58 protein-coding genes, 2 tRNA genes and 1 pseudogene are annotated in these 53660 nt (G+C 71.1%); 22 read left to right on the top strand and 39 right to left on the bottom strand.

Translation table 11 applies throughout. The features are described from left to right. Window positions 1-234: 234 nt before the first annotated feature. The 12 genes from ACWFR1_RS25415 (at window position 235) to ACWFR1_RS25360 (ending at window position 12912) form a co-directional block, all read left to right on the top strand. Window positions 235-307, top strand: a tRNA-Arg gene (locus ACWFR1_RS25415). A 675-nt stretch (window positions 308-982) separates the two neighbouring features. After that, window positions 983-1348, top strand: coding sequence for a PH domain-containing protein (locus ACWFR1_RS25410; RefSeq protein ID WP_024756150.1), 366 nt, complete (start codon window positions 983-985; stop codon window positions 1346-1348). Between the two features lie 149 nt (window positions 1349-1497). Next, the gene (locus ACWFR1_RS25405) at window positions 1498-2334 is read left to right on the top strand and encodes a BRO-N domain-containing protein (protein ID WP_453554865.1); all 837 of its coding nucleotides are present in this window, start codon (window positions 1498-1500) and stop codon (window positions 2332-2334) included. Between the two features lie 166 nt (window positions 2335-2500). After that, window positions 2501-3370 carry a DUF2797 domain-containing protein gene (locus tag ACWFR1_RS25400; RefSeq protein ID WP_453554863.1) on the top strand — a complete coding sequence of 290 codons (870 nt, stop codon included), beginning with the start codon at window positions 2501-2503 and terminating at the stop codon, window positions 3368-3370. A 74-nt stretch (window positions 3371-3444) separates the two neighbouring features. Then, entirely contained in the window at window positions 3445-3780 is a 336-nt protein-coding gene (locus tag ACWFR1_RS25395) for an antibiotic biosynthesis monooxygenase family protein (protein ID WP_453554861.1), read from the top strand. Further along, the gene (locus ACWFR1_RS25390) at window positions 3767-4642 is read left to right on the top strand and encodes an amidohydrolase family protein (RefSeq protein WP_453554859.1); all 876 of its coding nucleotides are present in this window, start codon (window positions 3767-3769) and stop codon (window positions 4640-4642) included. Before ACWFR1_RS25395 ends, ACWFR1_RS25390 begins: the two co-directional genes overlap by 14 nt. A gap of 143 nt (window positions 4643-4785) precedes the next feature. Further along, window positions 4786-5529: a response regulator transcription factor gene (locus ACWFR1_RS25385; RefSeq protein ID WP_453554857.1), complete on the top strand. Its 744-nt coding sequence runs from the start codon at window positions 4786-4788 to the stop codon at window positions 5527-5529. A 3-nt stretch (window positions 5530-5532) separates the two neighbouring features. Next, window positions 5533-7089 (top strand): sensor histidine kinase, encoded by a 1557-nt coding sequence (locus tag ACWFR1_RS25380; protein WP_453554855.1) that lies wholly within the window; start codon window positions 5533-5535, stop codon window positions 7087-7089. Window positions 7090-7115: 26 nt separating this feature from the next. Beyond that, a complete protein-coding gene (locus ACWFR1_RS25375) occupies window positions 7116-8396 on the top strand; it encodes a glycosyltransferase (RefSeq protein WP_453554853.1) in 1281 nt (426 codons plus the stop codon). Continuing rightward, a complete protein-coding gene (locus tag ACWFR1_RS25370) occupies window positions 8393-10504 on the top strand; it encodes an ArnT family glycosyltransferase (RefSeq protein WP_453554851.1) in 2112 nt (703 codons plus the stop codon). Before ACWFR1_RS25375 ends, ACWFR1_RS25370 begins: the two co-directional genes overlap by 4 nt. A gap of 75 nt (window positions 10505-10579) precedes the next feature. Further along, on the top strand, window positions 10580-12109 hold the full coding sequence (locus ACWFR1_RS25365; RefSeq protein ID WP_453554850.1) for an MFS transporter: 1530 nt from the start codon (window positions 10580-10582) through the stop codon (window positions 12107-12109). A gap of 35 nt (window positions 12110-12144) precedes the next feature. After that, window positions 12145-12912, top strand: coding sequence for a TetR/AcrR family transcriptional regulator (locus ACWFR1_RS25360; protein WP_453554848.1), 768 nt, complete (start codon window positions 12145-12147; stop codon window positions 12910-12912). Between the two features lie 116 nt (window positions 12913-13028). Here the strand turns inward: ACWFR1_RS25360 and ACWFR1_RS25355 are convergent, their stop codons facing one another. Next, window positions 13029-14630, bottom strand: coding sequence for an MDR family MFS transporter (locus ACWFR1_RS25355; protein WP_453554846.1), 1602 nt, complete (start codon window positions 14628-14630; stop codon window positions 13029-13031). Between the two features lie 15 nt (window positions 14631-14645). Beyond that, window positions 14646-15125 carry a MarR family winged helix-turn-helix transcriptional regulator gene (locus tag ACWFR1_RS25350; protein WP_453554844.1) on the bottom strand — a complete coding sequence of 160 codons (480 nt, stop codon included), beginning with the start codon at window positions 15123-15125 and terminating at the stop codon, window positions 14646-14648. A 201-nt stretch (window positions 15126-15326) separates the two neighbouring features. On the opposite strand from ACWFR1_RS25350, the gene ACWFR1_RS25345 reads away from it, so the two are divergent. Then, the gene (locus ACWFR1_RS25345) at window positions 15327-15569 is read left to right on the top strand and encodes a hypothetical protein (protein WP_453554842.1); all 243 of its coding nucleotides are present in this window, start codon (window positions 15327-15329) and stop codon (window positions 15567-15569) included. A gap of 112 nt (window positions 15570-15681) precedes the next feature. Here ACWFR1_RS25345 and ACWFR1_RS25340 read toward each other — a convergent pair whose 3' ends face one another. The 6 genes from ACWFR1_RS25340 to ACWFR1_RS25315 form a co-directional block, all read right to left on the bottom strand. Next, on the bottom strand, window positions 15682-16542 hold the full coding sequence (locus ACWFR1_RS25340; RefSeq protein WP_453554840.1) for a hypothetical protein: 861 nt from the start codon (window positions 16540-16542) through the stop codon (window positions 15682-15684). A 173-nt stretch (window positions 16543-16715) separates the two neighbouring features. Continuing rightward, window positions 16716-17681 carry an RNA polymerase sigma factor SigF gene (locus ACWFR1_RS25335; protein ID WP_453554838.1) on the bottom strand — a complete coding sequence of 322 codons (966 nt, stop codon included), beginning with the start codon at window positions 17679-17681 and terminating at the stop codon, window positions 16716-16718. 235 nt (window positions 17682-17916) lie between these two features. Further along, on the bottom strand, window positions 17917-18762 hold the full coding sequence (locus tag ACWFR1_RS25330) for an RNA polymerase sigma factor SigF (protein ID WP_055646141.1): 846 nt from the start codon (window positions 18760-18762) through the stop codon (window positions 17917-17919). A gap of 385 nt (window positions 18763-19147) precedes the next feature. Then, on the bottom strand, window positions 19148-19441 hold the full coding sequence (locus ACWFR1_RS25325; protein WP_453554836.1) for a Dabb family protein: 294 nt from the start codon (window positions 19439-19441) through the stop codon (window positions 19148-19150). An 11-nt stretch (window positions 19442-19452) separates the two neighbouring features. Further along, window positions 19453-19617: a hypothetical protein gene (locus ACWFR1_RS25320; protein ID WP_453554834.1), complete on the bottom strand. Its 165-nt coding sequence runs from the start codon at window positions 19615-19617 to the stop codon at window positions 19453-19455. Window positions 19618-19968: 351 nt separating this feature from the next. Further along, window positions 19969-20277 (bottom strand): ArsR/SmtB family transcription factor, encoded by a 309-nt coding sequence (locus ACWFR1_RS25315; RefSeq protein ID WP_453554832.1) that lies wholly within the window; start codon window positions 20275-20277, stop codon window positions 19969-19971. Here ACWFR1_RS25315 and ACWFR1_RS25310 point away from each other — a divergent pair. Continuing rightward, window positions 20209-20894, top strand: a pseudogene (locus tag ACWFR1_RS25310) (quinone oxidoreductase family protein); the annotation flags it as partial. The gene ACWFR1_RS25315 and the pseudogene ACWFR1_RS25310 overlap by 69 nt on opposite strands. Window positions 20895-20956: 62 nt before the next feature. Here the strand turns inward: ACWFR1_RS25310 and ACWFR1_RS25305 are convergent. From ACWFR1_RS25305 to ACWFR1_RS25290, 4 genes are all read right to left on the bottom strand, one after another. Next, window positions 20957-21041, bottom strand: a tRNA-Ser gene (locus ACWFR1_RS25305). 113 nt (window positions 21042-21154) lie between these two features. Continuing rightward, a complete protein-coding gene (tadA, locus tag ACWFR1_RS25300; protein ID WP_453554893.1) occupies window positions 21155-21583 on the bottom strand; it encodes a tRNA adenosine(34) deaminase TadA in 429 nt (142 codons plus the stop codon). 221 nt (window positions 21584-21804) lie between these two features. Continuing rightward, on the bottom strand, window positions 21805-22347 hold the full coding sequence (locus ACWFR1_RS25295) for a tRNA adenosine deaminase-associated protein (RefSeq protein ID WP_453554830.1): 543 nt from the start codon (window positions 22345-22347) through the stop codon (window positions 21805-21807). A gap of 204 nt (window positions 22348-22551) precedes the next feature. Then, entirely contained in the window at window positions 22552-22761 is a 210-nt protein-coding gene (locus tag ACWFR1_RS25290) for a hypothetical protein (RefSeq protein ID WP_453554828.1), read from the bottom strand. A 92-nt stretch (window positions 22762-22853) separates the two neighbouring features. On the opposite strand from ACWFR1_RS25290, the gene upp reads away from it, so the two are divergent. After that, entirely contained in the window at window positions 22854-23489 is a 636-nt protein-coding gene (gene upp, locus ACWFR1_RS25285) for a uracil phosphoribosyltransferase (RefSeq protein WP_024756127.1), read from the top strand. Between the two features lie 139 nt (window positions 23490-23628). Here the strand turns inward: upp and ACWFR1_RS25280 are convergent, their stop codons facing one another. Continuing rightward, complete coding sequence (locus ACWFR1_RS25280; protein ID WP_453554826.1) at window positions 23629-24258, bottom strand: LytR C-terminal domain-containing protein; 630 nt, start codon at window positions 24256-24258, stop codon at window positions 23629-23631. 110 nt (window positions 24259-24368) lie between these two features. Continuing rightward, window positions 24369-24665, bottom strand: a complete 297-nt coding sequence (locus tag ACWFR1_RS25275) for a type II toxin-antitoxin system VapB family antitoxin (protein WP_017240525.1) — start codon at window positions 24663-24665, stop codon at window positions 24369-24371. A gap of 97 nt (window positions 24666-24762) precedes the next feature. Between ACWFR1_RS25275 and ACWFR1_RS25270 the strand changes: the two genes are divergently transcribed. Next, window positions 24763-26382, top strand: a complete 1620-nt coding sequence (locus ACWFR1_RS25270) for a helicase HerA-like domain-containing protein (protein ID WP_453554824.1) — start codon at window positions 24763-24765, stop codon at window positions 26380-26382. A 12-nt stretch (window positions 26383-26394) separates the two neighbouring features. Here the strand turns inward: ACWFR1_RS25270 and ACWFR1_RS25265 are convergent, their stop codons facing one another. The 5 genes from ACWFR1_RS25265 to ACWFR1_RS25245 all read right to left on the bottom strand — a co-directional run bounded on the left by ACWFR1_RS25265 (window position 26395) and on the right by ACWFR1_RS25245 (window position 31231). Then, complete coding sequence (locus ACWFR1_RS25265) at window positions 26395-27948, bottom strand: M28 family metallopeptidase (RefSeq protein WP_453554822.1); 1554 nt, start codon at window positions 27946-27948, stop codon at window positions 26395-26397. Window positions 27949-28063: 115 nt separating this feature from the next. Further along, a complete protein-coding gene (locus ACWFR1_RS25260; RefSeq protein ID WP_453554820.1) occupies window positions 28064-28699 on the bottom strand; it encodes an HhH-GPD-type base excision DNA repair protein in 636 nt (211 codons plus the stop codon). A gap of 76 nt (window positions 28700-28775) precedes the next feature. Beyond that, a complete protein-coding gene (locus tag ACWFR1_RS25255) occupies window positions 28776-29807 on the bottom strand; it encodes an alpha/beta fold hydrolase (protein ID WP_453554818.1) in 1032 nt (343 codons plus the stop codon). An 89-nt stretch (window positions 29808-29896) separates the two neighbouring features. Next, a complete protein-coding gene (locus ACWFR1_RS25250) occupies window positions 29897-30457 on the bottom strand; it encodes an RBBP9/YdeN family alpha/beta hydrolase (protein WP_453554816.1) in 561 nt (186 codons plus the stop codon). A 135-nt stretch (window positions 30458-30592) separates the two neighbouring features. Further along, a complete protein-coding gene (locus ACWFR1_RS25245) occupies window positions 30593-31231 on the bottom strand; it encodes a TetR/AcrR family transcriptional regulator (RefSeq protein ID WP_453554814.1) in 639 nt (212 codons plus the stop codon). Window positions 31232-31418: 187 nt separating this feature from the next. Here ACWFR1_RS25245 and wrbA point away from each other — a divergent pair, with 187 nt between their 5' ends. Further along, window positions 31419-32027, top strand: a complete 609-nt coding sequence (wrbA, locus tag ACWFR1_RS25240) for an NAD(P)H:quinone oxidoreductase (protein WP_453554812.1) — start codon at window positions 31419-31421, stop codon at window positions 32025-32027. 113 nt (window positions 32028-32140) lie between these two features. On the opposite strand, the gene ACWFR1_RS25235 is transcribed toward wrbA, so the two are convergent. After that, complete coding sequence (locus tag ACWFR1_RS25235; protein WP_141299218.1) at window positions 32141-32428, bottom strand: metal-sensitive transcriptional regulator; 288 nt, start codon at window positions 32426-32428, stop codon at window positions 32141-32143. A gap of 87 nt (window positions 32429-32515) precedes the next feature. On the opposite strand from ACWFR1_RS25235, the gene ACWFR1_RS25230 reads away from it, so the two are divergent. Next, window positions 32516-33109, top strand: coding sequence for a rhodanese-like domain-containing protein (locus ACWFR1_RS25230; protein WP_453554809.1), 594 nt, complete (start codon window positions 32516-32518; stop codon window positions 33107-33109). 20 nt (window positions 33110-33129) lie between these two features. Here the strand turns inward: ACWFR1_RS25230 and ACWFR1_RS25225 are convergent, their stop codons facing one another. Beyond that, window positions 33130-33804, bottom strand: a complete 675-nt coding sequence (locus tag ACWFR1_RS25225) for a TetR/AcrR family transcriptional regulator (protein WP_453554807.1) — start codon at window positions 33802-33804, stop codon at window positions 33130-33132. Between the two features lie 65 nt (window positions 33805-33869). Between ACWFR1_RS25225 and ACWFR1_RS25220 the strand changes: the two genes are divergently transcribed. Further along, window positions 33870-35546: an MFS transporter gene (locus ACWFR1_RS25220; RefSeq protein WP_453554805.1), complete on the top strand. Its 1677-nt coding sequence runs from the start codon at window positions 33870-33872 to the stop codon at window positions 35544-35546. A gap of 57 nt (window positions 35547-35603) precedes the next feature. Here the strand turns inward: ACWFR1_RS25220 and ACWFR1_RS25215 are convergent, their stop codons facing one another. Beyond that, on the bottom strand, window positions 35604-36020 hold the full coding sequence (locus ACWFR1_RS25215; RefSeq protein ID WP_453554804.1) for a YciI family protein: 417 nt from the start codon (window positions 36018-36020) through the stop codon (window positions 35604-35606). Between the two features lie 154 nt (window positions 36021-36174). Here ACWFR1_RS25215 and ACWFR1_RS25210 point away from each other — a divergent pair, with 154 nt between their 5' ends. After that, window positions 36175-36804, top strand: coding sequence for a MarC family protein (locus ACWFR1_RS25210; RefSeq protein WP_453554802.1), 630 nt, complete (start codon window positions 36175-36177; stop codon window positions 36802-36804). An 11-nt stretch (window positions 36805-36815) separates the two neighbouring features. On the opposite strand, the gene ACWFR1_RS25205 is transcribed toward ACWFR1_RS25210, so the two are convergent. The 5 genes from ACWFR1_RS25205 to ACWFR1_RS25185 form a co-directional block, all read right to left on the bottom strand. Beyond that, window positions 36816-38075, bottom strand: a complete 1260-nt coding sequence (locus tag ACWFR1_RS25205) for a winged helix DNA-binding domain-containing protein (protein WP_453554800.1) — start codon at window positions 38073-38075, stop codon at window positions 36816-36818. A gap of 16 nt (window positions 38076-38091) precedes the next feature. After that, window positions 38092-39003: an alpha/beta fold hydrolase gene (locus ACWFR1_RS25200; protein WP_453554798.1), complete on the bottom strand. Its 912-nt coding sequence runs from the start codon at window positions 39001-39003 to the stop codon at window positions 38092-38094. A gap of 274 nt (window positions 39004-39277) precedes the next feature. After that, window positions 39278-40336, bottom strand: coding sequence for an aldo/keto reductase (locus tag ACWFR1_RS25195; RefSeq protein ID WP_453554796.1), 1059 nt, complete (start codon window positions 40334-40336; stop codon window positions 39278-39280). A 141-nt stretch (window positions 40337-40477) separates the two neighbouring features. Continuing rightward, on the bottom strand, window positions 40478-41416 hold the full coding sequence (locus ACWFR1_RS25190; RefSeq protein ID WP_453554794.1) for an alpha/beta fold hydrolase: 939 nt from the start codon (window positions 41414-41416) through the stop codon (window positions 40478-40480). 12 nt (window positions 41417-41428) lie between these two features. Beyond that, window positions 41429-42415 (bottom strand): DUF5937 family protein, encoded by a 987-nt coding sequence (locus ACWFR1_RS25185; protein ID WP_453554792.1) that lies wholly within the window; start codon window positions 42413-42415, stop codon window positions 41429-41431. Window positions 42416-42509: 94 nt separating this feature from the next. On the opposite strand from ACWFR1_RS25185, the gene ACWFR1_RS25180 reads away from it, so the two are divergent. After that, on the top strand, window positions 42510-43796 hold the full coding sequence (locus ACWFR1_RS25180; protein WP_453554790.1) for an MFS transporter: 1287 nt from the start codon (window positions 42510-42512) through the stop codon (window positions 43794-43796). Window positions 43797-43806: 10 nt separating this feature from the next. Here ACWFR1_RS25180 and ACWFR1_RS25175 read toward each other — a convergent pair whose 3' ends face one another. The 8 genes from ACWFR1_RS25175 to ACWFR1_RS25140 all read right to left on the bottom strand — a co-directional run bounded on the left by ACWFR1_RS25175 (window position 43807) and on the right by ACWFR1_RS25140 (window position 51134). Further along, window positions 43807-44016: a DUF4287 domain-containing protein gene (locus ACWFR1_RS25175; RefSeq protein ID WP_453554788.1), complete on the bottom strand. Its 210-nt coding sequence runs from the start codon at window positions 44014-44016 to the stop codon at window positions 43807-43809. A 91-nt stretch (window positions 44017-44107) separates the two neighbouring features. Further along, a complete protein-coding gene (locus ACWFR1_RS25170; RefSeq protein ID WP_453554786.1) occupies window positions 44108-46291 on the bottom strand; it encodes an FtsX-like permease family protein in 2184 nt (727 codons plus the stop codon). A 68-nt stretch (window positions 46292-46359) separates the two neighbouring features. Next, window positions 46360-47034 (bottom strand): ABC transporter ATP-binding protein, encoded by a 675-nt coding sequence (locus tag ACWFR1_RS25165; RefSeq protein ID WP_453554784.1) that lies wholly within the window; start codon window positions 47032-47034, stop codon window positions 46360-46362. Between the two features lie 63 nt (window positions 47035-47097). Beyond that, the gene (locus tag ACWFR1_RS25160) at window positions 47098-47502 is read right to left on the bottom strand and encodes a hypothetical protein (RefSeq protein WP_453554782.1); all 405 of its coding nucleotides are present in this window, start codon (window positions 47500-47502) and stop codon (window positions 47098-47100) included. Between the two features lie 100 nt (window positions 47503-47602). After that, complete coding sequence (locus tag ACWFR1_RS25155) at window positions 47603-47869, bottom strand: zinc-binding dehydrogenase (RefSeq protein WP_453554780.1); 267 nt, start codon at window positions 47867-47869, stop codon at window positions 47603-47605. A gap of 47 nt (window positions 47870-47916) precedes the next feature. Next, entirely contained in the window at window positions 47917-49620 is a 1704-nt protein-coding gene (locus tag ACWFR1_RS25150) for a SulP family inorganic anion transporter (RefSeq protein WP_453554891.1), read from the bottom strand. A gap of 169 nt (window positions 49621-49789) precedes the next feature. Next, complete coding sequence (locus ACWFR1_RS25145) at window positions 49790-50467, bottom strand: GAP family protein (protein WP_453554778.1); 678 nt, start codon at window positions 50465-50467, stop codon at window positions 49790-49792. A gap of 181 nt (window positions 50468-50648) precedes the next feature. Next, complete coding sequence (locus ACWFR1_RS25140; protein WP_453554776.1) at window positions 50649-51134, bottom strand: DUF1269 domain-containing protein; 486 nt, start codon at window positions 51132-51134, stop codon at window positions 50649-50651. Window positions 51135-51328: 194 nt separating this feature from the next. On the opposite strand from ACWFR1_RS25140, the gene ACWFR1_RS25135 reads away from it, so the two are divergent. Beyond that, window positions 51329-51925 carry a hypothetical protein gene (locus tag ACWFR1_RS25135; protein WP_453554774.1) on the top strand — a complete coding sequence of 199 codons (597 nt, stop codon included), beginning with the start codon at window positions 51329-51331 and terminating at the stop codon, window positions 51923-51925. Window positions 51926-52033: 108 nt separating this feature from the next. Here ACWFR1_RS25135 and ACWFR1_RS25130 read toward each other — a convergent pair whose 3' ends face one another. From ACWFR1_RS25130 to ACWFR1_RS25115, 4 genes are all read right to left on the bottom strand, one after another. Then, window positions 52034-52255, bottom strand: coding sequence for a hypothetical protein (locus tag ACWFR1_RS25130; protein ID WP_453554772.1), 222 nt, complete (start codon window positions 52253-52255; stop codon window positions 52034-52036). Between the two features lie 306 nt (window positions 52256-52561). Continuing rightward, window positions 52562-52984, bottom strand: coding sequence for a PIN domain-containing protein (locus ACWFR1_RS25125; protein ID WP_453554770.1), 423 nt, complete (start codon window positions 52982-52984; stop codon window positions 52562-52564). Continuing rightward, window positions 52981-53196 carry a type II toxin-antitoxin system VapB family antitoxin gene (locus ACWFR1_RS25120; RefSeq protein ID WP_453554768.1) on the bottom strand — a complete coding sequence of 72 codons (216 nt, stop codon included), beginning with the start codon at window positions 53194-53196 and terminating at the stop codon, window positions 52981-52983. Before ACWFR1_RS25120 ends, ACWFR1_RS25125 begins: the two co-directional genes overlap by 4 nt. A gap of 112 nt (window positions 53197-53308) precedes the next feature. Next, window positions 53309-53660, bottom strand: a 352-nt coding sequence (locus ACWFR1_RS25115) for a WYL domain-containing protein (RefSeq protein WP_453554766.1), incomplete at its 5' end; no start/stop codon positions are given.

The raw sequence follows: 53660 nt of genomic DNA, 5'->3' as shown, positions 1-53660 counted from the left end.
TCCGGACACGAGGCACCCGGTGTGACCCCGGTCTCTTTCCGGCGGTTTCCGGCCCGAGACCCCCAGTCGAGGCCCCTCGCCCACAGCTCCCCGGAACCTCCCTTGTGCGGCGTTTTCGCAGTTCACAAGGGGTGGGGTGAATGGATTTCACATGACGGCGGCAGTCATGTAATGTTCTTCCTGTCGCCGCGAGCGGGTCGAAAGGCCGGGGGGCGAAGACGGAAAACAAAACAAGCACTCGTAGCTTAACGGATAGAGCATCTGACTACGGATCAGAAGGTTGCAGGTTCGAATCCTGCCGAGTGCACATGAGTGAGAGGCCCCGGACGAGAGTCCGGGGCCTCTCGCGTTTCCGGGCCGCGAGCACCGGATCGGTGACGGCGTTGGCGAGCACCCCACCGGTGTCGAAGAACGCGAGTCTTCCTTCTGCGGAGCTACAGGGCCGATGGTGGACATGGGCGGCCTCGGAGCCCAAGGAGGCCAACCCTGTCGCTGACACCGACGGAAGGGCCTGCAGACGCAATCAATCGCACGATGTGTGGTTCCTGGCCGGCACCTTCGGCGATCAGGTCAAGCGCGCGTGCAAGTCCCCAGCGGTCGTCCCGTTACCGTGCCGGTCATCAACCAGCTCGGAGACCCCCAGAGCTGTACGGCCTTCATGAGCAGCGCGAAGGGGACTGTGCTTCTCGACGGCAAGGCGGTCGAGCCGGAGGCCTACGAAGGCGACTCGATCACTGTGGAAGGCGCTCAAGGCGACCCGGTCACCGGAGAGGGAGGGCGCTTCACGGCTACAGGGTGCGGACTGTGGGTGCAGCTGCCGTCCCTCGCTCCAGGAATCTTGATCTTCACGTCGAGGCAACCGCCCCCGTCCGACGGCGTTGCTCCGGGGCCTCTTGCGCTGTGGTCGGGGGCTCCCCGTGGGGGGCTTGTGCGGGCTAAGGTCTGATGATCGTTCTTTTTCTTCATCAGTGGGGGCTGGGGCATGGCACTTTTCGGGAACGCGCACGCGATCGATCCGGCGCAGGCGCAGCAGGACTTCGCGCGGCTGCTCGGGCAGGGGGAGCAGGTGCACGCCGCGTACCTGCTGATTCGCGACACGATCTTCTTCACCGACCGGCGACTGGTGCTCGTCGACAAGCAGGGCATCACCGGCAAGAAGGTCGAGTACCACTCGATCCCGTACCGGAGCATCACGCACTTCGCCGTCGAGACCGCCGGCACCTTCGACCTCGACGCCGAGCTGAAGATCTGGATCTCGGGCAACGCGGTGCCGGTCCAGAAGACCTTCACCAAGGGCGTCGACATCTACGAGGTGCAGGCGATCCTCACGCAGTTCGTCGCCAAGTAGGGCATGTAGGTCATGGAGGCCGGCTGGGCCTCAGTTGGTGTGAAGGCCCTCGGGGTTCCGGGGGCCTTCCCCTTTTGGGTGAACCTGTCTGATTTGCATGTCAGTTGAATATGCCCTCGGCCTAACTTGCGAGGTGGAGGTGATGATCGATGGATGCGATCGACATCGATGACATGGTGCACGTCGCCACCGGGGCACGACTGCGCCGACTGACCGCGCCGGACGGGACGCACTGGTTCCCGGTCGTGGACGTGGCGAAGCGGCTGGGGTACGCCGGGACGCGGGAGGCGCTGCGGACGGTGACGCTGCCCGAGGAGTGCCTGGCGGGGGCGGGGGAGCTCGCCGGGAGCGCCGCGATACTCGCGCTCAGCGGCGTCAGGGCCTCGGCCCGGATGGTGAACCTTCCCGGGCTCGTCCAGCTCGTGGGCGCGTGCCGGAGACCGGAGGCCGGGCCGTTCCGGGCGTGGGTCGCGGAGGTCGTGACGGCGGTCCAGCGGGACGGCGGCTACGGACTCGAACCCTCGCCGGTCCGCGCGGGGTTCCTCCTGCCGCCGGAGCTCGTCGACGCGCTCGTACGGCTGGAGGGCGAGTTCGACGAGCAGGCCGCCGTGTACGCCGCGTACGACGAGTACGCCGACCGCGCGGAGCTGCTCCGCGAGACACGTGAGAACCTCGCAAGGGCCGCCGACTCCCTTGCACGGCTCTCCGTGCCCCGGCAGCGCTCCGGCGCCGCCGTCGTCTCGCTCACCCCGCAGCAGCTCGTCGAGTCCTGGGCCATCACCGGCGACATGCGGACCGTCGCCTGCTGCCTCGCGCCCGCGCTCGTGCGGGGCGGGGTCCGCTACCGGCCGCAGGACGTCACCCTTCGCACCGGGCTGTCCGGCGAGCGCGTCCGTGACTGCGTCCGGATCCTTCTGGAGCGCGGCTGCATGCGGGAGGTGGGTGCTCCGGATACCGACGGCGCCCGGATCTACGTCCTGCCCTGAGGGGGCGTGCCCCGGGCCGGCGTGGCCTGAGCCGGCGTGGCCCTACCTGGTGGTGGCACCGCCACCACCAGGTAGGCGTCGGCGTGCACGATCCGGCCCAAGGTCGGGGACCGGAAGCGGATGTGGCGGAGACTGGACACCACAGCAGGGTAGGGAGGCGTGGGCCGTGGAGTGGTGGTGCCGGGGGATCGGCTGGGGCGGCGGGGAGCCCGGGCTGCGGTGGCGGGGAGGGCGGGTGAGCGCCCTCGTGTACGGGCAAAGGCTTGCCTTTCGGGCCGTCGGGGTCCGGCGGTGTCCCGGGGCCCGGAGCAATCCCTGTCCCCTGGAGGCCGTCGTCTCCGGGCGGGCCACCGGCGGGCGGTGCGCCGAGTGCGCGCGGCTCGACCGGGCGCACTCCGTCGCGGCGGACACCCTGCTGGACGACCCGCAGCCGTACCGCGTCTATCTCGCCTGGTTCGGGCCCGGCATGACCAAGGTCGGGATCACCGCCGAGGCCCGGGGCGAGGCCCGGCTCCTGGAGCAGGGGGCCGTCGCCTTCAGCTGGCTGGGGCGCGGGCCTCTCATGGCCGCGCGCCGGACCGAGGAGGTGCTGCGGCAGGCGCTCGGCGTGCCCGACCGGATCGCGTACGAGCGGAAGCGGGCCGTACGGCACGTCCTGCCGCCCGTCGAGGACCGTGCCCGGGAGATCGAGGAGCTCCACCGGCGCGCGCGGGCGGTCGGCGGGTGGACGGAGACCCTGGAGCCGCTGGACTTCGTCCCCCGCGACCACGTCGGCGCCTTCCATCTCGACGGGCTGCCGCCGCTCGCCGGGACGGTCACCGAGCTCGTCGACGGCGGTGTCGTCACTGGGCGGCTGCTCGCCGCCGCAGGTCCCGATCTGCACCTGCTCGACCCCGAAGGACGCTGCCTCGCCCTCGACACCCGTCTGATGGGCGGATGGGTGCTCCAGGGGGCCGGGGAGGGCGAGGGGCTTTCGGTGCCCGTGACTCCCGTGGTCGGGGCCGAACCCCCGAGCGCTCAGGGCGAGCTCTTCTGACGCTTCGTAAAGTCTTGGATCCCTTTGGCCTGCGACCGTGGACAGCCCGGCCCCGCCCCCGCGAGGGTGATCACATGACCCAGAAGCTGGTGGCGGGCCTGGAACCGCCTTACTACACCGCCCTGTTCACCTCCATTCGTCCCGACGCCCCCGAGGGCTACGCCGAGACCTCCTCCCGCATGCAGGACATCGTCAAGGACATCCCCGGGTTCCTCGGCTACGAGTACGCCCGCACCCCCGGCGGCATCGGCATCACCGTCGCCTACTTCCGCGACCTGGAGTCCCTCGACACCTGGCGTCTCGACACCGAGCACCAGGCCGCCAAGGCCCACGGCCGTGAGCACTGGTACGAGAGCTACAGCGTTCACATCGGCAAGGTCGAACGGAGCTACAGCTTTGAGCGACCGTGACATCCCGGCGCTGATCGAGCGCCTCGGGCTTCCCGGGCTCGTCGACGTGCACACGCACTTCATGCCGCAGAACGTCCTCGACAAGGTCTGGGCCTACTTCGACTCCGCCGGCCCCCTGACGGGCCTGGAGTGGCCCATCACCTACCGCGAGGAGGAGGACCGCCGGCTCGCGATCCTGCGAGGGTTCGGGGCCGTCGCCTTCACCGCGATGCTCTACCCGCACAAGCCCGGCATGGCCGCCTGGCTGAACGCCTGGGCCGCCGACTTCGCCGCCCGCACCCCCGACTGTCTGCACACCGCGACCTTCTTCCCCGAGCCGGGCGTCGACACATACGTCCGTGAGGCGCTCGGTGCCGGCGCCCGCGTCTTCAAGGTGCACCTCCAGGTCGGCGGGTTCGACCCCACGGACCCGCTGCTCGACACCGTGTGGGGAACCCTCGCCGACACCGATACGCCCGTCGTCGTCCACTGCGGCTCCGGGCCCACCCCGGGGACGTTCACCGGGCCCGAGCCCATGGGGCGGCTGCTCGCCCGCCACCCCCGGCTGCCCGTGATCGTCGCGCACATGGGGATGCCCGAGTACGGGGACTTCCTCACCCTCGCCGAGCGGTACGAGGGCGTGCGTCTCGACACCACCATGGCCTTCACCGACTTCAGTGAGCGGCTCGCACCCTTCCCCACGACGGAGCTCGGGCGGCTCGCCGACCTCGGCGACCGGATCCTGCTCGGCTCCGACTTCCCCAACATCCCGTACCCGTACGCCCACCAGCTCCACGCCCTCGAACGCCTCGGGCTCGGGGACGACTGGATGCGGCGGGTCCTGTACGAGAACGGCGCCGCGCTGTTTCACGTGAAACCGTGAGCCGCTGAGGCCGTCCTCGGCTGCTTGTCCCTCCCTCGGCTCCTGCGCCCCTCTCAGCTCCCCGGGCCTTCCTTCACCCTTTCTCAGGGAATTCACAGGAAAGGGAAAGAGGGCTCTCAGCGGCTGCGGCGAGCGTGGGCACCATGACCGTCACCACACGCCGCCCCGGCACCCGCGCCGACATGCTCCGTGCCGACGGCACCGCCGTCCGCGTCCTCGTCGTCGACGACGAGGCCTCGCTCGCCGAGCTCCTCTCCATGGCCCTCCGCTACGAGGGCTGGCAGGTACGGAGCGCCGGAGACGGCGCCGCCGCCCTGCGCTCCGTTCGCGAGTTCCGGCCCGACGCCGTACTCCTCGACGTGATGCTCCCCGACGCCGACGGACTGAGCCTGCTGGGCTCGATCCGGCGCGAGCTGCCCGACGTTCCGGTGCTCTTCCTGACGGCGAAGGACGCCGTCGAGGACCGGATCGCCGGGCTCACCGCCGGCGGCGACGACTACGTCACCAAGCCCTTCAGCCTGGAGGAGGTCGTCGCCCGGCTGCGCGGCCTCATCCGCAGGTCCGGGGCGGCGCAGGCGCGCAGCGAGTCGCTGCTCACGGTCGGGGACCTGACCCTCGACGAGGACAGCCACGAGGTCACGCGGGGCGGGGACTCGATCCACCTCACGGCGACCGAGTTCGAGCTGCTGCGCTACCTCATGCGCAATCCGCGCCGGGTGCTCAGCAAGGCCCAGATCCTCGACCGCGTCTGGTCCTACGACTTCGGCGGCCAGGCCAACGTCGTCGAGCTCTACATCTCCTACCTGCGCCGGAAGATCGACGCGGGCCGTGCCCCGATGATCCACACCCGGCGTGGGGCCGGATACCTGATCAAGCCCGGGGAGTAGCCCGTGCGCGCAGGTCGTCGGGGGCCGTGGTCACTGCGGACCCGGCTCGTCGTCTCGGCGGTCGCGCTGATCGCGGTCGTCGCGGCCGTGATCGGGACCGTGACGACCATCGCGTTCCGCTCGTACCTGTACGACCAGGCCGACGAGCAGCTCCACGAGGTCTCGGCACGGGCGTCGGGACCCCCGGTCTCCATGGTCTCCGCGCCCGGCATGCCCGACCCGATCCGGGTGAAGGAGCCGTTGGCGTTCGTCCAGGGTCCCGGCGCTCCGATCGGCACCCTCGGCGCGGTCCTCGTGGACGGCGAGGTGACCACCGCCGGGTACTCGTCGGAGGCCGAGTCGGAGAACGGCGAGGCGTACGGGCGGAACGTCCGGAACACCGCGCTCGACGCGGCCCAGCGGTCCGCGCTCGCCGCCGTCCCCCGCGACGGCGAACCGCACACCGTCGAGCTGCCCGGCGGCCTCGGCTCCTACCGGGTCGAGTACGCCTCCGGGGCCCACGGCTCGTTCCTCACCGGCATCCCGCTCACCGAGGTCGAGGACGCCCTCTCCACCCTCGTCCTCGTCGAGCTGAGCGTCACCTGCGCCGGGCTCGGCGCGGCCTCGATCGCCGGGACCGTCCTGGTCAGGGTGGCGCTCCGCCCGCTGCGACGGGTCGCCGCCACCGCCGGTCAGGTCGCCCAGCTCCCGCTGCACAGCGGTGAGGTGGCGCTCCATCAGCGGGTCCCGGAGACGGAGGCCGATCCACGCACCGAGGTCGGTCAGGTCGGCGCGGCCATCAACCGGATGCTCGACCACGTGCACTCGGCGCTCGACGCCCGCCAGCAGAGCGAGACCCGGGTCCGGCAGTTCGTCGCGGACGCCAGCCACGAGCTGCGCACCCCGCTCGCCTCGATCCGGGGGTACGCCGAGCTGACCCGGCGCGGCCGGGAGGAGTGCGGGCCCGACACCCGGCACGCGCTCGGCCGCATCGAGTCGGAGGCGACCCGGATGACGGGTCTGGTGGAGGACCTCCTGCTGCTCGCCCGGCTCGACGCCGGACGCCCCCTCTCGTACGAGAGCACCGACCTCGTCCCCCTCGTCGTGGACGCCGTGAGCGACGCCCGCGCCGCCGGGCCCGCGCACCACTGGCGTCTCGAACTGCCGGTGGACGGCGAGGCCGTGACCGTACGCGCCGACGGGGCCCGGCTCCAGCAGGTGCTCGTCAACCTCCTCGCCAACGCCCGGACCCACACCCCGCCCGGCACGAAGATCACCGCCCGCGTCCGCGCGGACGGGCCGCACGCGCTCGTCGACGTCGAGGACGACGGGCCCGGTATCCCGCCCGAGCTCCTGTCCTCCGTCTTCGAACGGTTCGCGCGCGGCGACGCCTCCCGCTCCCGGCACGCCGGCTCCACCGGCCTCGGCCTCGCCATCGTGCGCGCGGTCGCCCTCGCCCACGGCGGCGAGGTGACCGTCGCGAGCGCCCCCGGCCGGACCGTCTTCACCGTCCGGCTGCCCGCGGGAAGGGACTTCCCGCCGGACTCACAGCGAGGGCACAGGCTCATCACACAGCCGTGACAGCGGCCACGGCGAGTGTCGTCGGCATGCGAACTCCAACGATCGCGGGCCCCGCGTCCGGGACTCCCGGCGCCCTTCCCGCCCGGGAGCACCTCCCGGTGAGCATCGCCGGAAGGCCCGTCCTGGACGTGGTGATCCCCGTCTACAACGAGGAGAAGGACCTGGAGCCGTGCGTCCGCCGGCTCCACGAACACCTCCTCCGGACCTTCCCGTACGGCTTCCGCATCACCGTCGCCGACAACGCCTCCACCGACACGACCCCGGCCGTCGCCGCGGCCCTCGCCGCCGAGGTGCCCGAGGTGCGCTCCGTACGGCTCGAACAGAAGGGGCGCGGCCGGGCGCTGCGGACGGTCTGGTCCGGCTCCGACGCGCCCGTCCTCGCTTACATGGACGTCGACCTGTCGACCGATCTGAACGCGCTGCTCCCGCTGGTCGCGCCCCTCATCTCGGGCCACTCGGACCTGGCGATCGGCTCCCGGCTCGCCCGCTCCTCGCGGGTGGTGCGCGGGCCGAAGCGGGAGCTCGTCTCGCGGGCGTACAACCTGATCCTGCGCGGCTCGCTCGCCGCGCGCTTCTCCGACGCCCAGTGCGGGTTCAAGGCGATACGGCGGGACGTCGCCGAGCGGCTCCTCCCGATGGTGGAGGACACGGGCTGGTTCTTCGACACCGAGATGCTCGTCCTCGCCGAACGGGCCGGGCTCCGCATCCACGAGGTGCCGGTCGACTGGGTCGACGACCCCGACTCGACCGTGCACATCATGAGGACGGCGACCGACGACCTCAAGGGCGTGTGGCGGGTCGGGCGGGCCCTCGCGACCGGCTCGCTCGCCCTCGACCGGCTGGCCCGGCCCTTCGGGGACGACCCCCGCGACCGCGACCTCAGCGGAGTGCCGGGCGGGCTCGCGCGCCAACTGGTCGGCTTCTGCGTGGTGGGCGCGCTCTCCACGCTCTTCTACCTCGCGCTGTACTCGGCCTTCCGGCTCGGCGTCGGCCCGCAGTTCGCCAACGCCGCCGCCCTCCTCGTCTCGGCCGTCGCCAACACGGCGGCCAACCGGCGCCTCACCTTCGGCGTACGGGGCCGCGACCGGGCCGTCCGCCACCAGGCGCAGGGGCTCGTGGTCTTCGCCATCGGCCTGGCCCTGACGAGCGGCTCGCTCGCCGCCCTGGGCGCGGCGACCGGCGACCCGGCGCACTCCACGGAGCTCGCCGTCCTGATCGTCGCCAATCTCGCCGCGACCGTCCTGCGTTTCCTCCTCTTCCGGCTCTGGGTCTTCCCGGACCGCGCTTCAGCAAGGAACGACCGATGACCACCATGCCCCTCGCGGCCCCTGCCGCGCCGTCCCGTGGCGGCCCCCTCGCCCGGCTCCGGCGCGGGCGCGCCGAGGACGCCCCCTGGGTCCGGCCCGCCTTCCTCGGTCTGCTCGCCGTGACCACCGCGCTGTACCTCTGGAACCTGAGCGCCTCCGGCTACGCCAACTCCTTCTACTCGGCCGCCGTCCAGGCGGGCGGCGAGAGCTGGAAGGCCTTCTTCTTCGGCTCCCTCGACGCGGCCAACGCCATCACCGTCGACAAGCCCCCGGCCGCCCTGTGGCCGATGGCGCTCTCCGTCCGCCTCTTCGGGCTCGGCTCCTGGCAGATCCTGGTGCCCGAGGTGCTGATGGGCGTGGCCACGGTCGCGGTGCTCTGCGCGGCCGTCCGGCGCCGTTTCGGCGCGGGCGCCGGTCTGATCGCGGGCGGGGTCCTCGCGCTGACTCCCGTCGCCGCGCTGATGTTCCGCTTCAACAACCCGGACGCGCTGCTCGCGCTGCTCATGACGGTCGCGGTGTACTGCGTGCTGCGCGCCCTGGAACAGGAGAAGGGCGCGGCGAGGTGGCTGGTGTGGGCCGGAGTGGCCTTCGGGTTCGCGTTCCTCGCGAAGACCCTCCAGGCCTTTCTGATCCTGCCGCCGCTCGCGCTCGTCTACGGGGTCTGCGCGCCGGGCGCGATCCGCCGCCGCGTCGGCCGTCTCGCCCTCGGCGGACTCGCGATGGTCGTGTCGGCGGGCTGGTGGGTGGCCCTGGTCGAGCTGTGGCCGGCGTCCTCCCGCCCGTACGTCGGAGGCTCGCAGAACAACAGCTTCCTTGAGCTGACCTTCGGCTACAACGGCCTCGGCCGGATCAACGGCAACGAGACCGGCAGTGTCGGTGGCGGCGGTCGCGGCGGCTGGGGCGAGACCGGGATCGGCCGGATGTTCAACGACTCGGTCGGCGGTCAGATCTCCTGGCTGCTGCCTGCCGCGCTGATCCTGCTCGTCGCGGGGCTCGTCGTCACCTGGCGGGCGCCCCGGACGGACACGGCACGCTCGGCGTTCCTGGTGTGGGGCGGTTCGCTGCTGATCACGCTCGTCGTCTTCAGCTTCATGGCCGGCATCTTCCACGAGTACTACACGGTGGCCCTGGCCCCGTACCTCGCGGCGCTCGTCGGCATGGGCGCGGCGGTGCTGTGGGAGGAGCGGACCCGGTGGCTCGCCTCGGCGGCCCTCGCGGTGACGGTCGCGGCGACGGCGGTGTGGGGATGGACGCTCCTCGGCCGGACGCCGGACTGGCTGCCTTGGCTGCGCTGGACGGTTCTGGTGGCGGGCGCGGTCGCCGCGTTCGGGCTGCTCCTCGCGGGGCGGACCGACCGGCGCCTCGGGCTGGCGGTGGCCGGGCTCGGCCTGGCGGCGGGGCTCGCGGGCCCGTTCGCGTACACCCTGGAGACGCTGGGCTCCGGACACCAGGGCTCGATCGTCACGGCGGGCCCGGCGGGCGGCGCGATGGGCGGCCGGGGTCCGGGCGGCGCGGGCATGCGGTCGTTCGAGATGGGGGCGATGCCTCCGGGTGGGCAGGGTGGACAAATGCCCGGTGGTCGCGGCCAGATGCCCGATGGCCAGGGCCAGGGCCGGGGGCAGATGCCCGGTGGTCCCGGTGGCACCCCGCCCCAGGGCCTTCCTCAGGGCACGTCGCGAGGCGAGGGCGGTCCCGGCGGCGGCATGGGCGGTCTCCTCAACGGCGCCGCCGTCGGGGCGGAGGCGAAGGCCGCGCTCCTCGCGGACGCCGACGACTACACCTGGGTCGCGGCCACGGTCGGCGCCCAGAACGCGGCCGGTTACCAGCTCGCCACCGAGAAGCCCGTGATGGCGATCGGCGGCTTCAACGGAAGCGACCCGTCCCCGACGCTCGCACAGTTCCAGCAGTACGTCGCCGAGGGGAAGATCCACTACTTCATCGGCAGCGGCGGGAGCAGCGGTGACGAAGGCGGCCGGCTTCTCGGTGGCGGCGGTCCTGGCGGCGGTGACTCGGAGATCTCCACGTGGGTCTCGGAGACCTTCGGGAAGGTCACGGTCGGCGGCGCCACCTTCTACGACCTGACCACGAAGAAGTCCACGACGGAATAATCGCTATACAGCGTACGAGAGCCCTTGTACGGTGTACGAGACCCAGTCCCGTACACCGTACAAGGAGTCTTGCCCATGACGGCGTCGACGACGACCCCGGTCGCCACGCACACCGGCGGCGGCCATCCGCAGCGCTGGCTGATCCTCGGCGTCATCTGCCTCGCCCAGCTCACCGTGCTGCTCGACAACACCGTGCTCAGCGTCGCCATCCCCTCGCTGACCTCCGAACTCCACGCGACCACCACCGACATCCAGTGGATGATCAACGCGTACTCGCTCGTCCAGTCCGGCCTCCTGCTCAGCGCGGGCAACGCCGCCGACCGCTACGGCCGCAAGAAGCTCCTCGCCGCCGGTCTCGCGCTCTTCGGCCTCGGCTCGCTCGCCGCCGGCCTCGCCGACTCGACCACGCAGCTGATCGCCGCCCGCGCGGGCATGGGCGTCGGCGGCGCGCTCCTCATGACCACCACTCTCGCCGTCGTCATGCAGATCTTCGACGACTCCGAGCGGGTCAAGGCCATCGCGCTCTGGTCCACGGTCGCCTCGCTCGGCTTCGCCGGCGGGCCGTTGATCGGCGGCGTGATCCTCGATCGCTTCTGGTGGGGAATGATCTTCCTCGTCAACATCCCGGTCGCTGTCGTCGCGCTCGTCGCCGTCCTCAAGCTGGTCCCCGAGTCCAAGAACCCCCAGGGGGACCGCCCCGACCTGCTCGGCGCACTGCTCTCCACGATCGGCATGACGGCCGTCGTGTACGCGATCATCACCGGTCCCGAGCACGGCTGGCTCTCCACCGAGGTCCTGGTCCCGGCCGTCATCGGCGTCCTCGGCCTCGGCGCCTTCGCGCTGTGGGAGCTCCGCACCCCGTACCCGATGCTCGACATGCACTTCTTCCGCAACCAGAAGTTCGTCGGCGCCATCGGCGGCTCGATCCTCGTCGTGTTCGGCATGGGCGGCTCGCTCTTCCTGCTCACCCAGCACCTGCAGTTCGTGCTCGGGTACGAGCCCCTGGAGGCGGGTCTGCGGATGGCGCCGCTCGCGCTGACGATCGTCGCCCTCAACCTCACCGGCATCGGCCCGAAGATCGTCATGAAGCTCGGCACCCCGCCCACCGTCGTCCTCGGCATGACCCTGGTCGCCGCCGGTCTCACCTCGATCTCGCTGCTCGGCGGCGGCACGGACGGCAGCTACTGGGGCATGCTCCTCGGCCTGCTCCTGATGGGCGGCGGCATCGCCGTCTCGTCCCCGGCGATGGCCAACGCGATCATGAGCTCGATCCCGCCGGAGAAGGCGGGTGTCGGCGCCGGCATCAACGGCACCCTCGCCGAGTTCGGCAACGGCCTGGGCGTCGCCGTCCTCGGCGCCGTGCTCAACGCCCGCTTCGCCGCCCTCGTCGCCGTCACCGCGACCTCGCTCCCGGCCGCCCTCGCCGCCGCGGGCAGCGAGGCCGAGCGCCAGGACATCTCCGACGCCTTCGCCTCCGGCCTCCAGACCAGCCAACTCGTCGGCGCGATCGCCGTCTTCGCCGGCGGTCTGGTCGCCGCGGCCCTCCTCCGGCGGGCCGAGCGGACGGAAAAGGCCCTGAGCTCCGAGCGGCCCGTCGCTGCTTAGCATGGGGACGGACCGCTGACAGACGGAGGAACGCGATGGTCAAGGCAGCCGACCGGGCCAAGAACCCGGCGCGTTCCAGCGTCTGGCTGGAGACCCGGGCCGCCCGCGGCGGCGGCCCGGCGGGGCTCGACCGGGACCGGATCGTCGCCGCCTCGATCCGGATGCTCGACGAGGAGGGCCTGGCCAAGCTGTCGATGCGCAAGCTCGCGACGGAGCTGGGCGTCACGGCCATGTCCCTCTACTGGTACGTGGACACCAAGGACGACATCATCGAGTACGCCGTGGACACGGTCTACGGCGAGATCGACCTCGCCGCGGTCGACGCGGCGGGGGACTGGCGGGAGCGGATCCGGGCGCTCGCCCTGGACTACCGCCGGATGCTGGTGAACCACCCGTGGATGTCGCCGTCAGCGGGCAAGTACCTGAACATCGGCCCGAACGCGGTCGGGGTCGGCGAGAAGATCCACGAGGCGATCCGCGAGACCGGCCTCTCGCTGGAGCGGCAGCCGAGCGCGATGTCGGCGGTCTTCCAGTTCGTGTACGGCTACGGGACGATCGAGTCCCAGTTCGGCCGGCGCGCGGCCGAGGCCGGTATGTCGCAGGACGAGTACTACGGGGACGCGGTCAAGGCCTTCCGGGACGACCCGGAGTTCGGCGCGCAGATCGAGGGGATGCAGGAGATCCTCGACGAGCGGGCCTCGCACGGCAGCGTCAGTGCCATCTGGGACCGCGACTTCGCCTATGCCCTGGACATCCTGGTCGCCGGCATCGAGGCCATGGTTTCCCGTGAAACCAAGAAGTGATCGAGGCCGTGGTTTCCCGTGAAACCACGACATGACGGAGCGGCGGGCCGTCCCCTGCCCGCCGCTCCGTTCCGACCCGGCCGCGCCTCCGCTCGAAGCACGGCCGGGAGCTCTTTCTAGCCCTCCTCGGAGGCCGTCACCGTGCTGCTCTTCAGGGCGACCTCCTTGATGAACAGGGTCACCACGAAGGCGAGCAGCGCGAACGGCGCCGAGTAGAGGAAGACGTCGCCGACGCCGTGTCCGTACGCGCTCTCCATGACCGTACGGATCGGGCCCGGCAGCTTGTCCATGTCCGGGATCCCGCCGCCCGTGCCGCCCTGGCCCATGGCGCCGGCGGCCTTCGGGCCGAGCTCGGCCAGGCCCTCCTTGACGTAGTCCGTGACCCGGTGGGCCATGACCGCGCCCAGCGCCGAGACGCCGATCGCACCGCCGAGGGAGCGGAAGAAGGTGACGACGGAGGAGGCGGCGCCGAGGTCGGCGGGATCCACCTGGTTCTGGGTGCAGAGCACGAGGTTCTGCATCATCATGCCGAGGCCGAGGCCGAGGACCGCCATGAAGATCGCGATGTGCCAGTACGTCGTGTCGTAGCGGATCGTGCCGAGCATCCCGAGGCCGCCGGCCGCCAGGGCGCCGCCGCTGACCAGCCACGCCTTCCACTTGCCGGTCTTCGTGATGATCATGCCGGAGGCGGTGGACGAGACGAACAGGCCCGCGATCATCGGGATCGTGAGGACGCCGGACATCGTCGGCGACTCGTTCCGCGCCAGCTGGAAGTACTGGCTGAAGAAGACCGTGCCGGCGAACATCGCTACACCCACGAAGAGCGAGGCGAGCGAGGCCAGGGTGATCGTGCGGTTGCGGAACAGGCGGAGCGGGATGATCGGCTCGCTCGCCTTCGACTCGACGAGCACGAAGATCCCGCCCAGTGCGATCGCGCCGAGCACCATGGCGGCGGTCTGCCAGGACATCCAGTCGTACTTGTCACCGGCGAAGGTGACCCAGATGAGGAGCAGGGAGACTGCGGCGCTGATGAAGAAGGCACCGGCCCAGTCGACCTTGACCTTGCGCTTCACGACGGGGAGCTTGAGGGTCTTCTGCAGGACGATCAGCGCGATGAACGCGAAGGGCACGCCCACGTAGAAGCACCAGCGCCAGCCGAGCCAGTCGGTGTCGGTGATGACACCGCCGAGCAGCGGGCCGCCGACGGTGGCGACGGCGAAGGTCGCGCCGAGGTAGCCGCTGTACCGGCCGCGCTCACGCGGGGCGATCATCGCGGCCAGGATGATCTGGGAGAGGGCGGTCAGACCGCCGACGCCGATGCCCTGGACGACACGGCAGGCGATGAGCATGCCGGTGCTCTGCGAGAGACCGGCGACGACCGAGCCCGCGACGTAGATGACCAGGGCTATCTGGACGAGCAGCTTCTTCGAGAACAGGTCCGCGAGCTTGCCCCAGAGCGGGGTGGTCGCGGTCATCGAGAGAAGCGCTGCCGTGACCACCCAGGTGTAGGCGGACTGGCCGCCGCCCAGGTCGGTGATGATCTGGGGGAGGGCGTTGGAGACGATCGTCGAGGACAGGATGGCGACGAACATGCCGAGCAGCAGGCCGGACAGCGCCTCCATGATCTGCCGGTGCGTCATCGGGGCACCGTCCGTCGCGGTGTCCCCTTGCTGGGCGCTCCCGCCGCGCACACCGGTGGCAGGTGTGGTGGTAGCCATCAACTTCCTTCGTTCTCAAGCGTGGTGGGCCCGGCAGTCCCCGAAGGAGTCGCGGAGGCGGGCAAGCAGGTCGGTGAGCAGTTCGACGTCGTCGTCGGACCACTCGGCGAGGGTGCGAGCGAGCATGTCCGTCAGCCGTCGGTCGAGGACGGCGAGCATGGACTCGCCCGCGGAGGTCAGGTGCAGGATGCGGGAGCGCTTGTCGGCGGGGTCGGGCAGTCGCTCGACCCAGCCGCGGTCCACGGTGTGGGCCACGTGGCGGCTGCTGACCGACATGTCGACGGCCATCAGTTCGGAGACCCGGCTGATCCGCATGTCCCCGTGGTGGTGGAGCAGGGCGAGGACGATGGCGGAGCCGCCGGGACAGTCGGCGGGCAGGGTCCGCGCGAGTCCGCGCTTCACCGCTCCGATCGCGCTCACCTGGCGGGCGAGGTTCTCGTAGCGCTTGCCTCTGTCGATCGGATCCATCGGGTCCGTCGGGTCCATCGGGTCCATCGGGCACTCCATGGATGTTGTTGCTTAGGGCAACCATAGAGATGGATGGTTGCTTCAGGCAAACTAAATCGGTCAAACGGCGCTAAAGAATCGGCAAAGGGCGGCCGAGGCAGGATCGGGGTGCGGTTTCGGTGTGGGCCGGGCGTGAGAGAGGGCTACGGGCTTGGGTCCCCCACCCGCACTTCGCTAGGGTCCTGGCTCATGGCACACAACCCCCAAGCACCGTACGGCCAGGGTCAGGCTCCCCAGGGGCAGGGCCCCGAGGCTTACGACCCCGCCGGCAGCACGCAGATGTTCCGCGCCTTCGTCGACGAGGGGGCTCCGCAGCGGCAGCAGCCGCTGACGGCGGCGCCGGCGCCGTCCGGGCCGCGTGTCGGCCTGATCGTCGGCGTCGTCGCGGTGATCGCCGTCCTGGCGGTCGTCGCCTGGCTGGCCCTGGGCTGACCCGCTCGACTCCTCCGCACACCCCGGGTGGGCCGGGTCCGCATCGAGCGGACCCGGCCCACCCTCGGTTCCGGGCGCTGTCGGAACGGCCTGGTCAGGGTGAGCCGGCCGCTCACTGCCAGACGGCCGTGACCTGCCGGGTGTCGATCCGCATGCCCAGCGGCACCCGCCAGGAGTCCACGCACACGCGGTACGTCTGCGTTCGCGTCGCCCCGGCGGTGATCGGCGCGGGCAGGGGCTGGCTGGAGGCGATCGTCCGCCAGTCGATGCCGAGGGCGCCGATGATGTGCGTGGCGAAGGTGACCGTGCCCGAACGGGCCGCCGTGCCCCCGGTGTTCCGGAAGGTGACGGTCACCTGCTCGCACCAGCGCCGGTCGGTGTCCGTGAGAACGGGCGCGGAGACGGTCAGCGCGGCGGGCCGGGGCGCGGGGGAGGGTGAGGACGTGGGGGGCGGTGCCGTGGTCGGGGCCGGGGTGGGCCCTGGACCGCCGGTGCCGGGTGCGGGCGATGTCCCGGGAGCGCTGGAGGGTGTACGGGGCGGGGTGCCGCCGCCGGTCCCCGGAGCCGTTCCGGAAGGGGTGGTGCCGGAGCCGCCGGGCGCGGAGGTCACCGGAGCCGTACCGGAACTCGTACCGGATCCTGTGCTGCCGGTCGAGCCCGAGCCGGCCGATGCGCCCGCCGTGCCTGCGGAGCCGGACGAGGACGCCGTGCCCCCGCCCGCCGTGTCCGACGGTCCTGGCGACGGTGAGGACGGCGTGGGCGCCGGTGACGAGGTGCTCGATGTCGTGCCGCTCGCCGTGGGGCTGTCCAGGGGCACCAGCGTGACCGCGCCCGAGGGAGCGATCGCGCCCTTCGGGGAGGGGCCGGCGCCGACCGCCGCGTACCCCTCACCGTCTCCTCCGCCGCCACAGGCGGTCAGCGCCCCGCCGAGGCAGAGCGCCACCGCCACGAGTCCCGGCTTCCTTCGCCTCATGGGCCACAGTCTGACTGACAGGCCGTCAACAAGGCGGGGTTTTCCGGAAGTCCGTCGCCCGGTCAGGCGTCGGGCTCACCGCCGGGCTCACCGCCGGGTTCGACGTCGGATCAGTCGGATCAGTCGGATCACTCGGATCAGTCGGATCACTCGGATCACTCGGATCCGTCGGATCAGTCGGAGATGAGGCCCTCGCGCAGCTGGGCGAGGGTGCGGGTGAGGAGTCGCGAGACGTGCATCTGGGAGATGCCGACCTCCTCGCCGATCTGCGACTGGGTCATGTTGGCGAAGAAGCGCAGCATGATGATCTGCCGCTCCCTGGGCGGGAGTTTGGCGAGCAGCGGCTTGAGCGACTCGCGGTACTCGACGCCTTCGAGCGCGGTGTCCTCGTAGCCGAGGCGGTCGGCGAGCGAGCCCTCGCCGCCGTCGTCCTCGGGTGACGGGGAGTCCAGGGAGGAGGCGGTGTAGGCGTTGCCCACGGCGAGGCCGTCGACGACGTCCTCCTCCGACACCCCGAGGACCGCGGCGAGTTCGGGGACGGTGGGGGAGCGGTCCAGCTTCTGGGCGAGCTCGTCGCTGGCCTTGGTGAGGGCGAGCCGCAGCTCCTGGAGCCGGCGCGGCACGCGCACCGACCAGGACGTGTCACGGAAGAACCGCTTGATCTCGCCGACGACCGTCGGCATGGCGAACGTCGGGAACTCCACGCCCCGTTCGCAGTCGAAGCGGTCGATGGCCTTGATGAGGCCGATGGTGCCGACCTGGACGATGTCCTCCATCGGCTCGTTGCGGGAGCGGAAGCGGGCCGCCGCGTACCGCACGAGGGGGAGGTTGAGCTCGATGAGGGTGTCGCGGACGTAGGTCCGCTCCGGGCTGTCGGTGGCGGCGCCTTCGTCGGCGAGGGCACGCAGCCGCAGGAACAGGGAGCGCGAGAGGGTGCGGGTGTCGAGGGCGCCGGACGTGGTGGGCAGCGGCGGAGCCGTGCTCTCCACGGTGTCGACGACGCTTCCGACGTGATTCCCGACGGCGCTGTCCGCGGAGCTCCCGGCGGAGCTTTCGGCCGCGGTCGGAGCCGTCGTCTGCGTGGGCACGGGAACGGGCGTGAGCGTGAGCACCTTCGAGCTGCCCAGTTCTGTGGACATGCCACCCCCTTGAGGTCGCGGACGGTCGCGGTGGCCGCGACCATCTGAGGAACGCAGCCTCCACCTGAATACCGGCGGCGGGGCTGCGGCAAACTCGGTTCCAGCAGAATGTCACATGTCGGCAACACGCTGTAGTGACTTGTCGACAAGCAGACGGTGCATTTCCGCAGGAAACAAGGGGTGTACGGCATTTGGGGCGCCGCAGAACTGCTCCGAACCGGTCTACCCGTTCCGGTTATGCCTCGATTCTGTTTGCGGATCTCAAACGCGCGAAGCTGCGGGCGAGGAGCCTTGACACATGCATCTGCGAGACGCCGAGTTCCTGGCTGATCTGAGACTGGGTCAAATTGCTGTAGTAGCGCAGCATCAGGATCCGCTGCTCGCGCTCGGGCAGCTGGACGAGCAGATGGCGGACGAGGTCGCGGTGCTCGACGCCGGCCAGCGCGGGGTCCTCGTAGCCGAGCCGGTCGAGCAGTCCGGGCAGCCCGTCACCCTCCTGCGCCGCCTCCAGGGAGGTCGCGTGGTACGAGCGGCCGGCCTCGATGCAGGCGAGCACCTCGTCCTCGCCGATCCGCAGCCGCTCGGCGATCTCCGCGGTCGTGGGGGAGCGGCCGTGGGCGGTCGTCAGGTCCTCCGTGGCGCCGTTCACCTGGACCCACAGCTCGTGCAGCCTGCGCGGCACGTGCACGGTCCGGACGTTGTCGCGGAAGTACCGCTTGATCTCGCCGACGACCGTCGGCATGGCGAAGGTCGGGAACTGCACGCCCCGGTCGGGGTCGAAGCGGTCGATGGCGTTGATGAGGCCGATGGTGCCGACCTGGACGACGTCCTCCATCGGCTCGTTGCGGGAGCGGAAGCGGGCCGCCGCGTACCGCACGAGCGGGAGGTTGGCCTCGATGAGGGCCCCGCGCACCCGGTGGTGCTCGGGCGTTCCCGGTTCCAGGTGCTTGAGCTGCCCGAAGAGCACCTGGGTGAGGGCGCGGGTGTCGGCACCGCGAGTGCTCTGGGGCCGAGGGCGCGGGGTCTCCGCGCCGCCTGCCTCGTGCTGGGGCGGGACTTGAGGCGCTGTACTGGCCGGCACGTTCACGCCACCCCTTTGGCTGGTCTTGCTGGTCGACTGGGTCAACTACGGTCAACTCATCCGTCAAAAGCGGTCATAGCATCACAAGACATGTCCACTGTGTGCAAGCACCGTATAGCCACGTGTTGAGGGCATGGTGACGCAAAAAGGAGAGGCCAGGGGGAGGTCAGGGGGGATGTCGGCCGGGAAGTCAGCGGGATGTGGGCGGATTACGCTCGGCAAGTCGTGGGAAGTGGCGGGCGTCGCGGGAAGACCTGGTGAGCCGGAAACCCGCGAGGCCCCCCACCATGACGGCGGGGGGCCTCGACGGCGCGGCTGTTCCGGGCGCGACCGCTCCGGGTGGGACTGTGTGGGACTGTTCCGGGTGGGACCGTTCCGGATGTGACTAGAACGCGTAGTCCGCGATCACCCAGGTGGCGAACTCGCGCCACTGGGCGACACCCGCCTGGTGCGCCGGGTGGTCCAGATAGCGCTGGAGGGCGTCCGTGTCCTCGACGGCCGAGTTGATCGCGAAGTCGTACGCGATCGGCCGGTCGGTGATGTTCCAGTCGCACTCCCAGAACGTCAGCTCCGGGATCTGCTCCCCGAGCGCGCGGAACGCCTCGACGCCGGCGACGACGCGCGGCTCATCGCGCTTGACGCCCTCGTTGAGCTTGAAGAGGACCAGATGGCGGATCACGGAGAGGGCTCCTAATTGATGAGCTGCGTCATGAACTCGCCAACGCCCTGCGCGGCGCCGGCAATGCCCTCGAACCCTACTCCCACGAGATCAGCCGCCCGCTTGGGGGAGTTGATGATCGTGTACAGCACAAAGACCGCGACCGCGTACAGCGCGACCTTCCTCGCTTGCACCACTGTTCAGCCCTCCCCTGTCCCCGCCGTACGACCGCGCCACTCTAACCGAGGCTTTATGGACCAAGGGCCCGGAGATCGAGGCCTTTCGCCGCCCCCCGGAAGAGTGACGGCAGAGCAGTATGGATGTCGAGCCCGGAGGATCTGGCAGGAATCCGAAGGGCTTCTGGAACCGGCCCGCACTGCGGGGTCCGCGCCGCGAGCTTCCCCCCTGACCGCGGCGCAGGACTTGCAGGTCCGGTTCTCATCGGGGGGAACGGCTTGTCCCCCCGATGCCGTTCCCCCCGTCCTACGGAGAAGGCCCCGGCCCACGCCACGAGCGCGGACCGGGGCCTTTGCCGTACGTCGATCCGGTCAGCTCTGCGGGAGCGGTTCTTCGGGGCGGACGGCGAGGGCGAGAAGCCCGGGGAACCGGTGGTCGAACTCGCCGCGGCGCAGGCGGTTGACCCGGCGAGGCCCCTCGTCCCGGCTCTCGACGAGTCCGGCCGCGCGCAGCACCGCGAAGTGGTGGCTGATGGCCGCCTTGCCCACGGGTACGTCGAAGCTGCTGCACGTGCGCGCCCAGTCGGCGGAGCCGGCCAGCTCCCGTACGAGGGTGGAGTCGACCTCCGCACGGGCGCGACCCTGCCCACCGTGCTCCCGACGGCCTACGCCCTGCTCCACTTGGTGGCCAGGGTCCAGCCGGGCGAGTCGCTCCTCGTCCACGGCGCGGCCGGCGGAATCGGCACCGCGGTGGGGCAGTTGGCGAAGGACGCGGGCATGGGCGCGGTGTACGGGGCCGTGTCGTCGCGGGCCAGGGCCGCACACGCCCTCGCCCACGGCTACGACGACGTCTTCGTCGGCGACGACTTCCAGGACGGCGTCCGCACCGCGACCGGCGGCCGCGGCGTCGACGTCGCTCTCGACCCCGTCGGCGGCCGGACCCTGAAGGCCTCCCCGACCTCCCTCGCCCTCTTCGGCCGCCTGGTCTCCTGCGGCAACGCCGGCTCGGACGCCCCCTGGAGCGTGGGCCAGCCCGAGCTCTACCCCGCGGGGATCTCGGTCGGCGGCTTCTCCATCCTGGCGCTCGCCGGCACCGACCCCGAAGCCTCCGCTCCCTCTCCGCGCGGGCCTTCGCGAAGGTCGTCGACGGTACGGTCACGGTGCCGGTCACCGCCGAGTACGACCTCTCCGAGGCGGCCGAGGCGCACCGCCTCATGGCCTCACGGGCGAGCACCGGAAAGCTCCTGCTCAGGATCGCGGAGCACCAGGCCGCGCTCACCCCGGAGCCGGTCCACTGACGTCTGGTCAAAAAGAAACCGCCCCCGACCTGTTCTCACAGGTCGGGGGCGGTTCTCAAGAGCGGTAGCGGAGGGATTTGAACCCTCGGTGACTTGCGCCACACTCGCTTTCGAGGCGAGCTCCTTCGGCCGCTCGGACACGCTACCGAGAGAGAGCTTAGCCGAAACTGGCGCTGCGATGAAATCCGTATCCCCGGCGAGGTCAGGAGGGGTGTCAGCGCATACGGAAGCGGGCCGCCGGCGCGTGCGGAAGAAGGCCGTCAGCGCGTACGGAAGAACGCCGTCAGCTGCTCCGCGCACTCCTCGCCGAGCACGCCGTGGATCACTTCGGGGCGGTGGTTGAGACGCCGGTCCCGTACGAGGTCCCAGAGGGAGCCCGCCGCTCCCGCCTTCTCGTCGAGCGCGCCGAAGACCACCCGCTCGACACGCGACTGGACGAGGGCGCCCGCGCACATCACGCACGGCTCCAGGGTGACGACGAGCGTGCAGCCCGTCAGGCGCCACTCCCCGGTCGCCGCGGCCGCTCGCCGCAGGGCGAGGACCTCGGCGTGGGCGGTCGGGTCGCCGGCCGCCTCCCGCTCGTTGTGCGCGCGGGCGAGGACGGCGCCGTCGGGGCCGAGCACGACCGCGCCGACCGGTACGTCACCGGCGGGCGCGGCCGCGTCGGCCTCGGCGAGAGCGAGCCGCATGGCGTCCCGCCAGGGGTCCCGTACGGGGTCGGCGCCGGGCGCCTGTACGGGGCCGGTGTCAGGGTCCCGTACGGGGTCGGCGCCGAGGTCCCGTACGGGGTCGGTGCCAGGCGTCTGTACGGGGTCGGCTCCGAGGTGCCGTACAGGGTCGGCGCCGGACGCCCGTACGGGATCCGTGCCGGCCGTCGGTACGGGGTCGGGGACAGGTACCGCGTGGGTCACTAGCGGACGGCCTCCAGGACCTCCGCGGCGCCCAGCGCGTCCGCGATCACCGCCAGCGCGTCGGTGTCGAGCGCCCGGAGCTCCCGCTCCGAGAGCCCGAGGTCCGCGAGGACCAGCGCGTCGCCCACGGGGGCGGACGGCACGGCCTCGGCGGCCGCGCCGGCCCGCTCGTCGTCGTCATCGGCGTCGGCGACGTCGGCGAGGGGCTCCCCGTCCTCCGTGCCGTCCAGGTCCAGCGACTCGAGCTCGTCGAGCTCGGCGTCGAGGTCGTCGCCGAGGATCTCCCGCGTGAGGATCTCCCCGTACGAGGAACGGGCGGCGGCCGCGCCGTCCGAGACGTAGATCCGAGGGTCTTCCTCACCCTCGATCCGGACGATCCCGAACCACGCGTCCTCCTGCTCGATGTAGACGATCACCGTGTCGTCGTCCGAGGCCTCACGGGCGAGCTCGGCCAGATCCGACAGGGTCTCCACGTCGTCGAGCTCCGTGTCGCTCGCTTCCCACCCGTCTTCGGTGCGCGCGAGCAGTGCGGCGAAGTACACCTGACTCTCTCCCACTGATCAGAGGTGTGACGTTCCGGCGGCGCGCTCCTGATGCCCCGCCCAATCGGCATCGTGACAGAAACAGGGCGCTCAGGAGAGGTCTTCGGCTCTTGCGTCGTGCATCAGTCTGAACGGCACCGCCAACGGGCGGGCGTGCGACCCCGGCGCACACAGGGGGCGCACGCCGGGCCGCGCCGGGCGGTCTCACCAGCGGAAGGTCCGCATGCGCATGGCCTGGCGCATCCGGGCGGCCCGGGCGCGCCGCGGCTGTACGCGCTCGCGCAGCGCCTTGGCCTCGTTCAGTTCGCGGAGGAACTGGGCGCGGCGCCTGCGGCGCTGCACATCGGTCTCCGGTGCCGGCTCGTCGGCCGCCCCCTCGGCGGCTTCCTCGGCCGGTTCTTCCAGGTCGGGCATCGGCCACACCACCCCATCGCTGGGTCCCTGTGCCCCCACCTTCTCCCAGCGGCGTGGGTCGACGCCAGTGCACGGCGGGCTACTGTTGGGTCATGCGTCTCCACGTCGTCGACCACCCTCTGGTGGCCCACAAGCTCACCACCCTGCGCGACAAGCGCACGGACTCCGCGACCTTCCGCCGTCTCGCCGACGAGCTGGTCACCCTGCTCGCCTACGAGGCCACCAGGGACGTGCGGACCGAGCAGGTCGACATCGAGACCCCTGTCACGCCCACGACCGGTGTGAAGCTCTCGTACCCGCGTCCGCTGGTCGTCCCGATCCTGCGCGCCGGGCTCGGCATGCTCGACGGCATGGTCCGCCTGCTCCCGACGGCCGAGGTCGGCTTCCTGGGCATGATCCGCAACGAGGAGACGCTGGAGGCGTCGACCTACGCCACGCGGATGCCGGAGGACCTCTCGGGCCGCCAGGTGTACGTCCTGGACCCGATGCTGGCGACCGGCGGCACGCTGGTCGCGGCGATCCGGGAGCTGATCAAGCGCGGCGCCGACGACGTGACCGCGGTCGTGCTCCTCGCCGCCCCGGAGGGCGTCGAGATCATGGAGCGCGAGCTCGCGGGCACGCCGGTGACCGTCGTGACGGCCTCGGTCGACGAGCGGCTCAACGAGAACGGCTACATCGTCCCGGGCCTGGGCGACGCGGGCGACCGCATGTACGGCTCTGCCGAGTAGCAGCTCCGCCGGCTCTGCCGAGTAGCAGCTCCGCCGGCTCTGCCGAGTAGCAGCTCCGCCGGCTCTGCCGAGTAGCAGCTCCGCCGAGTAACAGCTCCGCCGGCTCTGCCGAGTAACAGCGCAGCTCCTCAGGAGTACGTCAGCACTTACCTGTCGGTACGGGCGCGGGCTTGGTCAGGGCGACCAGGGCCGCGTCCGCCGTCGTCTTCGGGGACAGCGTCTTGAACGCGGTCCCGATGATCAGGTCCACGTCCGTCGTGCCCCGGGTGTCCGTCTTGGTCGTGGCGCCCTTGAGCTGGGTGCCGAGGACCGGGAAGACGCCCTTGGTGGCCGTGGGCGCGCCGAGCAGCAGCCCCGCGCCGGGGACCTTCTTGTCGAAGGCGGCGGGCGCGTTCCCCACCTTGCCGATCTTGAAGCCGCGCTTCTTGAGCTCGTCCGCGGTCGTCTTGGCGAGTCCGCTGCGCGGGGTCGCGTTGTAGACGTTGACCGTGATCTGGCCGGGCTTCGGGAGCGCGGCGACGGGCGGTGTCGTCGCCTTGGGCGCGGGTTTGCAGTCGGTCTGCTTCCCGGCGGTCGTCTTCGTGCCCTCGTCGCCCGAGAAGACGTCGACGAGCTGGAGCGTGCCCCAGCCGGCCGCGCCGAGCACGACCACGGAGGCCGCGGCCGCGAGGATGATCCTGCGCCGGCGGTGGGGGCGGCGCATGCGCGGGTAGACATCCCCCGTGATGCGGTACTTTCCGCCCATTCCGGGGGGAGTGAGCATGCTCATGAACGCAGCGTAATGCCGCCCGTCGGCGATGCCTACTTGATGATCATGTGATCGCGTCCGGATGGGGGCGAACTGACCCCGAAAGGGTCAGTCGCGGGTCACGCGGGGGCTCAGTCCATTTCCAGGACGCGGGCGTGCAGCACCTGGCGCTGCTGCAGTGCCGCGCGGACGGCGCGATGCAGTCCGTCCTCGAGGTAGAGGTCGCCGCGCCACTTCACGACGTGCGCGAAGAGGTCGCCGTAGAAGGTGGAGTCCTCGGCGAGCAGCGTCTCCAGGTCCAGCTGGCCCTTGGTGGTGACCAGCTGGTCGAGGCGGACCGGGCGCGGCGCGACGTCCGCCCACTGCCGGGTGCTTTCCCGGCCGTGGTCGGGATACGGCTTTCCGTTTCCGATGCGCTTGAAGATCACACGGAAAGCCTACCGGGCAAGCGGCTCCCGGCGCAGCCACGCGAGGGCGATGGGATGCTGGTGCAAACCGTGTCAAAAGCGAAATCAAGGTGCCCTCATGAGCGTCAGTGAGCAGAGCGAACAGTCGCCCGCACCCCTTGCGGGGCCCGCCGCCGAGATCGCCGCCGGGTACGCCTTCGACGGCGCCGCGCTCGATCTGGGGGCGCTGCTCTGGGACGGCGTCTGTCACCCGGACGCGCCGGTCCGCATCCCGCTCCCGATGCTGAACCGCCACGGTCTTGTGGCCGGCGCGACCGGCACCGGCAAGACGAAGACGCTCCAGCTGATCGCCGAGCAGCTCTCGGCCCACGGCGTGCCGGTCTTCCTCGCCGACATCAAGGGCGACGTCTCCGGGATCTCGGCCCCCGGCGAGGACGGCGAGAAGGTGCGGGAGCGGGCCGCGCAGGTCGGCCAGGAGTGGCGGGGAACGGGCTTCCCCTGCGAGTTCTACGGGCTCGGGGGCATCGGCCCGGGCATCCCGGTGCGTGCCACGGTGACCAGCTTCGGCCCCGTCCTGCTCTCGAAGGTGCTGCGGCTCAACCAGACGCAGGAGCAGTCGCTCGGCCTGATCTTCCATTACGCCGACTCCAAGGGGCTCGAACTGGTCGACCTCAAGGACCTGCGGGCGGTGGTGGCCTTCCTGGTCTCGGACACCGGGAAGGGCGAGCTGAAGGGGATCGGCGGGCTCTCGACGGCCACGGCCGGGGTGATCCTGCGGTCGATCACGGCCTTCGAGCAGCAGGGCGCGGGGGACTTCTTCGGGGAGCCGGAGTTCGACACGGCCGCGTTGCTGGGGACGGCGGCGGACGGGCGCGGCACCGTCTCGGTCCTGGAGCTGCCGGCCGTGCGGGACAAGCCGCAGCTCTTCTCGACCTTCCTCATGTGGATGCTCGCGGACCTCTTCGACGAACTGCCGGAGGTCGGCGACCTGGAGAAGCCGAAGCTGGTCTTCTTCTTCGACGAGGCGCACCTGCTGTTCAGCGGGGCGTCGAAGGCGTTCCTGGAGTCGATCACACAGACGGTCCGGCTGATCCGCTCGAAGGGCGTCGGGATCTTCCTCGTGACCCAGACGCCGAAGGACGTTCCCTCGGACGTGTTGGCGCAGCTCGGCAATCGGGTGCAGCACGCGCTGCGCGCCTTCACCCCGGACGACGCGAAGGCCCTCAGGGCGACCGTGCGGACCTTCCCGAACTCCGCGTACGACCTGGAGGAGGTGCTCACGGGGCTCGGCACGGGCGAGGCGGTGGTCACCGTACTGAGCGAGAAGGGCGCCCCGACCCCGGTGGCGGCGACCCGGCTGCGGGCGCCCGAGTCGCTGATGGGGCCGATCGACGCGGCCGCCCTGGACGCGGCCGTGAAGGGTTCGCCGCTGTACGGGCGGTACGCGGAGGCGGTGGACCGGGAGTCGGCGTACGAGCGGCTGACGGCCGAGCAGCGGGCGGCGGAGGCGGCGGCGCTGGAGGCCGCGGCGGCGAAGGAGGCAGAGAAGGCCGAGAAGGAGGCCGAGAAGGCCTCCGGACAGCAGGGAGCGAGGGCTCCTCGTCCAAAGGAGGAACCCTCGCTCGCCGAACAGGTGGTGGGCAGTGGGATCTTCAGATCCCTCGCCCGGTCGGTCGGCACCCAGCTGGGCCGGGAGATCAGCCGCTCGATCTTCGGTACGGCCCGCCGGAGGCGCTGACCTGCTCGGTGCTTACTCGGTGACCTCGTGGTGGTCGTCGTGCAGGCCGCCGCCGCTGCCCGCGTCGCCCTGGGTCGGGACGGAGACGACCGGCTTGCGCAGGGAGGAGATGTCGTGGGCGTAGGTGCCCACGGCGTTGGCGATGACGTCGATGTTGACGTCGAAGGCCGTCATGTCGATGTTGCTGATGTCGTCGCCCTTGGCGTGGTAGTTCACGTCGTACGCGACACCCGCCTCACCGCCGTACTTGGCGGCCTGCGCGGCGGTCTTGATGCCCTCGGCGCCGGTGAAGGTGCCGCCGGAGGGGATGCCGACGCCGATGAACGGGCCGTAGTCGGAGCGGCCGGTGAAGTCGGTGCCCTCGTGGGGGACCCCGCGCTTGTCCATGAAGTCGGTGATGTCGCGCTCCAGTTGGGCCGAGCCCTCCGGGCCCGCCTCGGCGCCGACGCCGTCGGAGTTGTCGCCGTCGTACACGAACAGGCCGTAGTTCGGCGAGGCGATCATGTCGAAGTTGAGGTAGAGCTTGATCTCGCTCTTGTCGAGCGCGGTGAGGTTGTCCACGTAGTGCTTGGAGCCGAGGAGGCCGACCTCCTCCGCCGACCACCAGGCGAAGCGGACCTTGTTGCGGACCTTGGCCTTCGACTCGGCGAGCTCCAGGGCGGTCTGGAGGAGACCGGCGGAACCGGAGCCGTTGTCGTTGATGCCGGGTCCTGCGGTGACGGAGTCGAGGTGCGAGCCGAGCATCACGGTGTTGGCGGCGTTGCCGCCCCTGGTCTCCGCGATGACGTTGTTGGTGGAGCGCTTCTCCTGGAGCTGGCGGATCTCCACGGAGAGGGAGACCGGGCCGTTCGCGAGGTCGGCGGCGAGCGCCGTGCCCTCGGCCAGGCTGATACCGCCGGTCGGGATCTTTCCGGCAGCGGGGTCGCTGAGGGTGCCGGAGAGGGTGCCTTCGACGTTGTTGTAGACGAGGGCGACGGCGGCGCCGGCCGCGGCGGCGTTCTGCTGCTTGATGGCGAAGCTGCAGCCGCCGCGCTTGATCAGGGCGATCTTGCCGGTGAAGGTGCCGGAGGCGAAGTCGCCCGGCTCGCAGCCGGTGGTGCCGTCGGCGTCGACGGGCACGGCCGCGAGGGCCGCCGTGGTGCCGCCGACCGGCGTGGACTTGGTGTACGTCATCGCCTTGACGTCGAGCGCGCGGGGCGCGGGGGAGACGACCGAGCCCTTCTCGGCGAGCGTCTCCGTGTAGATGAAGTCGAACTTCTGGTACGTGACGTCGTAGCCGGCCTTCTTGAGCTTCGTGTACACGTACGCGGCGGAGGCGTCGTGCCCGAGCGTCCCGGCCGCGCGGTTACCGCCGGCCGAGTCGGCTATCGCCTGGAACTTCTGCAGGTGCTTGAAGGCCTCCTGGGCGGAGGTCTCGTGGACCAGCTTCTTCGCCAGCCGGGCGGCGTCGCGGGCGGGCGCGGCCGCGGGGTCCTGGCCGGCGGTGGCGGGAGAGGCGAGCACCAGCGGGGTGGCGAGGGCGGCCGCGGCCAGAATGGCCGCGGCACGGCGCTGGGTTGCGTTCACAGAAGTCCTTCCCGATACGGACGAGGTTGAGGGGAAGTTAGCGATCTCGGGGGGGTTCTGTGAACAGCTTCTGCGTAATTCCTGTCACCTTGAGAAGGATTGACATCTGGAATTATCAATTCCTCGATTTTTTAGGGCTCTTGTCAGCCTTGGCGGCATTCGCCGCTTTCGCCGCCGCCTTCATCCCCTGCTTGTGGGCCCGCACCTTCGCGAGCGACTCGGGCCCGGTGATGTCGGCGGCCGAGCGGAACGAGCCCTGCTCGCCGTACGGCCCCGCCGCCTCCCGCCAGCCCGTGGGCCGCACCCCGTACTGCTTGCCCAGGAGGGCCAGGAAGATCTGCGCCTTCTGCTTCCCGAAGCCGGGCAGGGCCTGGAGCCGCGCGAGCAGCTCCTGCCCGGTCGCCACGTCCGCCCAGACAGCCTCCGCGTCGCCCCCGTACTCCTCCACCAGGAACTGGCAGAGCTGCTGCACGCGCTGGGCCATCGACCCCGGGAAGCGGTGCACGGCCGGCTTCTCGGAGAGCAGCGCGGCGAACTCCTCCGGGTCGCGGACGGCGATCTCGTGGGCGTCGAGGTCGTCGGCACCGAGCCGCGAGGCGATCGTGTACGGGCCGGAGAACGCCCACTCCATCGGGACCTGTTGGTCCAGGAGCATGCCGACGAGCGCGGCGAGCGGTGAACGCCCGAGGAGCGCGTCGGCCTCGGGCCGCTGGGCGAGGTGGATGTCGGGGGGAGTGGACTTGGGGCTCATGGTTCGATCATCCCGCCCGCGCCGGACGCCCGCCCGGTGGATACACCCTTCCCTGAGCTCTTCCCCGAGCTCCGGGCTACGCCCCGGCAGCGGGGACCCCCTTCGCGAAGCGGTCCATGGCAGCGAGGATCAGGTCCCGGGTCCGCTCGTCGCCCAGGTGCCCGGCGTCCTCGATCACGTGCAGTTCGGCGTCCGGCCAGACGCGGGTCAGCTCCCAGGCCGTGGTGGGCGGACCGGCCATGTCGAGCCGGCCGTGGATCAGGACCCCGGGGATGCCGCGGAGCCGATGCGCGTCGCGGATCAGGGCGCCTTCCGTGAGCCACGCTCCGTGCGCGAAGTAGTGGGAGCAGATCCGGACGAAGCCGAGCCGGGTGTCGTCGACCCGGTCGGTGTACGGGGTGCCCTGGCCCTCCAGGGAGAGGACCGCGTCCTCCCAGGTGCACCAGTCCGCCGCGGCCTTCTCCCGGACGACCCGGTCGGGGTGGTTCATCAGGGCGGAGTACGCGGCCACGAGCTCGGCGGCGCCCACCTGGTCTTTCGCCCTGTCGGTCGCCGCCCCGTCGGCCCTGTCGGTCCCGTCAGTCTCGTCGGCCCCGTCGGCCCTGTCGGCCCCGGCCCGGAAGCGGTCGTGGGCTTCGGGGAAGAAGCGGCCGGCGCCCTCGTACAGCCAGGCGATCTCCGAGCGGCGCGTGGTGGTGACGGACGCGATCACGATCTCCGTGACGCGCTCGGGGTACGCCTCCGCGTACGCCAGGATCAGCGTGGAGCCCCAGGAGCCGCCGAAGAGCAGCCAGCGGTCGATCCCGAGGTGCTCGCGCAGCCGCTCCATGTCGGCCACCAGGTGCGCGGTGGTGTTCACGGACATGTCAGCGGCCGGGTCGCTCGCGTGCGGGGTGGAGCGTCCGCAACCGCGCTGGTCGAAGAGGACCACCCGGTACGCCGCCGGGTCGAAGTAGCGCCGGCTGCGCGGCGAGGACCCGGAGCCCGGCCCGCCGTGGACGACGAGCGCGGGCCTGCCCGCCGGGTTGCCGGAGACCTCCCAGTGGATGAGGTTGCCGTCGCCCACGTCGAGCAGGCCCTGGTCGTACGGTGCGGTCTCGGAGTACATCCGGCCGAGCCTACGACCTGCGCCGGTGCGCTGCCGTCGCGTTCCCCGCTTCCTCCCCGCTTCCCTCCGGGCCTCCTGCCGGAGTCCTTCTACCGCCCCTTGACCCGTACCAGCGGGTCCTCGCACCACTCCAGGAGCGAGGCCCACTCCCCGTACCCCGAGTCGGGGTTGAGGTGCGCGCCGCCCGGGACGTGGTCCGTGTCGAGGCCGAGCGGGGTGCCGTAGTGGACGTCGGCGCCCTCGGGGCAGTAAGGGTCCCCGTCCCCGTACACGAGCCGCGCCCGTACGCCCGTCTCCGACAGGTCGAGCCCGTCGGCGAACGCGGCGATCGCCGGGATCGACGCGGTCACCGGCGGCGAGGGCGGGGCGACGAGCAGGACCCGGTCGGCGGCCGGCCGCCGCTCCCCGGCCCGTAGCCACAACAGCACCGACAGGCTGTGCGCGAGCACCACGAACTCCCCGTCGGCCGGCCGCTCCCCGTGCTCCGTCAGCGCGGCGAGCCAGTCGTCGAGCACGGGCGCGTCGGCGTCGGGCAGCTGCGGATACCGCACCTCGTGCCCGCGCGCCCGCAGCTCCCCGGCGAGCCAGTGCTGCCAGTGACCCGGCGGACGGTGGTTCTGGAAGCCGTGCAGGATCAGATACGTGGTCATGCCACGATCCTGCGGCCGGTGCCCGCTCCCGGTCCACCACCGTCCACGGATCGGGCCGGCCGGGGTGGTTGCGGGCGGACCGGTGCGGGGTGGTCGGTGCGGGGGTGGTGGTCGGCCGCGCCCGTACGCCCGCCTTCAGCTCCGCAGGGTCAGCAGCTCCCGTACGCCCGCCTTCAGTCGCTCGCTCGACAGCTCCTGCTCGACGGTCAGATGGTGCATGACGTCCGGGGAGAACGGCGCGAGGGTCAGGTGCGCGAGGAGCGTGGCGTCGGAGCCCGGTCTCAACTCCGCGATGATCAGCGAGACATGGGTGTGCATCACCCGGTAGGCGCCGCTGTGGTAGCGGGCGCGGGGCGCCGCCGAGTGGGCGGCGAGCAGGATCTCGCGCTGCTCGCGGACCCGGTCGACGAGCGCGTCGAGGAAGGCGTCGAGCCGCTCGGCGGCCGGGGCGCCGGGGCCGAGCGGCGGCGGGCCGCTCATGTACGACTCCTGGAACTGGCGCTCGCGGTCGTCGAGCAGGGCCCACAGGAGCTGGGAGACGTCGCCGAAGCGGCGGTAGACGGTGCCGACGCCGATGCCGCTGGCGTGGGCGACCTGGTTCATGGTGACGGCCTCGGGGCCGTCCTCGGCGACGATCCGGGCGGCCGCGTCGAGGATCTTCCGACGGTTGCGGGCGGCGTCGGCGCGCTCGGGGGCGGGGCTCCCGCCGCCGGTGGGGAGCAGGCTGAGCATCGGCGCCGCCGCGTCCCTGGCCTGCGGTTCTCTCGTGCTCATCTGCCGACTCCTGTCCTTCGCCGTTCGCCCGCGCTCGCCCGTGTCCGCCCGCGCTCCCCCTGGATCGCCTCTCGGTCGCTTCTCAGCCCCTCGATGTGAGCATACCTGCCGCCCTTGTAAACCGGATAGCAATCCGATTAACCTCGGAACAGCGAAACGGAAAGTCATCCGGTTGAGGGAGTTCGTCATGTCCGTGAAGGTCGCCGTCATCTACTACTCGGCCACCGGTGCCGTTCATCAGCTCGCCCAGGCCGTCGCCGAGGGCGCCGAGAAGGCCGGCGCCGAGGTGCGCCTGCGCCGGGTGCCCGAGCTCGCCCCGGACGCCGCCGTCGACGCGAACCCGGCCTGGCGCGCCCATGTCGACGCCACCGGTGACGTGGAGATCGCCACGCTGGACGACCTGGAGTGGGCCGACGCGTACGCGCTGGGTTCCCCGACCCGCTTCGGCAACGTCGCCGCCCAGCTCAAGCAGTACGTCGACACCTCGGGCGGCCTGTGGCAGCGCGGCGTCATGGCGGACAAGCCGGCCACGGCCTTCACCAGCGCCCACAACCTCCACGGCGGCAACGAGTCGACGCTGCTCGCGCTCTACAACACCTTCCACCACTGGGGCTCGGTCATCGTCTCGCCCGGCTTCACCGACCCGGCCGTCTACGCGGCCGGCGGCAACCCCTACGGCACCTCGCACCCCGGCGCCAACGGCGCCCCGGAGGAGAACGTCCTCCAGGCCGCCCGCTACCAGGGCGCGCGCCTGACACGGATCGCGAAGCGCCTGAAGGGCCTCGCGGACGACTGACGGCCGAGGTGTGAGAGACCAGAAACGCCGAGCGCCCCCGGGAAACCCCGGGGGCGCTCGGCGGGCGCGACGCTTCTCGGCCTGGCCCTACTGGCCCTACTGGCCCTACTGGCCTACGCCAGCGAAAGGAAGAGCTTCTCCAGGCGCGCGCGCATGGCGTCCCGGTCCTCGCCGTTCTTGCGGCCGTCCTCGATGTCGGTCAGACACTGCTGGAGCCCGGTCGCGATGATCGCGAACCCGGCCCGGTCGAGGGCCCGCGACGCGGCGGCGAGCTGGGTCACGACCTCCTCGCAGTCCCGGCCCTCCTCGATCATCCGGATCACGCCCGCGATCTGGCCCTGGGCCCGGCGCAGCCGGTTCAGTACCGCCTTGAGCTCCGCGCCCGCGAGATCGAGTTCCACGACTACTCCTCCACAAATACCCCAGGGGGTAATTTACTCCCCAGCACGGAGCTAAGGCCTGTCCGAAGACCAAGGATGACACCTGCCATGAACGAACCCCTCTCGCTCGATGCCGACCAGGCCCGTACGCGGCTGGCCGAGCTGACCGTGGTCGACGTGCGGACGCCCGGCGAGTACGCCTCCGGGCACCTCCCCGGAGCCCTCAACGTCCCGCTCGACCAGCTCGGCCGCGCCGTGCCCGAGCTCCGGGAGGCGGCGGCCCGCGGCGAGCTGCTCGTCGTGTGCCAGTCGGGCGGCCGCTCGGCGAGCGCCTGCGCACGGCTCGCCGCGCACGGCGTCGCCGCGATCGACCTCGCGGGCGGTACGAGCGGGTGGGCGGCCCGCGGGCACGTCCTCGACCGGCCGGCGGGCGCCCCGGCGAAGCCGGTCTGGGCGATGGACCGGCAGGTCAGGCTGGTGGCCGGTGCGCTGGTCCTGCTCGGCCTGGCGCTGGGTCTGCTCGTCCATCCGGCGTTCCACCTGCTCGCGGCGGGGATCGCGGGCGGGCTCGTCTTCTCGGCTCTCACGAACACCTGCGGCATGGCCCTGATGCTGGGGAAGCTTCCGTACAACCGGCGGGCGGGGGCCGGGGCCGGCCCGAGCCTGGACGTGACGCTCGCCCGCCTGCGCGGGGCGGCGTAACGGATGCTCGCGCGGCCGCGTCAGGCGGCGTAGCGGCGGAGGAACATCTCGACCCCGTCCGTGACGAGCCGCTCGCTCAGCTCCTCGGCGAGCTCGGTCCCGTACTGCTCGAAGACCATCTGCGGGAAGACGAGCAGCGAGTACAGCTGGAGGACCGCGACCTCCAGGTCGGGGATCTCCAGGAGGCCCCGGTCGGCGAGGGTCCGCAGCGCGTCGGCGACGGCAGGGTGATGGCCGGCCGGGCCGTGTGCGCGCCAGGCGCGGCCCAGCTCGGGGAAGCGGTGGAGCTCGGTGGCGACGAGGGTGCGCAGGGCGCGGCCCTCGTCGTCGGCGCGTACGGCCCTGGCCCAGGCGTGGCCTGCGTCGGTGAGGGCTGCCTTGAGTGCGTCGGGCCCCTCGGCGGTGACGAGCAGCGCGAGGTCCGGTCCCTCGGCCTCCTCGCCCCGGGCCAGGGGCTCGTCGAGGGCGCCGGCGACGACGGCGGTGAAGAGCGCTTCCTTGCTGCCGAAGTGGTTGTAGACGGTGACCTTGGAGACACCGGCCTCGGCGGCGATGGCGTCCATGCCGACACCGAAGCCCTCGCGGAGGAAGAGGTCGCGGGCGGCCCGTACGACGGCCTGGCGCTTGCGGGCGGCGCGGGGGCCGCTGGGCGCGGGCTTGGGTGCGGCGGGACCGTCCGAGGGCTGCGCGTTCATGCCCCTCACCTTACAACGCCAACTGTACCGTTGAGTTCAACTGTACTGTGCCGTACAGTTCAGTTATGACGGCTCACCGAGACGCACAAGCCCACACCCATGCCCACCCCCCTGCGTACTCCGCCCCTCACCGGCCCCCTCACCCCCACCCCCACCCCCGCCGCTGGACGGCCCTGGCCCTGATCTGCGCGGCCCAGTTCATGCTGATCCTCGACGTCACCGTCGTGAACGTCGCGCTGCCCGCGCTCTCCGCCGACCTCGACCTCGGGCGCTCCGCCCTGACCTGGGTCGTCACCGCGTACACCCTCTGCTTCGGCGGGCTCATGCTCCTGGGCGGCCGCCTCGCCGACGCCGTGGGCGCCCGCCGCGTGCTCCTCACGGGCCTCGCGCTCTTCACGGCCGCGTCCCTCGTCTGCGGCCTCGCCGCGAACGCCCCCGTCCTGCTCGGCGGCCGCATCGCCCAGGGCGTCGGTGCCGCGCTCCTCTCCCCGGCCGCGCTCGCCCTCGTCACGACGGCCTTCCACGGCGCCGAGCGGGCCAAGGCCCTCGGCGCCTGGGCGGCGATCGGCGGCACCGGCTCGGCGGTCGGCGTCCTGCTCGGCGGAGCCCTCACCGAGGGTCCGGGCTGGCCCTGGGTCTTCTACGTCAACGTCCCGGTGGGCCTGGCCCTGCTGATCGCCCTCCCGAAGGTCCTGCCGGACAACCGACCGGGGGGCAACCGGCCCGGGGACAACCACGCGGGGGCCCACCGGCCCGGGAACAACCGCGCGGGTGGGGACAGCCAGGCCGCCGGGGACAACCACGCGGGTGGGGACAGCCAGGCCGCCGGGGACAACCACGCGGGTGGGGACAGCCAGGCCGCCGGGGACAACCACGCGGGTGGGGACAACCAGGCCGCCGGGAACAACCGACCCGGGCGCACGAAAACCCGCCTGGACGTCCCCGGCGCACTGCTCGTGACCACCGCCACCGGCGCGCTCGTCTACGGCCTCGTCCAAGCGGGCGACTCCGGCTGGGGCTCCGCCGCGACCCTGCTGCCCCTGCTCGGCGCACTCGCGCTCTACGGGATCTTCGCGGCGGTCGAGCGGGCGAGCAGTGCCCCGCTGATGGACCTCAGGATGCTGACGCGGCGCCCGGTCGTGGCCGGCTCGCTCCTCATGCTGGTCGCGACCGCGCTCCTGATCTCCTTCTTCTTCCTGGGCTCGATGCAGCTCCAGCACGTCTACGGCCTCGGGGCCCTCCGTACAGGCCTGCTCTTCCTGCCGATCGCCCTCACGACCGCGATCGGCGCCCACCTCGGCTCGCGCCTGGTGACGACGGCGGGCCCGCGCGCCTGCGCCACCGGTGGCCTGGCCCTGGCGGCCCTCGGCTGCCTGCCGCTGACGTTCCTCACTCCGGGCGCCAACCCGTGGGCCACCCTCCTGCCCGCCCTCGCCACGGCGTCCTTCGGCCTCGGCGCGGTCTTCGTCGCGGCGACCACGACCTCCCTGGGCCTGATCGCCCCGCACGAGGCCGGCCTCGCCTCCGGCATCGTCAACACCTTCCACGAGGTCGGCGGCTCCATCGGCGTCGCCGCCGTCTCCTCGCTCGCCCTCACCGCCACCACGGAAGCGACACCCACGGGCTTCACCGCGGCCTTCACCCTCTGCACGATCACAGCGACCGCCGCAGCCCTGACGGCCCCCTTCCTCATCCCCCGAGGCACCCCCCGCCCGACGGGCGGCCCCCACGGGGTGCACTGAGGAGGCGGGCCGGGACCCGCGCGGTCGGCGAGACGGCGACCGGGCGGATCCGCGCGTTCAGTCCTGACTCGGGCCCCGCTCGTCGACCGGGCGGATCACCACCGCGTACTCCGGGGCGCCGGCCGGGGCCGGGCAGCGGGCGACCTGGGCGGCGATCTCCGTGACGCGGTCCAGGGAGGCGCAGTCGAGGAGCCAGTAGCCCGCGAGGACCTCCTTGGTCTCCGCGTACGGGCCGTCGGTGACGACCGGCCTGCCCTGGGCGTCCACCGTCACGAAGCGGGTCTCGGACGGGGCGGCGAGGCCCTGGCCGTCGAGCATCTCGCCGCTGGCGTTCAGCTCGGTGTTGATCGCGTTCATGTGCGCGAACATCGCCTTGAGATCCGTCTTGCTCCAGGCGGGGCTCTCGGCGGAGCCGCGGCCCACCATCGCCTCGTAGTCGGCCTGCGAGCCCTGCACCATCACCAGGTACTTCATGACGTCCTCCTTGCATCCGTACGTCCGTACGTCCGTACGTCCGTGTCGGTACTGCCTCTCGCAGGAGAGTCGGAGCCGCCGGACGGTTCTCGACACCGCGCGGACTTCGGCCGGAAAAACGGGAGAAATCACCCGACCGTCCCATGATTCCCGAGTGGACGTCTTCAGCTTCTCCGCCGCCTTCATCGCCTTCTTCTCCGTCGTCGGCCCACCGAAGGTCCTGCTCGCCTTCGCCGGCCTCGCCCAGATCCACCCCCTCAGGCAGCTCCGCACCATCGCCCTCATCTCCTCGGGCGCGGCCGTCCTCGTCGGTCTGGTCACCGGCATCACGGCCCCCTGGCTGCTCAACCTCTTCCACATCAGCACGCCCGCCCTCCAGCTCGCGGGCGGCGTCATCTTCTTCCTCTACGCCGTCGGGCTCGTCCTCGGCCTCCACATCGGCTCCGACGGCCCCCACCAGGACGCCCCCGACCTGGTCAGCGGGGTGCGGGAGCTGCTCACGCCGTACGTCGTCAGCCCGCTCGCCATGACGGCCGTCCTCATCGAGGCCGCCGCCCGCGACTCCTTCAGCTGGCGCTCGACCGTCGTCGGCGCGTACGTGTCCGTCATCGCCCTCGACCTCGTCTGCGTCCTGCTCCTCACCCACGTCCTGCGCCGCACCCACCACGCCACCATCGAGCTCCTCGGCCGCCTCCTGGGCCTGCTGCTCGCCGCCGTCGGCGTCGACCTCGTCCTCGACGGCCTCTACGACCTGGGGGTTCCAGGCCTCGGCGACCGCCACTGAGACCGGGAGGATCAGCGCGCGGTGAGCTCCCGTTCCAGCGGGGTGCGGAAGCGGGGCGTCACCCGTACGTCCCCCACCCAGGCCGCGAGCCGCGCCGCCTCCGCCCCGATCGCCCGCTCCGCCTCCCGGCCCACGTCGGCCAGGAGCCGGTGGACGATCTCGCCGTCGTCCGGACGCTGCGCCCAGACACCGACGATCCGGCCGTCCCACCACACCGTCGGCGCGATGTTCCCGCTCCGGTCGTACAGCGCGGCCCGGTGCTCGGGATCCTGGTACCAGTCCCGGTCCTGCCAGCCCATCGCCGTCGGGTCGAGCGCGGGCAGCAGCGCCGCCCACGGCTCCGGCGCCGGTACGGGGTCGAGGTCGCCCGGCAGGACGAAGCCCGTCCGCCCGGCCCCGGACCCGGATCGGGCGGTCGCCCCGGCCCCTGCCCCGGACCCGCCCAAGGTCACCGGCACCGCCCCGACCGCGGCGAGCGCCCCGCGCACGTCCGTGACCTTCCACCCCGTCCACCACTTCAGATCCGCCTCGGTCGCCGGACCGCAGGCCGCGAGCCAGCGCCCGATCAGCTCCGCCCGCGCCTCCGCCGCCGGCACCGGCGGATGCTCATCGGCGAGCTTCCAGCGGAAGCGGCTCGACGTCCACGTCCCCTGCGGCCGCCCCCGGACGATCCGGCCCGCCATGCCGAGGACCCGCAGCACCCGGCTCGCGACGGACTGGACGCCCTCCTGGCGGGTGCCGGGCCCGTACACGAACGTCTCCCGCAACCTCGTTACGGCCGCGCCCAGTTCGGTGCCGGTCGCCTCCCCGCGTACGGCCAGCTCGGCGAGGACGAGGCGCTCGGTCTCCGCCAGCCAGGCCTCGTCGAAGGAGCTGCCCTCCACCAAGTGGCTTACCAGCAAGGTTCGTTCGCGGACGGCGGCCGGGTGGGTCGTCGAGGACTGCACGGCGGACGCGAGGGAGGCCGGGACGACGAAGACCGTGTGCCGCATGCCGTGCATCCGGACCAGGGACCGGTCCTCGTACAGCGCCCGCTCGGTCGTGGCGACCGGCCCGGCGTCACCGGCCAGCCGGGCCCCCACCGCGAGGAACACGCTCGCGGGGTCCGTCCCGTGCAGCGCCACCAAGGAGTTCCCGACCTCCTCCGCCGTCGCCGCCCGCGTGGCCGAGGCCAGCCGGTGCCGTACCGCGAGCCGGGCCCGGCGCTCGGCGTCGTCGATCGTCCGCGTGCCCGTGTGCGTGTGGGGGCGTGTGTGCGTCGTGTCGCTCATGGGGCCAAGCATGGAGTCAGGCACGGGCCGGAGTGAGGAAGTCCGTCACCATCGTCACGAACTCGTCCTCCTTCTCGAAGAAGGCGACATGACCGGCGTCGATCTCCGCGTACACGCTGCCGCTGATCGCCGCGTGCAGCGCCCGGCTGTTCTCCACCGGTACGGTCGCGTCCCGCGCGCAGCCCACGACCAGCGTCTCCGTCGCGATCCGGGGCAGCAGCTCCCGGATGTCGATCTCCAGGTCGAGCGCCACGTGCCGCAGGGTGCCGGGGGTGGGCGGCATGTTCGGGATCAGCGCCTCGACGCCCTCGCGGCCGATGCCGTTGAGGAAGCCGCGGCTGAACCCGGTCATCGTCACGCTCCGCCCGAAGACCGCCGGGTCGTACGCACCGAGCCGCTGCCACAGCGTGAACAGGTTCCGCAGGTACTCGTCGCTGTCGGTGTGCGCCCAACCCGCCACCAGGACCAGCTTGTTCACCAGGTCGGGGCGGAGAGCGGCGACGGCCGCCGAGACCGGGGAGCCCATCGAGAAACCGAGCAGGTCGACCGGCCCGGTACCGGCGGCCTCGATCACCGCGATCACCTGCGCGGCGAGCGACTCGACCGTCAGCGGCCCGCCGTCGTCGACGGTCCGGTCGGCGCCGGACAGGTCCAGGGTGACGACGGTGCGGTCGACGGTGAAACGGGGCGCGGTCTGCCCCCAGTTGATGACGGAACCGCCGGAACCGGTGCCGTGGACGAGAAGGAGGGCGGGACGACCGGCAGCCGAGCCCCGGCCGTCGTCGTGGACGTCGCCTTGGACGTCGCGTCGGACGCCGTCGTGGACGCCGTGGTGGACGTCGCCCCGGACGTCGTCGTGGACATCGCCCTGGGCGACGTGGTGGATGTCGTAGTGGACGAGGGCGGTGCAGACGGTGACGGTGGCCATGATCGCTGCTCCCGGTGGAGGGGGTGAGTGGCTGACGCCGAGGACTCTGCCGACCTGCGGGAACGGGCGGGAGAGCCCTTCCGGCCCTGGGATCGCCAGTCCCTGGATACGGCCTGGAGAAGCCCCCGCCCCTCCGGCAGGATGATCCGCATGACCACGATCGACCGCCGGGAACTCGCCGACTTCCTGCGCCGCTCCCGCGACCGGGTCCGCCCGCAGGACGCGGGCCTCCCGACCAGTCCCGCCCCCGCCGCCTCCTGCGGCTGCCGGGCTGTCAGCCCGCCGCCCGTTCACCCAACGGCCGCCGCCGCGAAGCGGGTTCGGTAAGGGCGCGGGGGCGCCAGACTCCGTCCGGCGGGTAGAGGTTCGTCCCCGGCGGCACGATCGCGTCGATCCGGTCCAGGACGTCGTCCGTGAGGACCACCGGCGCGCCCTTCAACAGCCCCTCCAGCTGCTCCATGGTCCGCGGGCCGATGATCACGGAGGTCACGGCCGGGTGCGAGGTCACGAAGGCGATCGCCAGCTCGGGCAGGCTGCACCCGATCTCGTCCGCGAGGGCGACGAGCTGCTCGACGGCGTCGAGCTTGGCGGCGTTGACGGGCAGCGACGGGTCGAAACGGTGCGGGGTGAGCGCGGCCCGCCCGCTGGTCAGGTCGATCGGGGCGCCCTTGCGGTACCGGCCGGTGAGGAAGCCGGACGCGAGCGGGCTCCAGGTCAGCACCCCCATCCCGTACCGCTGGGCCACGGGCAGCACGCTCGCCTCGACGCCGCGCGCGAGCAGCGAGTACGGCGGCTGCTCGGAGCGGAAGCGGCTCAGCCCGCGCCGGTCGGCGACGGCGTGCGACTCGACGATCTCCTCGGCGGGGAAGGTGGAGCAGCCGAAGGCCCGGATCTTGCCCTGGGTGACGAGGTCGCCGAGGACGCCGAGGGTCTCCTCGATGTCCGTACGGGGGTCGGGCCGGTGGACCTGGTAGAGGTCGATCCAGTCGGTCCGGAGCCGCCGGAGGCTGTTCTCGACGGCCTGGGTGATCCAACGCCGGGACAGACCGCCCCGGTTGGGGCCATCGCCGCCCATCGGGAAGTACACCTTGGTGGCGAGGACGGTCTCCTCGCGGCGCCGGGAGTCGCGCAGCGCCTTGCCGACGATCTCCTCGGACTCGCCGGCCGAGTACATGTCGGCGGTGTCGACGAAGTTGATGCCCTGGTCGAGGGCGGCGTGGATGATCCGTACGGAGTCCTCGTGGTCCGGATTGCCCACGGCACCGAACATCATGGTGCCGAGGCAGTAGGTGCTGACGTCGATCCCGGTTCCGCCGAGTGTTCGATAACGCATGCGCGGCACTCTAGGAAATGGAGTGCACTCGAAGGCAAGGGCGAAGAGCAGGACGGGGGCCGGCGGCGTGCCCGGCCAGGCCGGCCAGGCCGCCAGGGTCAGCCAGGCCGGCCAGACCAGCGCCAGCGTCTGCCAGTCCCGTCAGCTCAGCCAGGCCGCCGGGTCAGCCGGGTCAGCCGGGTCAGCGGGGTCAGCGGGGTCGGCGGGGCCGGCGGGGCCGGCCACATCGATCGGGTCGGCCCCGTCCGCGCCGCCCAGGAACTCCGTCAGCAGCGCGTGCAGCGCCTCGGGCCGCTCCAGATGTACGTCGTGCCCGGCGCCGGGCAGGCTGACCCCGTACAGCCCGGGCCGGAGCCGGACCATCTCCGCGTACTCCTCGTCGCCGATGATCCCGCCCTGTCCACCCTCTCCGAGGACGGCGAGGGTGGGGCAGGTGATGGCCGCCCATTCGTCCCAGAAGGCGCGGGTGGCGTTCTCGTCGAGCGACCGGACCATGACGTCGGCGTCGAAGCGCGGCCACAGCCCGTCGCCGCGTTCGTCGAGACCGTTCGCCCATCCTTCCCCGACGGCCCGCTTCCCGCCGCCGAGGTACGCGACGGCCGCCTCCCGCGTCGGGAAGGGCACGGGCCAGGCGGCGAACCACTCCGCGATCCCGGCCTGGACGTCGGGGCTCGACCCGCCGGGCCCGGCCTCGACGAGGACGAGGGCGGCCGGCAGCTCGGGACGGGCGGCGGCGGTGAGCAGCGCGGTGTGCCCGCCGAGCGACTGCCCGACCAGTACGGGCCGGTGGAGCCCGAGTTCACGGACCACGGTCACCACGTCGGCGACGTACGCGGCGCGCGAGACGTCCTGGGGCCGCCGCTCGCTGCTCCCGTGCCCGCGCTGGTCGAGAGCGAGGACCCGGTATCCGGCGCCCCGCAGGGAGCGGGCGGTCGCGTCCCACTCGCCGGCGTGCCCGGCGAGCCCGTGGAGGAGGAGGACGTCGGGCCCGGACCCGCCCCAGTCGCGAAGGGACAGCCGCACCTGGTCCGGGGAGACGACGACGCGCTCGACCCAGGAGGAAGGCAAGGTTTCACTCATCCCGCGATCCTCCTACGGGTTGAGGAGCTGATCGGCGACGGAGGTCCGGGCGTAGAGGACGGAGCGCCCGCTGCGGTGGGCGGTGACCAGGCCGGCGTTCCGCAGGGCGATGAGGTGCTGGGAGACGCCGGCGGCGGACAGCCCGCAGTGTGTGGCGAGTTGGGTGGTGGAGGAGGGGGTGTCGAGCTCGGTGAGCAGCAGGGTGCGGGAGCGGCCGAGGACGGCGGCGACGGCGTCCGTGGCGGCGGTGGTGCGGGGCTCCCAGAGGGTGCCGATGCCCCGGGCGGGGTAGGCGAGTTGGGGCGGGTCGGGGTGGACGGACCGGGTGAGGACCTGGGGCCAGGCGAAGGCGGAGGGGACGAGCAGCAGCCCGGAGCCGGCCTGGTCGCGGCTGATCGCGCAGTGGCGGCGTACGAGCCGCAGGGTGCCGTCGTCCCACCGTACGTTCTCGTGGAGTTCGCTCAGGACCCGGGCCGAACCGTGCTCGGCGACCTGGCGGGCCCGGTGGAAGACGTCGGCCTCCAGGAGCTTCTGGATGCGGGCCCAGTAGGGGGCGAGGGCGAGCTCCCAGTAGGTGTCGATCTCGTCGGCGACCTTGCGGAGGGCGGCTTCGGGAGCCTCGTGGAGCAGCCGGTGGCGGGGGCCGTCGCCCCCGTTGACCCCGAGCTTCCGGACGTCTTCGCGTACCTGCTCGGGCGGGGTGCGGCGGATGGCGTCGAGCTCGGTGTCGAGGGTGGGGAAGGGGCCGGTGGGGGTGGGGTTGAGGAAGTCGGCGAGGTAGCGGTGGGCGGGGACGAGGGTGGCGAGCCAGCCGCGGTCGAGCCCGGCGCGGAGGAGGCGGGGCCGGACCTGGGCGGCCCAGCGGCGGTGGGGGGAGGTGAGGGTGGTCTCGGGGTGCCGGGCGAGGAGGCGGAAGCTGGTGACGACCTCCCACATGGGGGAGACGGCGAAGCGGGTCTGGGCGAGGTCGGCGGCGGTGAAACGGAGCCCGGATTCCATGGAGTTACCGTCCTCGGCGTCGCGACACATCGAATGGATTCGTGCACAGCTTAATCATTGGAGGGGGAGTGGTGGACGGTCGCAAGATCACCTCATGCCCTCCTCCTTCCGCGGTCTCCCGCCCGTCGTCTGGACGCTCTTCGCCGGAACGATCGTCAACCGTCTCGGCTACCTCGTCACCCCGTTCCTGGTCTTCTTCCTGGCCTCGCGGGGAGTGACCGGCGCCGACACCTCGTACGTCCTCGGCGCCCTCGGCGCGGGCAACCTCATCGGCCCCGCGGTCGGCGGCATCCTCGCCGACCGCATCGGCCGCAGGCCGACGATGCTGATCGGCCTGATCGGCGCGGCGGCGGCGCAGGGCGCCCTGTTCCTGGCGCCCGGGGTGTGGACGATGGCGGCGGCGTCGCTGCTGATCAGCACGGCGGGGAGCACGGTGTCGCCGGCGGCGTACGCGCTGCTGGCCGACGCGGTCGACAGCGAACGCCGCCAGCGCGCGTACGCACTCTTCGGCTGGGGCGTGAACATCGGCACCGCCGTCGCGGGCGTCCTGGGCGGCTACCTCGCTGCCCACGGGTACTGGCTGCTGTTCGCGGTGGACGCGGGCTCGATGCTGCTGTACGCGGGAGTGGTGGTGACGCGCCTGAAGGAACCGGCGCGCGAGGGCCACCCGAAGCCCACGACCGGAAAGAAGAAGAACCGACAGGAGACCGGCAAGAACAGCAAGAACAGCAAGAACAGCAAGAACAGCAAGAGCAGCAAGAGCAGCAAGACTGGCAGAGACGGCATCGGCTACGGAGTGGTCCTCCGCGACCGCCTCGCCCTGCTCCTCCTCCCGCTCCTCGGTATCCAGCTCTTCGTATACTCGCTGACCGAGGTCGCCCTGCCGCTCGCGATCCGCGACAGTGGCCTCTCGCCGGCGGTGTACGGGGCGATGGCGGCGGTCAACGCGGTCCTGGTGGTCGCCCTCCAGCCCTTCGTGAGCGCCCGGCTGGCCAAGCTGCCGCAGCTCGCGGTGCAGAGCGCGGGCAGTGGCCTGATCGCCGTGGGCGTCGCGCTCACCGGCCTCGCCGACGGGATCGTCGGCTACACGGTGTCGGTCGTCGTCTGGTCGCTCGGCGAGGTCGTGGTCGCGGGCATCGCCGCGGGCGTCGTCGCCAACCTCGCGCCGGCGCACGCCCGGGGCCGCTACCAGGGTGCCTTCGGCTGGATCTGGGGCATGGCCCGCTTCGCGGCCCTCACCCTGGGCGTCGCCGCCTACACGACCCTGGGCCCGGCCGCCCTGTGGTGGACGGCGCTGGTGGCGGGAACGGCGGCCTCGGCGGCGACCCTGGTCCTGGCGCCGCGCGTCCAGCGCCGTACGGCGCACGAACTGGCGGCGTGAGGACGGCGGCCTACTTCCCCTCGGCCAAGGTGTGGGCGACGAGAGCGTTGGCGTGACCGTGCCCGAGACCGTGCTCGGCCTTGAGCCAGGAGACGAGCTCCATGTGCTTGGTGAGGGGCGAGGAACGGATGAGCTCCTGCCACTCGGAGATGGGCCGGCCGTGCTTCTTCTCGATGGAGGGGAAGTAGCTGGCGGGACCCTGGGGCTGGTTCTCGGCCACGGCGTTCTCCTGGGGGAAGAGTGAGGACGTTCAGGTGGGCACCTGAACAGGAGACCCCCACTCCACCCGGAACTCATCGCCGAAGCGAAGATCAATCCCGCCGGATGTGCTCGGGATCGATGTGCCGCCGGACCATGGGGAGGGAGGCGAGGGCGGCGGCGAGCAGCACGCCCAGGGCACAGGCGAAGAGCACCGGCAGCCCCTCCCAGTCCCAGTGCACGGCGCCGCCCCCGGTGATCAGATAGCTGGACTCGGCGAGCCACCCGGTGACGATGGCCGCCCCCAGCCCCACGACCAGCGGCAACCCGACCTGCACGACCTGCACCACCCGCAAGGTCCCCGCCCGAGCCCCCAACAAGGCGAGCGCGGCCACCTGCCCCCGCCGCTCCATGGCCCGATCGGCCACGGACACGACGAACGCGGCAACCCCGATGACAAGCCCGAGCACCATCCCGACGGCCAGCAGACTCCGAATCACGGCGAGCTGAGCGAGCGAATCGATCACGATCCCGACGGGCTCGACGGACGCGGTGGGCGCAATGGCCCCGACGCCGTCGAGAACGGCACGGATGGTGGCGGGGTCGGAGTCGCTTACGAGGGTGAGGGTGCCGGCCGAATCCACGAGGTTCCTGGGGACAAGGGAGGGCGGTACGAGCAGGGTGCCGGAATTGAAGATGGACACGTCGTATGGGTGCACGTCGACCCGATCGCGTGGGACGGTGAGCACGGCCTTGGGACCGTTCGTCACCTCGAACGGATAGCGCTCTCCCGCCTTTGGGTCGTACTCGAACGTGGTGCGGTCATCACGCAGTTGCATGATCTTCCCGTCGACGCATCCTGACGCCCGCTGAGAGTACGCGGTGAGCTGGGAGCAGGTGGCAACGACCAGATTGATGCCCGGTACATAGTTCTCGCTCGGCGGATTCCAAGAGCTGTACGAGATCAGCTCGCTCCGGATGCCCGAGACTTTCGGCAGAGCCTCGCGTTGCGCAGGCCCGAGCTCGCTCAGGCTGATGTTGTACTCCTGGAGAGGAGCGGTCCTCCGGCTGACCTGGTCCAGCTCTACGAGCACTCCCTGCGTGAGCGAGGCACCGAACACCAGCAGGACGAGCCCGGTGGCCACCCGTAGGGAGGACCCCGGATCGACCTCTGTACGCCGCATTGCCAGGGACACCGGCAGCGACTTCACCACCCCAGCGAGCCGTCGTGCGAGCCAAGCGGTAATCGGCGCCAAACCGAAGACGAGCCCGGCACCGGTCAACAACACGGCACCGGGCACGAGTACTGAACTGGCCGAACCCCCGGAAGGGTCCCGCCCCATCAAGCTGAGGACGCAGTACCCGCCGATGACTCCAAGCCCCGGGATCAACAGCAGCGTCCCGTATTTCCTTGGCGGTTTGTGCTCCCCGGTTCGCCGAACGCTGATCGGAGACAGGGCCGCCCGCCGCGCACTGAACTGTCCTACGACCCATGCGAGGGCCGGACACCCGAGCAGGCACACGGCAACCGCCGATGCCTCGGGCCGCCCGTCGGCCGGATACCAGTGAAGTCCGGGCAACCCAACCCGAGCCATGGCCTCGTTGACCCCGAGATACCCGACGACCCCCAGCACGGATCCAACGAACGCGGCGACCACGCTCTCTCCAGCGTTGACGCGCAGGGTGTCCTTCACACTGAGGCCGACGAGACGAAGAGCAGCGAGACGACGGGCACGGGACTCTCCGGAGAGCCGGGCGCAGACGGACAGAAAGATGACGAGGGGGAGCAGCACGATGCACCCGAGTGTGAAGCGCAGGATGTTGAGGGTTGGGGACTCGATGAGTCGCTGTGACGAGTGCGCGCGTCCGAACCCAGCGAGCGGCATCGCCTCGGGTAGTGCAGCAGGAGTAGTGCCGATGTACGCGTAAAGCTCGTCGGGACTACCCAACCCCTTTGGCCCGATCGTGCCGGTGATACGGCCCGGCACAAGTCCAGTTGCCTGCGGGTTGGCAGAGAGGACGTCGCGCAACTTGGGTGACACGACGGCTTCGCCGGCCTCGGGGAGCCTGTCGACGCCCGGAGCGACAGGCGCGGGACCTGATGCCGTGCGGGCGACGAATACGCGACGGAGCGGCTGCACACCGTACGGATCCTTGCGCTCAAGGTGAATGTAGTTACCTTCCGCGCCAATTCTGGTTTCTCTGGCAGCGGTGCGAGCGTCATGGGCGGTGATGACCGAAGGGATGGTGAGAACAGCAGCCAGACATGCCACTCCGAGCGCGGATCCGAGTGTCATGAGGAGGAAGCGAACCCGTCCTCTGCGGTCAGTGCCCCAGAGTAGGTGCATGCCAAGGACGAATGCGTTCACACTGCCACCCGCTGGCCCAGGACGCCGTCGGACATCGTGTATTGCGTATCAGCCTTTGCTGCGACGTCCGCATCGTGAGTGACGATTACCACGGCCGTCTTCTGTCGCCGTGCTAGCTGGAGGAATTCCTCCAGCACGGCTGCCGCGTTGGCGCTGTCGAGTGCTCCGGTCGGCTCGTCGGCGAACACGATGTCGGGCCGGTGCACCAAGGCGCGCGCAACCGCCACGCGCTGACTCTGCCCACCCGACAGCTTCGAAGTCCTGCGCCGCAGCAGATCGCCCATACCGAGTCGCCCAAGCACCTGGCCGGCCATCGCATGTGCATGTGACTTACTGATCCCGGCGAGCCGGAGGGGTAGCGCCGCGTTCTCCTCGACGGTCAGCTCGGGCAACAGCTCCCCGTACTGGAACACGAATCCCAAGCGGGTCCGACGCAGGGCACTCAGCTCGCCGTCGGGGAGGGAGGAGAGCTGTACCCCATCGAAAGTGACCGTGCCGCTGGAAGGCGGAAGGACCCCGGCGAGGCAGTAAAGCAAGGAGGACTTTCCTGAGCCGCTGCTGCCCATGATGGCCGTTACTTCGCCGCGCTTGAGCGTGAAATCAGCACTGCTGACGGCGTGGTGTGTGCCGTAGAAGAGATCCACGCCCTCGGCGTGGAGGATGACATCCATCGTGATGCGCTCTCCCTTTTGGGACGGGAGCCGCCTGTCGACGGCTCCCAGAACCGTCGACTGTCAGCGCTCGAACTTTCGAAGATCAGAGCAGTTGTCCGGCCGCAAGGAACCACGGTCACGGCATAGCTGCACCTCCACGAAATCGGTTACCAACAGTGCGCTGTCGAAGAAGACCTCATCGATCGAGATGGTCCTTCCCTGGACGCCCTTGGTGCGGACCCAGGGGTATCCCTCCACCTTTGAATTGATGTAGACGTTGTGGCCGTCGTTGCTGATGACGTCCTCCAGCCTTCCCTTCATGCGGAGTCCGCCGTGCTTCTGGAGCTGGGGCTCCCACATGTAGCGCCCCGTGAACTTGGCACCGGTCGTGGTCATCGTGATGTCATGCCACGAGTCCGCCACCGCCACCCCCATCCCCCCGAAGAACAGCCCCGCGGCCACCACCGCCGTCGCCAACTTCCTCATTGATTACCCCTGCTTCGTTGAACCGGATGTTCATCACAGAAAGTATCGGCATGACTACACATTGGCGCCCGCAGGAACGTCCCTCCCTCCCATCACCCCCCTAACCGGTGAACGAGCCCCCTCGCGGCACCAGCAGCACCTTCCCCCGCACGCCCCCGCCCTCGCTCGACCTGTGCACCTCCGCCAGCTCATCCAGTGGTCGCGTCTCCGTGATGTCCGGCGTCACCGCACCCCCGTCCACCAGGGCGATCAGCTCCTCCAGTTGCTTCACGTCGTTCCTGGCCACCATGTGCTGGGACGTCACCTTTCGGGCTGCGTCCGCCGGTACCGGCGTCGCTATCGACACGATGTGGCCGCCCGGGCACACGAGTTGCGGCAGGGCTGTGGCCTGTTCCGGCGTTACGGGGACCAGGTTCAGGAGCAGGGCGGGCAGGGCTGGCTCAGGCCCCCCGGGATCTTTCGTCTGCGCGCCGCCTCGGTCAGTGCCCCTTCCAGGGGCGCGAAGAGGGTGTCCTCGGCCGGGACGATGCCGCCGGGGCCGAGGTCGTGGTCGAGGCCGGTGGCCTTGAGGGTGCGTACGAGGCCGGGTTCCGCGCCCGCGATGACGAGGCGGGTGCCGTGCCGGTGCAGCTCCGCCAGGTACCGGCGGAGCAGTTTGACGACGGTCGAGGACGGCACGTCCGGGACGCCGCGCATGACGAGGACGAGAACGGCCCCCGGGGCGTCGTCCACGCGAGGCAAGCCGGCTTCGATGCGGGGGAGTTCGGCGAAGAAGCCGATGCCGTCGTAGTAGAGGACGGTGGTCTCTCCCGCGGTGAGTCGCTGCGGGGGCTCGCCCGTGTGCCAGTCGCCCTCCTCGTCGCGGACGAGGGCGACGAGGCGGGCGCGGCGGGCGGCCTGGGCGCAGTAGAGGAGCAGGGAGAGGACTCCGCCGAGCAAGATGGCCTGCTGGAGCGGGAGTTGAGTGGTCGCGAGGAACGTCAGGATCATCGCCGCCGACGACAGGCGCGACGTGCGGAGCACCAGCAGGATGTCGTGGCGCTTCCCCCAGATCAGTTCGCCGCCGACGACGAGGATCAGGCCGCCGATGACGGGCATCGGGATGCGTTCGGCGAGCGGGGCGCAGATCAGGACGATGACGGCGAGCAGGACGCCGGAGAAGACGCCGGCCCAGCGGGTGTGGGCCCCGGCGGAGACGGCGACGCCCGTACGGGAGAGGGATCCGCCCGCGGGCAGCGACTGGAAGAGGCCGCCGGCGAGGTTGGCCAGGCCCTGGGCGGCGAAGTCGCCGTTGACGGAGGAGCGGGACCCGTCCGGATTCGGTACGGAGGGTCCGATGCTCGCGGCCTGCGCAAGGGCGACGAGGGCGACGGCGACCGTGCCGCCGAGCAGCTCGGGGACGGCGCAGAGGTCGGGTGCCGAGAAGCCGGGCAGTGAGGCCGGGATGTGGGCGATGTCCCGGACGAGCTCCACGTCCGTCCCGAGAACGGCCACGGCGACGCTCGCCAGGACCATCGCGACGAGCAGGGCGACGGGTTCGAGGCGTTTCACGAGCCGGGTGACGGCCCAGATCGCGATCGTGGCGACGGCGACGAGGGTCGCGCTGAGCACCCAGTCGTCGATGTGCGCCAGCCAGTCGCCGAGTTGGTAGAGCCGGTTGTGGCCCTGCGGCTTGTAGCCGGTGGCGTCCTTCAGTACGCCGGTGACGATCTGGAGCGCGATGCCGGTGGAGAAGCCGGTCATGACGGCGTTCGAGACGAAGCTCATCACCGCCCCGAGCCGCAGCACGCCCATCAAAAGCATGACGAGGCCTGAGAGGAGTGTGAGGGTCGCGATGGTGCCAGGGTCCTTCGCGTCGAGGCCCGCGTCGGACAGGACGCTCTGGGACGTGAGGGCGATGGCGCTGGTCAGGGTGGTGACCATGAGGACGGTACGGGCGGTCAGGGAGCCGACGATCGCGGGGACGACGCCGGCGTAGAGGCCCGCGACGGGGTTGAAGCCGGCGATGGCCGCGTACGCCATCCCCTCGGGGATGGAGAACAGGCCGGTGACGAGGCCGGACCCGACGTCGGCGGGCCGAGGCCGCCCGAGGGCCCGAGCCGTCTGATCGGTCCGGATTTACGGAGCCGCCCGATAGGCGCGGATTTACAGGGCTGTCCGATCGGCCTGGATCTACGGGGCTGTCCGGGCGGCCTGGATTTACGGAGCCGACCCTGCCCCTCCTCCTCCTCCTCCTCCTCCTCCTCCTCCTCCTCCTGCCGCTGCCCCCGCTCCGGCCCCCCTGCGGTCATGCCGCCAAGCCGGTCAGCGCGTCGCCGACGTACTTCGCTCCGAGCAGCACGAGCAGCGTCGTCATGATCGCCGGGTTGTGCCGGGACATCCAGGTCTTCCAGCCGCCCAAAGTCTGCGCGGACCGCTCGCCGCCGAGGAGGTAGACGGTGAGCGGCGCCAGGGCGCAGAGGGAGCCGATGAGCACCATCAGGACGGCGGCGAGGGTCTTCCCGCCCGCCGAGGCGCCGCTGCCGGCGATGGAGACGGCGCCGCCGACCGCGAGGACCAGGTTCTTGGGGTTGGCGACCGCGAGGGCCGCGGCGAGGCCGGCCGCCTTGCCGGGCGTGAACCGGTCGATCGCCTTCATCCAGCCCGGTGGCTCGGGCTCCTGCCCCTCCCGCGGGCGGCCCTTCCACTGCTTGGCGCCCATGAGGAGGAACAGGAGGCCGAGTCCGAGCTTGAGCCACAGCGTCCAGTCGGCGGGCCCGTCGTCACCGGAGGCGTCCGCGCTCGAACCGAGCAGGATGACGGCGGTCACGACGACGGCGAGCGAGACGACCCAACTCACCGTGAAGACGATGCCGTTGCCGCGCCCGCGAGGGGTCGCGAGCATCAGGACGACCGCGATGAGGGGGATGGGGCTGATGGCGATGCCGACGGCCGAGGCCAGCATCTGTCCGACGGCGTCGCCCATGGAACAGCCCTCCCTGTCCTTACTCTTTCTTTTCCCGCTCCGGTGAACTCGGCTCAGCTCAGCTCAGCTCGGCTCAGCTCAGCTCAGCTCGGCTCAGCTCGGCTCAGCTCGGTTCAGCTCTGCCCAGCTCAAGCTCAAGCTCAAGCTCAGCCCAGCTCAGCTCTGCTCAGCTCAGCTCTGCTCAGCTCGCGAAGACCTCGCGGAGCTTGGCCTCCTTCTCGCTGTCCAGGTTGGACTGGATCAGCTCGGCGTGGCCGTTCGGGAAGGCGTCCCTCACGCGGTCGACCACGGCGTCGGCGGAGAGCAGGAAGAGCGCCGAACTGCCCTGTGTCACCTTCGACTTGACCGAATCGATGAAGTCGTCGTCGATGCCGACGTCGGCCATCTTGCCGCCGAGCGCACCGGCGGCCGCGCCGACGGCGGCGCCGAGGAGCGGCATGAAGAAGAGGAGGCCGAAGAGCATGCCCCAGAAGGTGCCGGACAGCGCGCCGGCGCCGGTGAGGTTGTTCAGCTGCTTCGTCCTCGGCTTGCTCGCCTCCTCCGGCCAGCTGACGGTGGCGGCGTCGATGACCTTGATGAGCTCCTGCTTCTGCAGCTGGAGCAGGGTGTCCTCCACGGCCCCGGCGCCTTCGGGTGCATCGAATTTCCACACGGTCAACGTGGCCACGTCCAGCCTCCAGAAGCTCGCCCGAAGGGCGCTCGGCAACAGATAGCCCTCAGTAGATGCGGTGATCGCGAAGTGCGCATCTCGGACATTTAGGTGAGACGGCGAAGGGCGGGCCGAGCATCCGGCTTCCTCGTAGGAGTGATCATCGGTGCGCCTGCGTGAAGGGGCGCGGCGCCCTGGCCAGGGGGACGCGCATGCACCTTCCCCTCTCCCCCTCCCACTCCCCCTCCCCCTCCTCCGCTTCTCTCCTCGTGCGCCGGGCGCTGCTCCCCTTCGTGGCGGCGGTCGCGCTGCTCGGCACGGCCGGCACCACCGTGGGCGCGGCGGCGGAGTCGTGCGGATCGATCATCACGGCCCCGCTCGCGCGGCCCGTCTCCGCCGACGACCCCTGTCCCAGCACGGACCCGGTCGTGTGCCGGATCCGCGTCCTGTCGATGGACGAGAAGGTCGAGGCCCAGCGGACGCGGATGCGGTACCACGGGCTCCTGGAGGACATGCACCGCACCGAGGCCGACATGCGGGAGGCGGGCTTCACGGACGAGGAGATCGCCAGGGAGCTGGTCGACATGCGGAACCAGGCGAAGGAGATCACCCGCGCGGGCATGAGCCCGGAGGAGGTCCGGATCCTGGAGGAGCGGAACATCGCCAAGTACGGCAACCCGCTCGGCCCGAACGCGGATCAGCTGTACGCCAAGTACGGCTCCTGGCAGCAGGTCATCGACGCCTCGATGCGTACGAGCTACGCCGTCGACCGGGAGCTCGGCCTGGAGTACCGCCCCTGCCCCGTGTAGCGCCCCGGGCCGCCGCTCGCCGCCCCACGGCCGCAGAACACCAGAGGGCCGGACCGCTGGGGCGGTCCGGCCCTCTGGGCCTGCGGTGTCGTGGTCGACACGGCGGTTCTACAGCTTGCTCATCTTGGCGTACGGGCTCAGGATCCGTTCCTGGTGTGAGCCGAAGTCGACAAGAGCGGCGACTCCCTCCTCGATGCCGATGACTCGGCCGAGGCCGTACACGTCGTGGTTGACCTGGTCGCCCACCGTGAACACCTTGGGGGGCGGAGCGACCGGGGCCTTGAAGGGGCTGGTCGGCAGATAGCGCTTGGATGCAGCTGGCTTTGTCATTGCCACCAGTATGCGCCCGCGCGCCTCCAGATGCGGCGGTCGTCGGCCGCCGAATACGTCGGAAGCACCGACGGGGCAACGCCAGAGGGCCGGACCGCTTACGCGATCCGGCCCTCTGAGCCGGCGGAGGATACGAGATTCGAACTCGTGAGGGGTTGCCCCCAACACGCTTTCCAAATGTTCGTACGGGGGTCCGGCGGGGGTCGCGGCCGTTCTGACCTGCGGCGGAGTGTTCGGGGTGGCCCCGTCCGGACCGGCCCGGACGGGGGTGAATGAGACCAGGACTGAGACCTGAGACCGTGAAGGTCACTTGCCGGCGTCAGGCCCGTACCACTGGAGGGCTTGCCCGGTGACGGCGGCGATGCACTCGAAGTCGCGGTCGCGGTGCAGGAGCGTGAGGCCCTGGAGCTCGGCGGTGGCGGCTACCACCAGGTCGACCGCCCCTGCGCTGCGGTGCTGACCTCGTTTGGTCAGGGCTTCCTGGACCTGCCAGGCCCGGCTGTATGCCCGATCGTCCACGGGGACCCACCCGAAGACGAGACGCAGGTTCTCGATTCCCTGCGCGCGGTCGTCGGCGGAGCGGGCGCTGTAGAAGAACTCGAGTTCGGTGATAGGGCAGGTCGCGATGAGACCTGCCGCTGCGGCCTGGTCCCATCCGTACTGCTCGGCGTCACCGCGCAAGAACCGGGCGAGGGCGCTGGTGTCGATGAGGAACTGGGCCGAGTTCACCGACGGTAGTTCCTCTTGTCTTCGAAGAGCTCAAGATCGAAGGCCCCCTCGCCTGCTGCCGCACGTAGGCGCGTGAGTGCGAGTGCTCTACGCCTGGTCTCCAGTACCTCGCGCAAGGCGGTGTTGACGGTCTCCTTCTTGGTGCCCGTGCCGAGGGCTTTTGCCACCTCGGCCAGCAGGTCGTCGTCGAGATCGATCACTGTGCGACTCATCGATGCACCTCGCTGTATATCTATAGGTGCACCTAGTATATCAAGATTGATGCATCAAGGCGGCCGGGCGTCCGACAAAGACGCTCCCCCGAGCGCTACGCGCCCGGGGGCTTCAGTCATGCCCCACCGGCATGACCCCGTGGATGCGGGAGAGGGTGAAGACACGCTCGGCGTCACGGAGGTGGCACCAGGCTTCGAGGTAGGGCGGGTCGAGGTCGAGGCGGCTGAGGGTGCGGGCGGTGTGGCTTCCCGAGGCGGCGACGTAGGCGACCCGGATGGCCGTACCGGCATCGATGGCGTGGGCGAGTTGGCGGACATCGGTGTACGTCAACTGCTTCGCGTACCCGGCGACGATCTCTTCGGTGTCCGTATGGAAGGGGCCCCCGGTCCCGAAGGGGTCGGGCTCCGGAGCCGTCAGCGGGGCGGTCAGCAGCCGGGCGGCCATGGCGCACGAGTCGACGGCC

It is taken from the genome of Streptomyces sp. NPDC055103 (genome assembly GCF_053607625.1).
This window is presented reverse-complemented; position numbering and strand designations above follow the sequence as displayed.

What these genes read in the sequence shown, in the direction of transcription:
- ACWFR1_RS25410 (WP_024756150.1), top strand. Translation starts at nt 983, where the DNA reads ATGGCACTTTTCGGGAACGCGCACGCGATCGATCCGGCGCAGGCGCAG.
- ACWFR1_RS25405 (WP_453554865.1), top strand. Translation starts at nt 1,498, where the DNA reads ATGGATGCGATCGACATCGATGACATGGTGCACGTCGCCACCGGGGCA.
- ACWFR1_RS25395 (WP_453554861.1), top strand. Translation starts at nt 3,445, where the DNA reads ATGACCCAGAAGCTGGTGGCGGGCCTGGAACCGCCTTACTACACCGCC.
- ACWFR1_RS25385 (WP_453554857.1), top strand. Translation starts at nt 4,786, where the DNA reads ATGACCGTCACCACACGCCGCCCCGGCACCCGCGCCGACATGCTCCGT.
- ACWFR1_RS25375 (WP_453554853.1), top strand. Translation starts at nt 7,116, where the DNA reads ATGCGAACTCCAACGATCGCGGGCCCCGCGTCCGGGACTCCCGGCGCC.
- ACWFR1_RS25370 (WP_453554851.1), top strand. Translation starts at nt 8,393, where the DNA reads ATGACCACCATGCCCCTCGCGGCCCCTGCCGCGCCGTCCCGTGGCGGC.
- ACWFR1_RS25365 (WP_453554850.1), top strand. Translation starts at nt 10,580, where the DNA reads ATGACGGCGTCGACGACGACCCCGGTCGCCACGCACACCGGCGGCGGC.
- ACWFR1_RS25360 (WP_453554848.1), top strand. Translation starts at nt 12,145, where the DNA reads ATGGTCAAGGCAGCCGACCGGGCCAAGAACCCGGCGCGTTCCAGCGTC.
- ACWFR1_RS25355 (WP_453554846.1), bottom strand. Translation starts at nt 14,630, where the DNA reads ATGGCTACCACCACACCTGCCACCGGTGTGCGCGGCGGGAGCGCCCAG.
- ACWFR1_RS25350 (WP_453554844.1), bottom strand. Translation starts at nt 15,125, where the DNA reads ATGGACCCGATGGACCCGACGGACCCGATGGATCCGATCGACAGAGGC.
- ACWFR1_RS25345 (WP_453554842.1), top strand. Translation starts at nt 15,327, where the DNA reads ATGGCACACAACCCCCAAGCACCGTACGGCCAGGGTCAGGCTCCCCAG.
- ACWFR1_RS25340 (WP_453554840.1), bottom strand. Translation starts at nt 16,542, where the DNA reads ATGAGGCGAAGGAAGCCGGGACTCGTGGCGGTGGCGCTCTGCCTCGGC.
- ACWFR1_RS25335 (WP_453554838.1), bottom strand. Translation starts at nt 17,681, where the DNA reads ATGTCCACAGAACTGGGCAGCTCGAAGGTGCTCACGCTCACGCCCGTT.
- tadA (WP_453554893.1), bottom strand. Translation starts at nt 21,583, where the DNA reads ATGCGGCTCGCTCTCGCCGAGGCCGACGCGGCCGCGCCCGCCGGTGAC.
- ACWFR1_RS25290 (WP_453554828.1), bottom strand. Translation starts at nt 22,761, where the DNA reads ATGCCCGACCTGGAAGAACCGGCCGAGGAAGCCGCCGAGGGGGCGGCC.
- upp (WP_024756127.1), top strand. Translation starts at nt 22,854, where the DNA reads ATGCGTCTCCACGTCGTCGACCACCCTCTGGTGGCCCACAAGCTCACC.
- ACWFR1_RS25280 (WP_453554826.1), bottom strand. Translation starts at nt 24,258, where the DNA reads ATGAGCATGCTCACTCCCCCCGGAATGGGCGGAAAGTACCGCATCACG.
- ACWFR1_RS25270 (WP_453554824.1), top strand. Translation starts at nt 24,763, where the DNA reads ATGAGCGTCAGTGAGCAGAGCGAACAGTCGCCCGCACCCCTTGCGGGG.
- ACWFR1_RS25260 (WP_453554820.1), bottom strand. Translation starts at nt 28,699, where the DNA reads ATGAGCCCCAAGTCCACTCCCCCCGACATCCACCTCGCCCAGCGGCCC.
- ACWFR1_RS25255 (WP_453554818.1), bottom strand. Translation starts at nt 29,807, where the DNA reads ATGTACTCCGAGACCGCACCGTACGACCAGGGCCTGCTCGACGTGGGC.
- ACWFR1_RS25250 (WP_453554816.1), bottom strand. Translation starts at nt 30,457, where the DNA reads ATGACCACGTATCTGATCCTGCACGGCTTCCAGAACCACCGTCCGCCG.
- ACWFR1_RS25245 (WP_453554814.1), bottom strand. Translation starts at nt 31,231, where the DNA reads ATGAGCACGAGAGAACCGCAGGCCAGGGACGCGGCGGCGCCGATGCTC.
- wrbA (WP_453554812.1), top strand. Translation starts at nt 31,419, where the DNA reads ATGTCCGTGAAGGTCGCCGTCATCTACTACTCGGCCACCGGTGCCGTT.
- ACWFR1_RS25230 (WP_453554809.1), top strand. Translation starts at nt 32,516, where the DNA reads ATGAACGAACCCCTCTCGCTCGATGCCGACCAGGCCCGTACGCGGCTG.
- ACWFR1_RS25225 (WP_453554807.1), bottom strand. Translation starts at nt 33,804, where the DNA reads ATGAACGCGCAGCCCTCGGACGGTCCCGCCGCACCCAAGCCCGCGCCC.
- ACWFR1_RS25220 (WP_453554805.1), top strand. Translation starts at nt 33,870, where the DNA reads ATGACGGCTCACCGAGACGCACAAGCCCACACCCATGCCCACCCCCCT.
- ACWFR1_RS25215 (WP_453554804.1), bottom strand. Translation starts at nt 36,020, where the DNA reads ATGAAGTACCTGGTGATGGTGCAGGGCTCGCAGGCCGACTACGAGGCG.
- ACWFR1_RS25205 (WP_453554800.1), bottom strand. Translation starts at nt 38,075, where the DNA reads ATGAGCGACACGACGCACACACGCCCCCACACGCACACGGGCACGCGG.
- ACWFR1_RS25200 (WP_453554798.1), bottom strand. Translation starts at nt 39,003, where the DNA reads ATGGCCACCGTCACCGTCTGCACCGCCCTCGTCCACTACGACATCCAC.
- ACWFR1_RS25195 (WP_453554796.1), bottom strand. Translation starts at nt 40,336, where the DNA reads ATGCGTTATCGAACACTCGGCGGAACCGGGATCGACGTCAGCACCTAC.
- ACWFR1_RS25190 (WP_453554794.1), bottom strand. Translation starts at nt 41,416, where the DNA reads ATGAGTGAAACCTTGCCTTCCTCCTGGGTCGAGCGCGTCGTCGTCTCC.
- ACWFR1_RS25185 (WP_453554792.1), bottom strand. Translation starts at nt 42,415, where the DNA reads ATGGAATCCGGGCTCCGTTTCACCGCCGCCGACCTCGCCCAGACCCGC.
- ACWFR1_RS25180 (WP_453554790.1), top strand. Translation starts at nt 42,510, where the DNA reads ATGCCCTCCTCCTTCCGCGGTCTCCCGCCCGTCGTCTGGACGCTCTTC.
- ACWFR1_RS25170 (WP_453554786.1), bottom strand. Translation starts at nt 46,291, where the DNA reads ATGACACTCGGATCCGCGCTCGGAGTGGCATGTCTGGCTGCTGTTCTC.
- ACWFR1_RS25165 (WP_453554784.1), bottom strand. Translation starts at nt 47,034, where the DNA reads ATGGATGTCATCCTCCACGCCGAGGGCGTGGATCTCTTCTACGGCACA.
- ACWFR1_RS25160 (WP_453554782.1), bottom strand. Translation starts at nt 47,502, where the DNA reads ATGAGGAAGTTGGCGACGGCGGTGGTGGCCGCGGGGCTGTTCTTCGGG.
- ACWFR1_RS25145 (WP_453554778.1), bottom strand. Translation starts at nt 50,467, where the DNA reads ATGGGCGACGCCGTCGGACAGATGCTGGCCTCGGCCGTCGGCATCGCC.
- ACWFR1_RS25135 (WP_453554774.1), top strand. Translation starts at nt 51,329, where the DNA reads ATGCACCTTCCCCTCTCCCCCTCCCACTCCCCCTCCCCCTCCTCCGCT.
- ACWFR1_RS25130 (WP_453554772.1), bottom strand. Translation starts at nt 52,255, where the DNA reads ATGACAAAGCCAGCTGCATCCAAGCGCTATCTGCCGACCAGCCCCTTC.
- ACWFR1_RS25120 (WP_453554768.1), bottom strand. Translation starts at nt 53,196, where the DNA reads ATGAGTCGCACAGTGATCGATCTCGACGACGACCTGCTGGCCGAGGTG.